The organism is Flavobacterium sp. xlx-214 (assembly GCF_013874595.1).
In the GTDB taxonomy this organism is placed as follows: domain Bacteria; phylum Bacteroidota; class Bacteroidia; order Flavobacteriales; family Flavobacteriaceae; genus Flavobacterium.
The window spans coordinates 922,745-980,415 of the sequence record NZ_CP059431.1 but is presented as its reverse complement, the minus strand read 5'-3'; the positions used below and the strand labels follow the sequence as shown (position 1 = coordinate 980,415).

Sequence of the window (57,671 nt, the reverse complement as noted above, 5' to 3'; positions counted from 1 at the left end):
TTTCTAAATTCTGGATGACTTGTTTTAATCCTTCATAATTTAATAAGAAGCGATCAATTTTAGCACGAACCTCTGCAATATCAATCGGTTTGCTTAGTACATCGGTAACGATTTCTAAAGTTTCGATTTGATGCTTTTCAAGTGTGTTTTTGATGTTTTGTTTTGTTGTTTCGATCTGATTTTGCAACAATTGAATATCATTAGCATTTATGGAAATACTGTTTTTTTGCACGGCAATTTGTTGCAACACTTCATTTAACTGTGTGTTTAACTGCTCGTATTCTTTTTCAATGTGATGTATTTCAGCAAATACATTTTGTAATTCAGTATTAACCTCGACTTTGTTTTTACTTTCAAAAATAGACCATGACAAAACTTTTAAATTGCTAATGTTTTGATTGATCTGAGTTTGTTTTTGAGCTTCTTCTATTTTAAAAGATGCCAACGCATTCTTAAATTTTTCTGCTTGTTGTTGCTCTGTTTCTAAAAAATAACGTTGTTCTTTTAATTCTTTTGTTACAGCTTTTATTTCTGTTTCTAAAGCAACTGCTTGTTTTCTAGCTTGTTCAAAACCTTCAAAATCATTCATTGAAAAGTCTTCCCAAATAAACAATTTTTTATGTGCATCTATTTGGTTTTGTTGTGCTTTTAAGGCAATTTCTTCTGTTGTTAACTGATCGTTTAAAAGTTGTTTTCGTTGAAAAATTTGTTTTGTTTCTGTAACAAAGGACGAAAAGGCTTTATAATCAATAGCTATTTTATTCAATTGAGCGTTTACAGCTTCTAATTTGTTCGAAACATCTTCGGTAACTGCAACCGCCGGATGTTCTAAAGCACCACAAAGCGGACACGCTTCACCATCGTGCAAATTATGAGTGTATTGCGCCATTTGTTGTTGTACCAACAACGCATTTTTTTGAGCATTAATTTGCTCTTTTTCATTACTAAATTGATGCTCTTTTGCCGCAATTTGATCTTCAAATGTAGCTTCTTCAATATTTTGTTGTTTTAAATGAGAAGATATGGCATCAATTTGCACTTTAAGTTCTGAAGTTTTTATGCTTTGCTTATTGAACTCTGATTGATACAAATCGTTTTTAACAAACCAGTTGCCTACATCATTCAATAATTGTGCATCTGTTTTAGAAACTTCAAGTTGCGTTAACTTTTCTTCTAATGATTTAATCACGTTTTTTAAATCGGCTTCTTTTTGTTCTACTTCTTCAACCTTCAACTTACCGTTTTCGCTACGCTGTTTTAAAAGATTAATTTCTTCTGCATAACCAAGCGTTTGCACAATTAATTCTAAATCGTTTAAAGTTTTTCGCTTTTCAGGTAATGCTTCAAATTGAGGTTTTACAGCATTTAAACTTGTTGTTAATGTTACTTCCGAAGTTTCTAAAGTAGCTAATGTGTTTTGTAAAGTTGTTACCGCAGTTTGTTTAGCACTTAAGCTTTCTTGCTGTTTGGCTTTTTCTTTTAAAAGATGCGAGAAATCAGTCCAATAAGTTTCGTACATTTCTAACTGCTTTTTTTCTGCATCAATAAGTGTTTTTTGTTGTGATTGCTCTTTAAACAACTGTTTTTTTACTTGAAGCAATTCAAAATCGGTTTTTAATAATTTTACCTGTTGAAATTGGTTGTTAACAAGTTGATAGTCTTCTTTTGCTTTGTTTAAAGTTGCTTGTTGCTGAGCTAAAACCTCTTTTAATTGGTTTATGTTTTCTTCTGAAACGGTTTCAAAGCCAGATAATTTTCCTTCTAATTGATTTAATTCTGTTAAGTTTAAACTGTTTAATTGCACGACTTTGTCTTGTAAATCGAAACGATGTAGATTAAAAATTTCTTTCATCATTTGTGTTCGATCTTTCGGACCTAATTCAATAAATTCTTTAAACTGACCTTGAGGAATAATAATAGTGCGTTTGAAGTTTTCGTAACTTAAACCCAATAAAAGCTCAGCATTTGAATGATTTAACGGAACCCAATTTCCCTCTTTTTGTTCATAGAAAACAACCGAAGGCGTTTTAACATCATCAAAGCGTTTGGTGTTTCTTTTAAACTCACGAGTGGCGCGATATATTGTTGCACCTACTTCAAAATCAAACTCAATATACGAACGGTTCGATTTTAAGTTCATCATGTTGTACGTGCGTTTGTCGCGTGCATTTAAACGTTCTGTTTCGCCGTAAAGTGCAAAAGTAATGGCTTCTAAAATAGATGATTTTCCCGAGCCAACTGCTCCAAAAATACCAAATAAACCTGCATCAATTAAATCTGAAAAATCAATTGTTTGTCTGTTTTGGTACGAGTATAAACCTTCTATGGTAAGTTGAATGGGTATCATATTATTTATTTAAAATCTCGTTAAATAAATTCATTAAATCTTCGTTGGGCGCTTGATTGTTGTTTTTAGATTTAAAATAATCTTGAAACAAATCGTGAATATTTTGGTTTAAATTGATTTCTTTTACTGCGTTTTCTTCAGATGCAGCTACTTTTATTTTTGGAATTAAATGTACAATTCCATTATGTGATTGATAAATCAGTTTGCGTTCATCGGCAGTAATAAAAGTATCGTTTATTAAAGTTAATTCAACCAATGTGTTAGGATTTTCAAGCAACCAATCGACTGTTTTTGTAATACTATCAAAGGTTTTACGCTCTAACTTTTTGCCTTTTGTAAGCGCTATTTTATTGTAAATTGCTTTTTGGTTAGGTAAAATATCAATAACACTTACATATTTGGTTTGACCCGCTTCGCTGAAACTATAACACAAGGGCGAAGATGCATAAACAATAGGTTTTTCATCAGTGCCAATGTTGTGAAAAGCATGTAAGTGCCCTAATGCGGTATATTGTATTTGCGATGGAATACAATTGGTGTAAACCAAATCGGCAGTTCCAATTTTAATCGGTTTTTCGCCTTCAGGTTCTTCCAAAAGTTTTTCACCCAATTTGTTCATATATAAATGAGAAACAAGCACGTTTACACCTTTTTCATCGCAATGCTTTTCAGCAATATCGTTCCAATGCTCTTTTAAAACTTGATTTAAAGCTGTTTCTTTTTCTTCGCCAAAATATTGTTTTAAACGAATTTCGTTAGCAAAAGCGGTATGAATAATTCGGATGGGATAATCAATACCTTTAATCTCAAGTTCAATAAAACCAGGGTAGGATTGTATAATTTTAAAACGATCCAATTCAAAAGGAGCAACAACAGCTTGCGGATATCCGATTAAAATAATGCCGCATTCACGTGCTAACGGATCAGGAGCATCAATACGATCAGGCGAATCGTGATTACCACCAATAGCAATTACAGGTCGGGTACCATTTTTAGATAAGCGCTTTAACGTCTTAAAAAATAATTCTACCGCATCAACAGCAGGGTTAAAGGCATCAAATAAATCGCCAGCAACCACCACCAAATCTACATTTTGCTCATCAGCAATAGCAACAATTTCATTCATCACATCTAATTGCTCCTCTAAACGCGAAAAGCGATCTAAGCGTTTTCCTAAATGCCAATCGGCGGTATGTAGAATTTTCATTTATTTTTCGGTTTCGGGTTTTTGCTGTTGAGAAAACTGCTGCTGTATGGCTTTCAATTTCTCTTTGCGTGTAGTAGCAGCGTCTTGTTCACGCTTTTTTTTAAGATCTACTTTCTTTTTATGCGCCAAACGATTGGCTTCGGTTCTTCGTCCCATAACAAATATAAGTATAAATTACGCCATTAATTGTCGTTTAAAAAGTCGCCTGATACATAAAACCAACGATCTCCCATTTTTTGAAAGATGGATAATTCGTGATGAACTTGTTCATTTCCACCAACATCATCATAAAAGGCTTTAAATTCAACTTGATTTATTGCAGGAGTGCTGATAATTTCAAGCTTTTTCCACGTATTTATTTCGCCCCATTCTTGAAGCTCTTTTTCACTGTGAAATTTTCGTTTTGCAGGTAAAGTGGTGTTCATTAAGTACGCACCGTTAGGAATGGCAAAAGCAGCAAAGCGCGACCGCATTAACTTTTCTGCAGTTTCGGCATTTTTTTCTTTTGTATGATAAGGCTGACAGCAATTTTGGTACATTAAGCCAGAACAGCAAGGGCATTTTATAGTGTTGTGCATAATGATAAAGGTACAACAGAAAAGCACATAAAAAAAGAGGTCTTTTAGACCTCTTATGTATTATTCTTGTGCTGCTTCTAAAGCCGCCTTATCTGCATATTTCATTACCAAACCTTGTAATGACATACCTATTTCATTTTGCATGTTGTTTACTTTTTCTTGAAAAGCAACTGCATCTTTAGGCATAACTTGTGTCATTTCTTTTGTTTCAGCAAACTTTTTGTTAGCTTCTTTTACCAAAACCATATCATAATTTTCATCTACTAATTTAGAAAATGTTGCTGTAAAGTCAGTAACAACTGCGTCAAACTCTTTTGTAAAGTCTGCTTCTTTACCTTTTTCAATAGATGGAAGAATTTGTTCTTTAGCTCCATCTAATTGTTGTTTAATTCCCATATTGGCAACAAACGTTTTTGCGTCTTGTGATTGAGCAAATCCTGATTGTATTGCAAAGAACATTGCTGCTCCTAAAAAAATCTTTTTCATGATGTAATTTTATTAAAAATTTAAAATAGAGAACTAAAGTACAATTTTTTTTGAACTAAACAACTGTTCTTAACAATTTTACAACAAAAAAGGAGTTTTAAACTCCTTTTTTGTTATTGCATATATTTCATTAAAATACCTTGTAATTCCATTCCCCATTCTTGTCCCGCTTTCATTTGGTCTTTTGTTATTTTAGGGGTTACCTCTTGTATTTTTTTTCCAACAGGTGAATTGTAAAATTCAATCATTTTTTTGATATCATCATGCGTATAATGTTTCATCATTACATCAGCTATTTTTTCATATAAACTTGGTAATGAAGAATCAAGATCCTTTTTAAAATCAGCTCGTTTATCTTCAGGTATTTGTTCTATTATTGGTTCTAGAACAGCTGTGACTTGGGCCGCAGATCCTGACATTTTAATATAACTTACGACATCTTTCTTAAAATCTGCTGATTGAGCTGATGCAAATTGAACAGATAATAATACTACTGTTGCTATAAATAATTTTTTCATTGTTCTTTTTAAATATTAAAGTTAATTCCTTGTGCTAAAGGAAGTTCTTTACCATAGTTAATAGTGTTTGTTTGACGGCGCATATAAACTTTCCAAGCATCAGATCCTGATTCACGACCACCACCTGTTTCTTTTTCGCCACCAAAAGCACCACCAATTTCAGCTCCCGAAGTACCAATGTTTACGTTTGCAATACCACAATCTGAACCTGATTGAGATAAGAATAATTCTGCTTCTCTTAAGTTGTTTGTGAAAATTGCTGATGATAATCCTTGTGGTACATTGTTTTGCATATCAATTGCTTCTTCAATAGTGCTGTATTTCATCACATATAAAATAGGAGCAAAAGTTTCTTCTTGTACAATTTCAAACTCGTTTTTAGCTTCAATAATACAAGGTTTTACATAACATCCACTTTCATATCCAGCACCTTCAACAACACCGCCTTCAACTACAATATTTCCACCTTCGGCTTTTGCTTTTTCAATAGCATTTAAATAATCTTCAACTGCTTTTTTATCGATAAGCGGACCAACATGATTAGCAGCATCTAACGGATCACCAATTTTTAATTGTCCGTAAGCGCTTTTCAATGTTTCAATTGTTTTGTTGTAAACACTTTCGTGTACAATTAAACGACGTGTTGATGTACAACGTTGCCCAGCCGTACCAACAGCTCCAAAAACAGCTCCCACTAAAACCATATTTAAATCGGCATGTTCAGAAACAATAATAGCATTGTTACCACCTAATTCTAAAATAGTTTTACCAAAACGTTCTGCAACGGTTTTAGATACGTGGCGACCAATACGCGTAGAACCTGTAAAAGATACTAAAGGTACACGTTTGTCATTATTCATTAAATCACCAGAAGCATTTCCTGTAACTAAACAGCTAACGCCTTCTGGGATGTTGTTTTTTGCAAATACTTTAGTAATGATATTTTGGCAAGCAATAGCACATAAAGGCGTTTTAGAACTTGGTTTCCAAACACAAACATCGCCACAAACCCATGCCAAAGCAGCATTCCATGACCAAACAGCCACTGGGAAGTTAAATGCAGAAATAATTCCTACAACACCAATTGGGTGGTATTGCTCATACATACGGTGCATTGGACGCTCTGAATGCATGGTTAAACCGTACAATTGACGTGATAAACCTACTGCGAAATCACAGATATCAATCATTTCTTGGACTTCACCTAAACCTTCTTGTAAGCTTTTACCCATTTCATAAGAAACCAACTGACCTAAAGCTTCTTTGTTTTCACGTAAAGCCTCACCAACTTGGCGTACAATTTCACCACGTTTAGGAGCAGGAACCAAACGCCATGTTTTAAAAGCTTCGGCAGCTTTGTTCATTACTTTTTCGTAATCTTCATTAGAAGTAGTTTGTACAGAACCAATTAAAGAACCATCTACAGGTGTATATGATTGAATTGTAGCTCCGTTTGCAAACCATTCAGATCCTGTTGAAGAACCTACATTTGTTTCTTTTAATCCTAATTTTACTAAAAAATCTTTCATAATTCTTTACGCAAGTGCCTTGCTTTTGTTATTTTTTGTTGATTAGCTAAGTTATAAAAAGTTTTGGGTTTAACCAATAAAGCGTTGGTCTGCTTCCATAACTGTTCCACATTTTTTGCACGTTCTTAAATCTTCCGATTGATAAAAATGTTTAAAATGAGGTAAAAAATCGGTTTCTATATTGTTTAATGGAAAATACACTTCGTATAGTTTTTCATTACAATTATCGCAAAACCATAATAAACCATCTTTTGCATTAGAGTTAGCTCTTTTAATTTCGACAACCAATCCAACAGAACCTTCAGAACGAATAGGCGAGTGTGGTGTTTTTGCAGGTAATAAAAATACATCGCCTGCGTTTAGTTGCATTACTTCTTTGCCATGATTTGTTTGCACAGCAACTTGTATTGAGCCTTCTAATTGATAGAAAAACTCATCTGACTCATTATAATGATAATCTTTACGCGCATTTGGTCCGCCAACAATCATCACAATAAAATCACCCGATTCTACATAAATATTTTTGTTGCCTACAGGCGGTTTTAACAAGCTTCTATTCTCATTAATCCATTCCTGTAAATTAAAAGGTTTTCTAATTTCCATATTATCTGCCACTTAACCACGATTGTGGATTGTTGATACTCTCGTTCTTTGTTAGTACAAATTTTAAAATCGATTTTCCTTCATGGTTGGTACCAACAGTACCAATTTTTTGTTTTGTTGATACTTTTTGACCTTTTGAAACCGATGTTGATGCTAAGTTTTGATAAACGGTAATGTATTCACCATGACGAATAAACACAGCTTTGTTATTACCAATTACTTGAATATTCATTACTTCGCCTTCAAAAACACTACGAACCGAAGCTCCTTTTTCAGTACTAATTTCAATACCCGAGTTGTGAATGGTTAAACTTGGATATTCAGGATGCGGTTGATCTCCATAACCTAATGAAATATACCCTTTTTCAACTGGCCAAGGCAAACTACCTCTGTTGTTGCTAAAACTAGTAGCAAGGGCTTTTTCTGCAGGTGTTAAATCAAATTTACCTGAGCTGCTTGTTTTTGTAACTGTTGTTGTTGGTTTTGAAGTAGAACCTGTTTTTGCATTTCTTGCTTCTTCTTCACGTTTTTTACGCGCTTCTTCTTTTCTACGTTTGCGGTTTTCTTCTTCAATAATCTTTTTAATGATTGATTTAATTTGCTGATCAATCTTTTTGGTTTCTTGTTGCTTGTTTTTTATCTGCGCGCTGTATTTTTTACTATCTTTTTGTACCAAAGACATCAACTCACTTTGCTTGTTTTTATCTTCTTGTAATACTTTGCGTTGACCTTCTTGTTCGTTTGCAACTTGCTCTTTTTTACGTTTTTGAACTTCTAAATGAGCCGAAATTCGTTCTAATTCTTCAAATTTTGATCGAATTTCATCACCTTGCGATTTACGATATTTTGCATATTGCTTAATGTATTGCATACGTTTGTACGCCTGTAAAAAGTTTTCAGACGATAAAATAAACATAATGCGGTTTTGCTCTGAACGCGATTTGTACGATTTTACAATTGTTTTGGCATAATCATCTTTTAAAACAGCCAATTCTTTGCGCAATTTGTTAGATGCAATTGTGTTTACATAAATATCATTGCCTAACGTTTTAACTTGTTTGTTAGAGTTGTTAATAAGCTCGGTTTGTAACTTAATTTTTTTGTTTTGTTCATTAAGTTCGGCTAAAATGTTGCGCTCTTGCTTTTTATTGGTGTTTAAAAGCGTTTGATATTCTTTAATTTCTTTTAAAATAGACGCTTTACGCTCTTCTAATTGGCGTTGTTGCGCTTCATAATCTTGTTGCGCGTAAGAACTTATCGTTAAAAATAGTAGTATAAAAGATAAAATGCGATGCATTACAATGAATTTTGTTCAAAAATAATTAAATTTTTATTGCTTTTGAGTTATCTGGGATTTTATATTTAAAATCAATGGATTGATTTACCGATACTTTCTTATAATCAAGGTTAATTTTAACATCCTTTTTCTGCATAGCATGAATTTTTATTTCTTTAGGAAGATAAATTTTATCGCTTGATTGATACGATGGATATTGAATCACCAACTTATCGGCACTTTTATTTTGGGTAATTTCTGTTGATGCAATTTGATTTTTAGAACCTAAAACCAACTTCATTAAAAACTGATTTAATTTTAATTCTAATTCATTATTTTGAACTTTTTTGTAATCGTACATATTTAAATTGTAAAATGCTTTTCCTAAAAGCAGGTTTTCCACATTTTCATACGTAACATCGGTTCCTAAAAAATTAGAAAGAAATTTAAAATCGCCATCATAATGCGTGTTATTAAATGTTTCATAAAAGCTAGCTCTATCTGGTGTTAAATAAACCTTTGCAGTAAAAAATAAGACACGAGCTGTAATTAAAATTTGCTTGTCTTTTTGCATTTTAATATCTGCTTTTATAGAGTGGTCTATGCTTCCATCATCATATTCTACCTCAGAAACAATGTTTAAAGTATTAAAGTTTTCAAACAAAGCATAATGTTCTGTAGCTAATTCATTAACCGCAATTTTGTTAGCATCTTTAGTGTTTTCTTTTACTTTTGGTTTTGTTGTTTCTACAGGTTTGTCATCAACCAAAAGTTCTTCCGTTTTATTTTCGGTAGGATTTGTGTTTTTTTTGCTCGATTTACACGAAACAAAGAAAGTGCCTAATGCTAATATGATGAATAGTTGCTTCATTGAAATTAAATTGAAACGATAAAGAAACAAAAAAATCCGCTTTTAACGGATTTTTTAAGATTATTCTAACACACTGTAATCGCCAATGCTTATGTTGGTAAAGTTACCATCAAACTTAGCGTGATTGCCAATCATGGCGTTATCTAAATTTGCATTTTTAATTACTGCGTTTGTTTGTACCAAACTGTTTTTAATACTAGCGTTTTCAACTATTGTTTTATTACCTAACGATACATTTGGACCCACTGTTGCGTTTTTCAACACCACATTTTCGCCAATATAACAAGGTGCTATAATAGTTGAATTCTCAATAACTGCTGAATTTGCGACTAAAACTTCTCCATCGTTATGTAAAAAGGTTAACATACGGTTATTGGTGTCAACGGTAACATTTTTATTACCACAATCCATCCATTCATCTACTTTTCCAGGTACAAAACGCAATCCTTTCTGCTTCATATTTTCTAAAGCATCGGTTAATTGATATTCGCCACCTTTTTCGATGTTGTTGTCTAATAAATACTCTAATTCTGCACGTAAATTTTCAGCCGATTTAAAGAAATAAATTCCAATAATAGCTAAATCTGAAATAAATTCTGATGGTTTTTCAACAAAATCAACAATTTCATTTTTATCATTTAACTGAACTACACCAAAAGCCGAAGGATCTTCAACTGCTTTTACCCAAATTACAGAATCGGCAGAAGCGTCTAACGTAAAATCGGCACGGAATAAGGTATCAGCGTAAGCAACCACAATGGGTCCTTGCATACTTTCTTTAGCACACAAAATAGCATGTGCTGTTCCTAACGCTTCGTTTTGGTAATAAATAGTTCCTTTTGAGCCTAATTTTTCAGCAATCGCAATTAAATCTTTTTCAACATCTTTGCCGAAACTTTCGTGTATGATAAACGCAATTTCTTCAATAGGTTGATTGATTACTTTAGCAATATCCTCTACCAAACGGTGAACGATTGGTTTGCCAGCAATAGGAATTAAAGGTTTTGGAGTTGTTAATGTATGTGGGCGTAATCGTGAGCCACGACCCGCCATTGGAACGATAATTTTCATTAGCTTTTTTTAATTATTTTACGCCCGTGCTACCAAATCCGCCAGCACCGCGTTCTGTTTCACTTAATATTTCTACTTCCATCCATTCAGCACGTTCGTGCTTTGCAATGACCATTTGTGCAATACGCTCGCCATTTTCAACCACAAACGTTTCTTTAGACAAATTGGCTAAAATAACACCAACTTCACCGCGATAATCGGCATCAATAGTTCCAGGAGAATTTAAACAAGTTATTCCTTTTTTTAATGCCAAACCACTGCGTGGACGTACTTGAGCTTCATAACCAATAGGCAATTCCATAAATAAGCCGGTTGGAATTAAAGCACGTTCCATTGGTTCAATTACAATAGGTTGGTTAAGATTTGCTCTTAAATCCATTCCTGCTGAAGCAAGGGTTTCGTAACTAGGTAATACGTGTTGCGATTTGTTTATGATGTTAATTTTCATTTTTTAATGACTGATTTGATGATGCGTTGAATCATTACTTTTTCGTTGTAATAAATCAATCCTACGAATATAAGAATCAATGCTATTCCAACGAAATAATTCTCTCTAAAATTGTAAAAGTATCCAAAAGAAAACAAAATAGCTGTTCCTAAATACATTGAAATAGCTTTTTTGTCATAAGGTATAGGATATGATTTTTGCCCTAAAACAAAAGATATCAACATCATAACGCCGTAAGCGATTAAAGTGGTAATTGCTGAACCAATTAAACCAATTTTCGGAATTAAAATGTAGTTCAATATAAGTGTTACAATTGCTCCGAAAACTGAAATGTACGCGCCAATTTTTGTTTTGTCTTGCAATTTGTACCAAACCGATAAGTTGGTGTAAATGCCCAACATTAAGTTTGCTAAAATAATGTACGGAACAATTTCCATCGCAAACCAATATTCTTGTTTAGGTACGTAAAAGGTTTTTATGAAATCGGCAAAAACAACAATGCTAAGCATGGCAAAACTACCAAAAATAATGAAGTATTTAGTAATGGTTGCATATTTTATAGGAGCGTCGTCGTTTTTGGCATAACTAAAAAAGAAAGGTTCAATACCTAACGAATAAGCCATACGAAACAGCACCATAAAAACCCCAATTTTGTAGATAGCGCCGTAACTTGCCAAACCTAATTCTTTAAAATCTTGGGGCAATAAAATATCTAAAAAAACTTTGTCGAATGTTTCATTAACCACAAATGCCAAACCACCAATCATTACAGGAAAACTGTAAATGATCATTTCTTTCCAAAGTACTTTATTGAATGTAGCTTTTAGCTGCACATAATATTTAGAAAGAAATAGCAAAGTAACAATGCTTGCAATAAGGTTTGAGATGAAAAGATAACCCACCTGAAAATCTGGATTGAAATAACTGCTTAAGCTACTTGAAGGATTTTTTTGTAAGTAAGTAGGTATTACATACAAAAACAAAACCGTTAAACCTGCATTTATAACAACGTTGGCAATTTTAATAATACTGTACTTTATAGGACGTTGTTGCGCGCGCAAAATAGCAAACGGAATAACCGTTAAAGTGTCTAAAACTAAAATCCAAATAAGAAAACTTACTACAATAGGTGGTATACCAAAGTAAGTGTCAACTGCGTGTTTAAATACATAAATAAGACCTAGAAAAACAACGCAAACAGCCATTAAAAACCACAAAGTGTTATTAATTACTTCTTTTTTGTTTTCTTGTTTATTGTAAAAACGGAAAAAAGCTGTTTCCATTCCAAAAGATAAAACTACATTGAAAAACATCATCCACGAAAAAATCAATGTATAATCTTTATAAGCACCTATTGGCAACCAATCAGTATGGTAAGGTGTCATAAAAAAACCAATCATTTTAGGAATAACCGTAGCAATACCATAGATTAAGGTGGTTTTAAATAAATTTTTATAAACGCTCAAAATAACTAGTTTTTAAAATGAATTGGGTTTAAAAATGGTTCTACCTTTTCTTTTGGTAATTTTATGATTGATGCTCCTTGTACATAAGGCGCTATTTCATACGGATTGTAATATAAAATCCATTCATTGGTGGTTTGATAAAAATTTTCGGATAATTGAAATTGATTGTTTTTAAACATAAAACCAGCATCATTCAAAGATCCATTTATTGTAAGTTGTTTTCTAAATTCACTTTCGGCGTACGTTTTAAATCCTTGATAATCTAGAAATAAATCTTTAGCAGGAATTTTTTTACCTATTGTAGTATCAAAAAACAGCACTTTTGTTGCCAACATTCCGTGCGCACCACCTGTAAAAATGTAATATTCCCACATCATTTGATAGGTGTTTTCAGAAAGCGCTTCATGTGTTGCTTTAAAATTAGCTTCCCACGCAATAGCTTCATCAGGATAATTTCTGCTAATTTCATCATAATTAGCAATGAAATTCAAAGCTAAAGTGTCATAAGAAGTCGTTTTTTTATTGTTTTTAAAATGCAAAATACCATTCACAAAATTAAATACTGCATCATTAATAGGCTTTGCAATGACTTCGTTTCCTTTAGCAACAGGCACTTCTAAATGTACATAAGTACAGTTTTTGTTAACGCAATTTTCCGTTGATTTGTAATCGTAATTTTGTGTAACAAAACTTAACGTTGCTTCCTTTTTACAACTTAAAAAGAAGAAAGCAAAACAAAAAAAGAATACCATTTTTTTCATAGAAGCAGCTGTGCTTTTTTTAGCAAATCTATAAATTTTAGTCGGTTTTAAATGGTATCTTTGGACAGATTTTTTAAAGAGTTAAAAATATGAAATTCAATACCAAAGTAATACACGGCGGGCAACATCACGATCCAAGTACCGGAGCGGTAATGCCACCTATTTATCATACCTCAACTTTTGCACAAACTAGCCCTGGTGTTCATACAGGATATGAATATAGCCGTGCCGATAATCCTACAAGAACTGCTTTAGAACATGCTTTAGAAAGTATTGAAAACGGAGCGCGTGGTTTGGCTTTTTCATCTGGCTTGGCTGCCATTGATTGTGTAATGCGTTTGTTAAAACCAAATGATGAAGTAATTGCAATGGATGATTTATACGGAGGAACTTATCGATTATTTACTCGTTTTTATCAAGATTTAGGTATTAAGTTTCATTTTATCGACATTAATGATCTGGAATTGTTTCAATCAAAAATCAACTCAAATACAAAATTAGTTTGGATTGAAACTCCGACTAATCCGTTGATGAAATTAGCCGATATTGAAGCAATTGCTAAAATTACAAAGCAAAACAATATTTTATTTGCTGTTGATAATACTTTTGCAACGCCTTATTTACAAAAACCTTTAGATTTAGGTGCTGATGTTGTAATGCATTCGGCTACAAAATACCTAGGCGGACATTCGGATGTAATTGCGGGTGCTTTAATTATTAAGGATGAAGAATTAGGTAAACAATTGCATTTTACGCAGTTTGCAACGGGTGCTACCTTAGGACCTCAAGAAAGTTTTTTGGTTTTACGCGGTATTAAAACTTTGCATTTGCGTGTTGAGCGTCATTGTTTTAATGGACAAAAAGTAGCGGAATATTTAGAGCAACATCCGTTAATTGATAAAGTGTTGTATCCTGGTTTGTCATCGCATCCACAACATGATTTAGCTAAAAAACAAATGACCAAAGGCTTTGGCGGAATGGTTTCGTTTACGTTTAAATCAGCTGCAAAAGCAGATGCTATTAAATTCTTAGAAAATTTAAAAGTATTCACTTTAGCAGAATCTTTAGGCGGAGTAGAATCATTAGCAAATCACCCAGCATTAATGACCCATGCATCAATTCCTGCAGAAAAGCGTGCTGAAATTGGCGTTACCGACGATATGGTGCGTTTAAGCGTTGGCGTGGAAGATATAGAAGATTTAATTGCCGATATTGAGCAAGCATTGAAATAATATTTAAAAAGTCATTCTGTTTAGAATGACTTTTATTTTTGAAAAAACAATTTAATTGTATAATTAGACCTCACATCTACATTATTATGTTTAGCTTTTACCTAAAGCACTCAATATATTTGATAAATCTTTAATTATTTCATCAGTTGGCTTCCACTCATTTGAAAAAAACCTCAAAATTTGTAAAAGTCCCATCTTTTTCTACAGTAGCTTTTAAACGAACATCTACAAAGCTAATATTTCATTTATCTTTCATTTTCTGCATTAACATTACGCCAAGCTTCTAAATATTTTCCTGAAGAATGCGCTTTTTCTTGAACAAAAGAATGAATTTTATCTTCTTTTGGACCAATACTGTTTACTTCATAAGATTTACAAATACACTAAAGGAATCAAAACATAAAAACACTTTTTCATAACCCATCTATTAAAAAAACGGGTATAAAAAAACAGGATTAAAATCCTGCTTTTTCTTTATAAATCAAAACCTAAATCTGATCTAAAATATTTTCCATCAAAATCAATCTTAGCAACGTTTTCATACGATTGTTTTAAAGCTTCTTTATATGTTGGTCCATAAGATGTTACTGCAATTACACGACCTCCATTTGTTACAATATTTCCATCTATTTCAGCAGTTCCAGCATGAAAAACAATAGAATTTTCAACTTTATCTAAACCTGTAATTACTTTTCCTTTTTCGTAATCTTCTGGATATCCACCCGAAACAATCATAACCGTTGTTGCAGCGCGTTCATCAATTTCAAAACTTTCGCTTTCTAAAGATTCGTTAGCTACCGCTTCAAACAACGTTACAAGATCTGATTTTAAACGAGGAATTACTACTTCGGTTTCAGGATCGCCCATACGAACATTATATTCAATCACAAACGGATCGTCTCCAACTTTAATCAATCCTATAAAAACAAAGCCTTTGTACTCTATATTATCGTTTTTTAAACCGTTGATGGTAGGAATCACCACACGATCTTCCACTTTTTTCATAAAGTCATCATTTGCAAAAGGAACAGGAGAAACAGCTCCCATACCACCTGTATTTAGGCCAGTATCACCTTCGCCAATACGTTTGTAATCTTTTGCAGTAGGAAGAATTTTGTACGATTTACCATCTGTTAAAACAAAACAAGATAACTCAATACCATCTAAAAACTCCTCAATTACTACTTTTGAAGATGCATCTCCAAATTTAGCATCTACCAACATATTGCGTAACTCTTGTTGTGCTTCTGCTAAATCGGTTAAAATTAAAACACCTTTACCAGCCGCCAAACCATCAGCCTTTAAAACATAAGGTGCTGTTAAAGTGGTTAAAAATTCACAACCTGCTTCTACTGTATCTTTTGTAAAAGCTTCATAACGAGCTGTTGGGATATTATTTTTTACTAAAAATTGCTTTGCAAACTCTTTACTTCCTTCTAATTGAGCGCCATGTTGTGATGGACCAATAACTGGAATGCTTTGTAAATCAGCATCGTTTTTAAAGAAATCATAAACACCTTTAACCAAAGGATCTTCTGGACCTACCACAACCATTTTAACATCATTTGCTAAAACAAATTGCTTAATAGCTGGAAAATTGGTTGGACTTAAAGCCACATTAGTAGCAATTTTACCAATGCCTGCGTTTCCAGGTGCTACAAATAATTGCGTACATTTTTCACTTTGTACCATTTTCCAAGCCAAGGCATGTTCTCTACCGCCCGATCCTAATAGTAAAATATTCATCTTTTGTTGTGTTGTAATTTATGCAAAAATAAGACAAAAACCATTAATATGCTTTTTTCTCTCCGTTGATTGCGTTTTTAATAGTTAAATAGATAATTTTTAAATCTAAAAGCAACGACCAGCTTTCCATATAATAGATATCGTACTTTATGCGATTAATGATATCACTGTCTTTTTCAATTTCACCACGATAACCATGCGTTTGCGCCATACCTGTAATGCCCGGTTTTATAAAATGACGAACATTAAATTTATTGACTTTAGTGGCATACTTTTCTGTAAAATTAATCATGTGTGGACGAGGACCAACAACAGACATGTTGCCAATAAAAACATTAAAAAACTGAGGCATTTCATCAATACTTGTTCTACGAATAAAAGCTCCTATTTTTGTTATACGTGGATCATTCTTAGTAGCCTCTTCAACATCGGCATTATCGTTTACATACATTGATCGAAACTTATAACAATCGAATTCATTGTAATCTAAACCGTGACGTTTCTGTTTAAAAAAAATGGGGCCTTTAGATTCAATTTTTATTAAAATAGCCACCAATGGCATCAACCAAGACATAATGAGCACGATAACAAAAGTAGAAAAGAAAATATCAAAAATGCGTTTTAAGAATTGATTTAATGGATCGTCTAATGGCGTTGTTCTAGATGACATTACAGGAATTACACCATAATAATCTACTTTTAAATTTGCTGATAGCAAGTCTTTTTTTGAAGGTAAAAACTTTAAAAGCTTAAAATTATTATCTACATAATTTATAAAGGTAGTAACTTGTTTTGTTGTAGTACGTTCTAAACTAAGGTAAACTTCTTCAATATTATTTCTTTTACAAAAGTTAACAATATCAGGCAATTCATCTTTATCTAATGAAAATGTTTTTTTAAGAGTATATCCATAGTCTGGATTTTCATTTACAAATGAAATAAATTGTGTTGTTAAAGTATCATTACCAACAACAATAATACGACGTAGGTTACCTTTATAATACTTTCTAAAGACTTTTAAAAGATAAAAAACCGTATACTTAACTACTACAATTACTGTAAAAACAATAGCTAAATAAATAAAAATGGTAGTTAATTTATCTTCTTTTATTATTAATCCATTGAGGGCAAAAATACTAAATGAGTATAGTAAAAACTGTTTAATTGCCTTTTGCGCAATTTGAATTAGCTTGGTAAATCTATAAACTTGATAAAATTTTGTAACAACCGATATAATAATCCAAGAAAACAACAAATATAAAATAGTATAAATACTTTGAAAATTTTGAGGTAACATTAAGAAAGCACACCCCATTATAACTAACAAATCAAATGTTATAGTTATGGGTCTCAAATATTTAGAATATCTTCCTATTTTACGTTTCACTAATAAATATATTTAGAAAAATCTTTGTGTTCTTCTTTCAACAATTCTTCTTCAGAAAGGGTTTTAAAGTACTCAAAAGTTTTCTGTAAACCAATTTTTCTATCAATTTTTGGTTCCCAATTTAAAAGTTTTTTTGCCAATGATATATCAGGTTGTCTTTGCAATGGATCATTTTCTGGCAATGGTTGATACACAATTTTTTTTTGTGTATTTGTAAGTTGAATAATTTCTTGAGCAAATTCGTTAATCGTTATTTCATCAGGATTTCCAATATTTACAGGTAAATGATAATCACTCATTAATAAACGATAAATTCCTTCTACTTGATCATCTACATAACAAAAAGAGCGAGTTTGATTACCATTCCCAAAAATAGTCAAATCTTCTCCACGCAAAGCCTGTCCCATAAAAGCGGGAATAACACGACCGTCGTTTAAACGCATTCTTGGTCCGTAAGTATTAAAAACACGGACAATGCGCGTTTCTAAACCATGAAAATTATGATACGCCATAGTTAACGATTCTTGAAAACGTTTTGCTTCATCATATACTCCACGCGGACCAATTGTGTTTACATTTCCGTAATAATCTTCGGTTTGTGGGTGAACTAGTGGATCTCCGTACACTTCAGAAGTGGAAGCAATTAAGATTCGAGCGTTTTTGGCTTTTGCTAATCCTAATAAATTATGCGTTCCCAAAGAACCAACTTTTAAGGTTTGAATAGGAATTTTTAAATAATCAATAGGGCTTGCAGGTGAAGCAAAATGCAGAATATAATCTAAATTTCCAGGAACATGTACAAACTTTGTAACATCGTGATGATAAAATTCAAAATGTTCTTTGTCAAACAAATGTGCAATGTTTTTTAAATCGCCTGTTATTAAATTATCCATTCCAATAACATGAAATCCTTCTTTAATAAATCGGTCACACAAATGCGATCCTAAAAAACCTGCTGCTCCTGTAATTAATACGCGTTTCATTATGAAATCATTTTTGGTAAAAATACAGTATTCTTATGTTTTGTAAAACAAATTATACCTATGAATTTCCATTTCCGCTTTTCGTAATAACAGAAACATATTTTTTTATTTGATTATCGAATGATTCTGCAGAAAAAGATTGAGCATGGTCATGTATTATTTTATAATTCCATTGTTTTGTTTCAAACAAATCTAAACTCTCGTTCAAACTATTAGATGTCTGTTCATGAAAAAACATTCCTGTTTCATTAACCTTAACAGTCTCAATTACACCTCCTTTTCCATAACACAAAATAGGTGTTCCACATGACTGGGCTTCAATTGCAGCTATTCCAAAACCTTCAACTCCCATTTGTATAAATCCCTTTGCTTTTTGTAGATAGCTTGATAAAATTTGGACATTCTGAAAACCTAGAAATGTAATTTTTTTAGAAGTTGCTAAACTCTTTAAATGAGACAATTGTTCTCCATCGCCTATTACAATCAATTTTTTATTATTTGTATTAAAGGCTTGAATGACCAAATCAAACCTTTTGATAGTAGCCATTCTACCTGCAATTACATAAAAATCTTCTTTAATGTTACATAGAGGAAATTGTTCTAAATTTACTGGAGGATAAATTACAGTAGCCTCTCTGTTGTAAGTGTTTTTTACCCAATTCTTAACATACAAAGAATTACAAATAATATAATCTGGTTGCTTACTTTGTTTTAAATCCCACTTTCTAAAAAATGATAATAAAGGCTTTATTAGAGGATAAAATGATTTAAAATACAAAGGTGCATCTTGCCAAATATAATTAGAATTTGGCGCTTGAAAATAGCTTATATGAATTTGATTTTGCTTACTTTTTAAAACCCCTTTTGCAACGGAATGTGAACTAGATACAATTACATCAATATCTTTTGAGATTTCTATTGTTTTTATCTCTTTAAAAAATAAAGGATACAAGAAACGGAATCTTTTACCAAACATTTGTAGTTTAGTAGTCGTCACTTTTTTCTTACTTGGAAACAACAAATCTAATTCGGTTTGCTTCATGATATTTACTAAAGCATAAACTTCATCAAAATGCAATGCGCTTTCTAATGCTTGAATCACTTTTTCAGCGCCACCGTATTTATCTAACCAATCAACTACTAAAGCTTTTTTCACGTTCACTTAGTTTATAAACAACAAATAAAGTATTAAATAAGGCTATAAATACTACCCCCATTTGTCTATCCAAATAATTTTCGGTTAGAAAACTTATCCCTATTATAATACTAAATGCTTGATACAAAACACTTGATTTAGGTATATAATACACCAAACAAATGATAAATATAACACAACCTATTACACCAAATTTAATCATTTGATCTAAATATTGATTATGACTATTGTAAGTAACTTTAGTAAAATCTTCATAAGATTCATAATCAAATTGATTATAACAGCTATTTAATTTATACTGCGCTTGATCTGGATTTACACCAAAAAACAAATTATCTTGTATTATTTCAGTAGCACAATACCAAATTCCATATCTATAATTAACTTCATGAGGCATTTGTTCTTTGTGAGGTAAAATCAAATCTGTTTCTAATACAGTTACATATCGTTCTTTTAAAGGTGAAAACCAAAAAAGGGCAAAAGTTAAAATAGGGATTAAAAAAACACTAGCGAATTTTATTTTTTTATCATTAATACTATTCCATAACAAAAATATGCAACTAATAATAACACAGCCCAAAGCCATTCTTGCAGAATAAATATACATTGATGCCAATAAAAGCAATATCATCAAGCTATTCAAAGCTTTAAACTTTTTTTGTTGTAGCTGTAGATACAACAAATAGATTACTGTAAATGAAGAAAACAACCCCAAATACGGTATATGAAGACTTGTTGCGTTTGAAAAGAAACTTCGAAAAGTTGGGTTGTAAAAATCATTTTCTTGCCAAGTTTTCATAAAACCATTTTTAAAAACCTCAAACCATCCTATTACATTTAAAATAATAGTAGCAAATGAAAAGACGGTAAATATATTTTGAACAATTTTTAAAGTAATTTTTTTTCTATTCCAGATAAATCCTAAGGGAAATACAATAAATGGTAGCGATTTTACAATTTGCTTTGACAATTCTTTAAAGTCAGTAACAAAAGGTAAATAAATCCAATACATCAGAGCAGCAAATGATAACACCAAGAATGTTCCTACATATTGCTTATTTAATTTAATTGTTTTATTTGTTATAGCCAAAATAATAGCCAAAACGAACCAAATCATCATTAATATGGAAAAATGATTTAGTTTTAGGATAGGAAATAAACCTAATAATACAGTTGAAATATGAAATGCTTTATTTAAACGCATTTAATTCATTTTTTAAGACATCAAGATAATGAATGTTTTGTAAATACTTTTGTGCTTTTAAAGTACATTCAATAGCTTTTTCCCGGTTATTAAAAACATCCAAAATTTGATGTACAAATTCGGTTATTGATTCAGCATGATAGTACATATTTACATTTAACCCAATACCCTCAGCCCCCGTAAAAGTACTTACCAAAGGCACACCATTAACCAATGCATTGACCGATTTTACTTTTACACCGCTTCCATGAAACATTGGGTTTACAAAAACCTGAGCTTTCTCATAATACTCGTCTAAATGAGACGTGTTTATAATGGTTGTACACTGAGGATACGCTTTTAATTCATCAACTAAACTTGTATTTGTTTCTTTTAATGATCCTACAATATAAAAATGATAACTTAGGAGTTTTTTAACTAATTCTGGATGCACATTTTTTAAATACCATTTTAAACCATATACATTATTTTGCATAAACAACGAACCCATAAAAACCACATTAGATCCTTCTTTAACCTTTGGTTCAATATAGCTATCATTAATAGGATAAGGCATAAAGATACTTTTAGCTTTGTAGTTCATCTTTTCTAAATCGTCTTTAGAAATAAACCACAATCTATCTACTTTATTGTAAACCGTTGTTGTAAATTTTTTAATTTTATAACTCTCTAGTTTGTAATAAATTTTTTCTTTTAATGAAGTAGAACTTTTTCCTAGCATCTTAAAATAATGACTTTCGATGTTATGAACTCGAATGACTATTTTATTAAATTTTATGGAATGATTTAGAGTAATAGACCAACAAAATTCACTTTCAAGTATTAGAAGATCGTATTCTTTATTTATTTCAATATGTGCTAAGTTTTTTCTACTCAAAAACTGCAAAGGTAAATTGCTAAATAACTGATTTACATTATTTTCTCTTCGGACAAAATAAAAACCGTCAGTGTATTGTTTAATTTCAGCTATTTGTTCTTTAGAAGGGTTTATTTTATCTGTTACAATTAAATCTACTTCATGTCCTAAAGCAGTTAATCCTTTCACTCGTTCCCAAACATCAAGCGCACCACCAAAATTTGCTGGATAAGGAAGAAAGCCAATAACTACCGCTATTCTCATTGATTTATTCTTTTTGAATTATCATCTTTATAATAATATTCTCTTACAAAGTCTAAAAAAGCTAAAAATAACCAGACTTCATATTTTATATGGTAAGTAATGTAAATAATACCTGCTAAAATAATAAATAGAAAAGGAATCTTAAGAAAATAAATCTCCTGTTTTACAATTTTAGTTAGCTCATTATATCGTTGTATAAAGAATTTATAAAAGAAATACAAATAGACAAGTCCGCCAAAAATTAAGTTGTCAAAAAATTCTGATTTAGTTGATAAAGCTTTAGTGGTTGATAAATAAGCTTTAATTTCTTGAAGATTAAAACCATCGAAAACACCAGAGTTCATTGCTGTTTCTATAGATTGTGGATAAAAATACACAAAGCCACTGTAGCCTACTCCAATAAATGAATGTAAAAAAACATCTAAAGCAGCATATATACTAGTAAAGCGCGTTCCAAAAGTAATACTATTATTAAACTGATCAAAAATGACATCTCGTAAATTTATAATTGCTGTTACAAATAAAGCTGCAATAAGAACCGCTAAGACAAAACTTATTCTTCTTAAATATTTATGCTTTTTAATAAACTGAAAAGCCAAAGGAAGTACACAGATCATAACTAAAACCAAAAAACCTTTTGATTCACTCACAACAACATAACTAATAAATATTACTACTGATGCTAAAATGGTTAATACTCTTTTCCATTTATATATGTTTAATTTATATAAAAAAAACATTGGAAAAAAAGTTAATAAAATTAAAATCGTCCCTGTCCAACTCTCTTCTAAGGTCCATAAACGCACACGCCAGTATTTTTCAGGCTTTGCATGGATAAAAGACATAAATTCAACTGGTTTTTTTAGAAAATAAATCTCCCCAACCAACCAAAAAATTGTAAATATTTGTAACAATAACAATGCATGAAAAACAACATACAAAGGGTTTTTCAATTGTTTTAAAACGGCATAAATGAACTGATAAAAAATAATTCCTACAATTGGATAAACCAACATTTTTAAAGTTTTAATTAATAAACTCTCATAAAAAACTTGTAAAGAACCATTTAACTCTTTTATGATATATAGACAAAAAAAACTTAAAAAGATTAAATAGATAATATAACTAACCCAATATGACAAGTATTTACTAATTATTATTTTCTTATGCGATAATATATATACCAACATAAAAGGAGTAAAAAACACTATAGGAGAACGTGCAATTTCTCCAAAATTATTCATCAACGGAAAATCTTGATAAGTTGCTAACAACAATATCATGAAAAAAAACAAAATGGGAATAATTTGCTTTTTTATTTCCATAAGACTAACTGTACTTTATCTTTTTTATAACTAAAATAAGCTACCAAAATATTCCAAAACAAAACGGTTATTGCATAGCTTATTGCAGCTCCTAACATATTAATTTTAGGTATTAAAACTACATTAAACAAAATATTTATGACTACTGCAAATCCCATTATTTTATGGAATAACTGTTGTTTTCCAGTCATATTCATATACACTGGTACCAAACCAAACAACGATACAATCATTTGCGTTCCAATTAAAATATTGTATGCAGGTAAGGCATTAACATAATCTTCTCCAAAAAATGATAAAAAGAATCTACCTCCAATAAGCAATACTAAGCCAATAATAAAATTTACAATAGCTATTGTTTTTGCAGCATCTTTAATGTTTTTTTTGAGCGATACAATATCTTTCATTTCATAATTTTTTGTAATCTTAGGAGCAAAATTCACATTTACACCTACTATAACCATCGATAAAATAGACATTATTTTCATACTAATAGCATAATAGGCTGTATAATGTAAGTTATGAAATTGAGCTAACAAAAAAACATCAATAGTCATTAACAAGTAAGTATAAAAACTACTTATTGCCATTGGGTAAGATATCCTGGTAATATCACCCAAAGTTAACTCAGACTTTTCTTTTATTTTCTTGGTACTAAAGTTAAAAAAAACTACTGCTGTTGATAAAATAGCCAATACCACAAAACCATATAAATACCAATTTAACAAGGTATCAACCCTTACCAATTTATAAATAATAAGAATGGTTCCTATAAGTATTGGCATATATTTAAATATATTTCGAAAGCACTCTGAAAGCAAAATCTTATTACAAGCTCTTATTGTTTCAGTATTTAAAATAGTTATTGTATAAAATGGTAAAATCAATATACATTTTTTTAATACAAGTAATAAATTTTCTTTTATTCCTAATGATTGTAAAAATGAATTTGGTACAATAAAATAAAAAACTAAAATTGTTAGAGAACATACCCAAACAATACTTACCATTTTTAAATAAACTTTTTTTAATTGTTCTGTTTTTCCTTGCGCCTCAAATTTTCCAGCAAAGTATAAAATAGACTGTTCTGTACCTAACAGACCAAATGTAGCAACAGTTAATAAAACTACACGTGCAAACTCATAAGAACCAACATAAACGGCATCAATATTTCTTGTCATCAATGATGACAATCCAAATAATATTGCTACCCCCATCATTCGCATAAAGAGAGTATAAAAACTATTCTGTAATGCTTTGTTATGTAATTGTTTTTTTAAATTCAAAGCTTTTAGCTTTATTTAGATAAGAATTGTTTATATCTGCTTTTTAAATTAATATATACTCCAAAAAACAAAATAAATAATAAAGGTAAATAAACAAACGGAGGTATAGGAAAACCTGTACTCTTATTAACTGTTCTAAATACATCAAAAATTACTTTATCACTTTCTAAAAGTTCAGCGTCAATAATATTTATTTGATCTAACAAATATTCTTTGCTCATAAACAATTTATCCATATCAGAATAATCATTACTTGTAACTGTAGCACCAGAAGTAGATTCTTTACCAAAACTTTCAAACATACCATTTAATTGATCTACAGATTTCTGTAACTGCTCACGTTTTGCTATTAAATTCGTTTTTTCAAATTGCATGCGCTTTTTGAAATATTCATTACTATTTATTTTAGCTAAAACATTGTTGATAACTAAATCAGTACTATCTGGTTTAATTTTAGTTATAAAAGTTATTTTATGATAACGATAACTTTTTTCGGCAATTTTACTTTTTAAATATTTTTCAATATCAATACCACGTTCAGACAAAATTTTAAAAGCTTCCATTCGCTGATAATTTGAAAGTAAAAAATCGAAAGCATTGTATACTGGTTCCACATCAACACTACTAACACCTGTCAACAAAATGCTGTCTAAAGGTGTAGATGCTGCTTCTTTCATAGCACTAAAATTTTTTATTTTAGAATACAAATACTCATTACTTTTAAAATTTGTAGCTACTATAACTTCGTTTTTAAATTTTGGTTTACTTGTTAAAACCATTAAAACACCTAAACCAACACCAACAATTAAAAGTGCTAAGGTTATCCATTTATTACGATAAAGTAGTTGAAAAAAATTAAAAACTCCATTTAAAAGAGATTCAAAAAAATTTGATACTCTTCCTGTAAAATTTCCTAATTCAACTTCATTTTCTGAATCTTGATTTGATAGCTTTTCCTGCATGTTAACAATTAAAAATTTGTTCTACTATTTTTTGGGTTATTAAATATGTTGGTTTTACACCTGATGTACCTAAACCGCCCGATGCCAAAGTACTTCCTGTTTCTAACGGATTATCTGAAGCATAATACGCATAACGTACTTTTACATTTGGATTGATACTTTTTCTAATTTTTGATGCCGATTGTATGGCTTTTTGATAATGTGCACCTTCCATTTCTAAACCTATTACGCGCCAAGTTGAGTTATAAAAAAAGCGCAACAAATCTTTGTTTTGTAACGATGTTCCTAAAACAGTAATCATGGTTCCGCCAAAAACATTAATATCGTTTCCTTCAAACATATCGACTGTTAATTCATTATCAAACGGATAATTATCACCCGTACCTTCATTTATATGTGCTGTAGGAATCATAATATCGCCTTTGCCACCATCTAAAATACCTGCTTTACCCATTATTGAAACCGATTCAACGTTTAAAAGCACATCTTTTTTAAATGGCTTTAACAACTCGTCAATTGTTTCATAAGCTTGTTCTCCAAAAGCATAATCCATTACAATAATAACCGGTTTTTCATTGCTATTATTTGGAATTTGAGCCAAAGGAAACGCGGTGTTTTTAAAATTTATTTTTGCGGTATCAAAAATCTGTACATCAATGTTTGTACCTGATGTATCTGGCAAAAACAACATGCCTTCTTTAGTGGCTCTTTCTGATACTAAAGCGCGTAAATTACTGTTTGCCGATTTACTTAACTCTTCATAAATTTCTATTGAACTTTTCCCTTTCATTTTTGTTTTAAGAACATCCTCTGCAAAAATAGAATTCATGACGCTGTGCATATTTGCACTAATAATATGCAACGGACGGTTCAAAAGATCCAAACGTTGCAACTCATTTTTAATTTTGTTGGCCCATATTTCTCCGTAAATATGATGTCCTAATCGCTCACGTAAAATTGGACTAAAAGTAATGGTTCTTTTGTTGTTTTCCAAAACTTCTTCTAAAGCAATTTTTCCCAGCCAATATACAATACGCAAAAAGCGATCGGGCATTTCTACCGTTGCAAATTGATCGTAAATAGAATTGATTTCTGCAAAAGTTCTTCCTAAAATAATGGATGTGTGCGAAATTGCTCTTTCACGTTCTTCTAACAACAATGGTTTTTCTTTTAAAACGGCTTGTTCTAACTTTAACCAATCGCGAGAAACATTGTCTTCATCATCAATTAAAATGCGGTCTTTAATTTTATGCGATTCTACAAAAATGAAAGTTAAATGCGTTAAAACATCGTAAATATCAGAACGCCCTCTGGTAATTTCGATATTCATTTGTTCTTTATCAATACGATAACAATTTCTTCGACGTTTTGGAGGAACAATAGCTGTAAAATGCGATTGTGAATAGCCTTCATCCGACGTTAAATTGATGTATCTGCACTCTTCAATACCAATAGGCAAACGTTCTATAACATATAAAAGTCCGTTTAATTCTACTTTTTCATCAGCTATCGATCCATAAATTTCAGGTCTTAAAAGTAGTAAAGCTTCGCGTAACGTTTCACCCGAAACACCCATAGGTTTGTAAAAACCGCGGTTAAATAAATGACGCATGGTAATGTACATGCGTTCTACAGCTGCCGATGATTCTTGAGCACGTGTGCGTGTAATATATTTAATATCGTTCATTTTTAATTTGATAAGATTAATCCAATAGCTGGATCTACAATTTCTTTTGGTGCATTTGGATTTCTTGATTGAAACTGATCATTTGGAAACCACTCTCCGTACATATAACGAAAAGAACTTGTTTTTTCAACTTTATTATTCATTACATCGGGTTGGTATCGATAGTCTTGAAACAATTCATCGTTTTTCAAAAAATTATTAGGCTTGAATTGATTGTTTTCTGTTATTAACCATTCAACAGCAACAAAAACTCCGTTTTTAGGAACTTTAATATTGTGTTTTAAAACCTGAACCAAATTTTTCTTGGTGCCCCGTTTTATATCCACAATAATAGGTTCTAGCAATAAATCATCACTTGGGCAACCGTATTCATTCATGCGCAAAAACCGAACTTTAATAGTAGCCGCAGCAACCGCGCTTTTGGTGTATATTATTACTTTATCAATGTATTGCACTGTTTTTATTTCATCATTATTCTCAAAAAACCTTCCGTACATATAAGGCACATTCCCAGGTGTAAAATACATATTTTCAAAATGAGCATTGCCAATGGTATGATGAAATGATTTTTCTGGTAAAACCAACAATGCAGGTTGCGGAATTTCGTACGCTTGTAAAACAACGGTACTGGTTTTTTCGGCTTCTTCTTTTAACAAATGATATCCAGATGCGTTAATAACCAAAGTATCTTTTGCTAATGCAGATGAAATGGTAAACATACCTAATGAATCGGTTGTTGCACCATCACTTCCATCCATAACCCAAATATTAGCAAGCGAAATAGGTTGATGTTGTGCATTTACTACTTTACCGCTAATTTGTCCTAAAACGTTTAAACTTGTTAATAATAAAAGAAACATCCACTTATTCATAGGCTATAATATTGAGTGTATAAATTGTGCAATTTTACGATCGTTTGCTAAACGAGGTAATTTATTTTGCCCTCCTAATTTGCCTTCGGTTTTCATGTATTCATTAAAACCATTTGTTGGCACTTTTGTTATTACTAAAGTACGCAAAACATTTCCAACAATTAAATCATCATAGTAAACATTTTGTTTTCTTAAAGCATTATCTATTTGTAAAGCAAAATCGTCTAAATTATTAGGTTCTTTTTCAAACTCTATTAACCACTCGTGATAAGGCAAACCAGAATTGGGGTTAATTTCGGGTGCCACAGTAAACTCGGTTACAACAGCATCGGTATTTTGTAAAGCAGTTTGCAACGCTTCTTCTACTTCTTTGCCAATAACATGTTCTCCAAAAGCCGAAATATAATGTTTAATACGCCCCGTAACCATAATTCGGTAAGGTTTTAACGATGTAAACATTACAGTATCGCCAATATTATAAGCCCATAAACCTGCGTTGGTACTAATAATTAATACGTAATTAACCTGTAATTCAACCTCTCCTATGGTATATCGTTTAGGATTTTCGGTATAAAATTCATCTGCTTTAATAAATTCGTAAAAAATACCTGCGTTTAACAACAAAAGCATTCCTTTTTCTTTTTGAGAATCTTGATAAGCAAAAAAACCTTCCGAAGCTGGGTATAATTCAATACTATCTACTTTTCTGCCAATCATTTGTTCAAATTTTTTACGATAAGGCTCATAATTGACACCTCCGTAAATAAACAAATTGAAATTTTTAAAAAGATTTCCAACCGATTTTCCCGAAACATCTATTAACTTATCAAAATACATTTGCACCCACGATGGTATTCCAGAAATAACCGTCATGTTTTCCTTTTTTGTTTCATCAACAATAGCATTTACCTTGGTTTCCCAATCATCAATACAATTGGTTTCCCAACTAGGCAAACGATTTTTTTGTAAATATTTTGGTACATAATGCGCTACAATACCCGATAATCTACCTACTTGAATACCGTTTTTCTCAGTCATTTCGGGACTTCCTTGTAAAAAAATCATTTTTCCATCTACAAAATCGGCTTTACCTGTTTCTTGTATGTAAAATAAAATAGCATTACGCGCTCCTTCAACATGATAGGGCATTGATTCTTTTGTAATAGGAATGTATTTTGCCCCCGATGTAGTGCCCGATGTTTTAGCAAAATACAAAGGCATTCCTTTCCATAAAACATCCTTTTCTCCTGCTACTACTTTATCAATATACGGTTTTAATGCTTCATAATCGCGGATAGGTACATATTTAGTAAAATCATCGTGACTTTTTATAACGTAAAAAAAATGATCTTTCCCAAATTGAGTTGTCTTTGCTTGTTGAATTAAAGAATAAAACAAAGCGTTCTGAGTTTCAACGGGTTTAATAATCCATTTTTGTTGTTGCATTACAACAATATTGGCAAATATTTTGGCAAAAAATGATTTTACAGACATGCTTAAATTTAATTCTTACAAAAATCGGATATCTCACTTTAAAAATACAATAAAGATGTGTAAATCTTTACTTATTTAATTATTAACGTTTAGGTATGTTAAAAATTATCTAATAAAAAAATAAGTTAGCTTTAATTTGTTTTATCTTTGCTCATTATATCTTTAAAATTAATATAGTGAATAATTTAAGTGTTTTTTTAGGTGCAATTGGTGTTTGGCAAATTGTTGTAATTCTTGCCATTGTATTATTACTGTTTGGCGGTAAGAAAATACCTGAATTAATGAAAGGCTTAGGCTCTGGAATTAAAGAATTTAAAGATGCTACTCAAGACGAAAATACTAATTCTCAAAAAAAATAAATAACAATGGGTAAGTTTGGTGCAACCGAAATTATTTTAATAGTAGTGGTAATACTATTATTATTTGGAGGTAAAAAAATTCCTGAATTAATGAAAGGTTTAGGTTCTGGAATTAAAGAATTTAAAGATGCTTCAAAAGATAACAGCGGAGCAACTACAAATCCTAATAAAAAAGAGGAAACAGATACAAAATCTGAATAATTATAAAAAGATGCTTAAAAGCATCTTTTTTTTATTTTAGTTAGTTACAATAGGTACAAAAAAATACCCGCTTGATTTAATCAAGCGGGCATCCCTTATAAAACATAATAAAAACACTACTTTCCTTTTTCATAACAATCTTTTTTTATTTCAAAAAAAGACTTTTTTTCATTTTCATAACAATTTTTCCTTAACTACTTTTTTTTGAATAATTCTGTTTATAAGGTTTTTTCTTTTCTTTTTCAATAATTATAATACAAATGAAAGACCAAAAATTATATTTTCATCAAACACCTATCTAATTTTAACAAAAAGTACACTTTTTACTCAACTACACAGGGGTCTTTTTATTTTTTAGTTACTTTTTATGAAAAAGCAGTTACAATTTTACGCATACGCTTTGGGTATAATTTCTACTATATTACACCTTTTTCCACTAAATCAACACAATAAGCACATGGCTTAAATGATTAATGATAATTGTAAACGTTTTTTGGTTGTATCAACCTCTAAAACTTTTACCTGAACATGTTGATGCAACTTTACCACCTCATTAACATCAGATACAAACCCTGCTTTTAATTGCGACACGTGCACCAAACCACTTTCTTTAATACCAATATCTACAAAACAGCCAAAATTGGTAATATTGTTTACAATACCATTGTACACTTTACCTACCTCAACATCGTTTATATTTTTTAACGAAGTATCAAACTCTAATACTTTTGCTTTTTTACGCGGATCTAAACCTGGTTTTTCAAGTTCGTTTACTAAATCTTGGATGTAATGCGCACCAAAATCGTTTGAAATGTATTTAGTAGTATCTATTTTCTTTAATAATTCATTGTTGCCTATTAAATCGCTTAGGTTTACTTTTAAATCCTTTGCCATTTTTTCGACTAATTTATAAGCTTCAGGATGAACAGAAGAATTATCTAATGTAAAATCGCCGTCTACAATTCTAACAAAAGCAGCGGCTTGCTGAAATGCTTTATCGCCCAAACGCGGTACTTTTTTTAATTGATTTCTGTTGACAAAGGCTCCATTCTCAGCACGGTATTTTACAATATTTTCAGCCATTTTCTCCCCAATACCCGACACATAACTTAACAACGACTTACTTGCGGTATTTAAATTAATACCCACTTTGTTTACACTGCGAACAACTACTTGATCTAAAGCTTCTTTTAACAAACTTTGATCTACATCGTGTTGGTATTGCCCTACCCCAATTGCTTTTGGATCAATTTTTACCAATTCTGCCAACGGATCTTGCAATCTTCTGGCAATAGAAACAGCACCTCTAACGGTAACATCAAAAGAAGGAAACTCGTCTCGTGCAATTTTTGAAGCGGAATAAACTGACGCACCAGCTTCGCTCACCACAAAAACCTGAACAGGCTTATCAAAAGCTACTTTTTTAATAAAAAATTCGGTTTCGCGACTTGCCGTTCCGTTACCAATTGCAATGGCATCAATTTTATAAGAGTTTGCCATAGAACGTACTTTTTTTGTTGCCATAGCTACCTCTTTTTGAGGTGCGTGTGGAAAAATGGTTTCGTTGTAAAGTAAATTTCCATTTTCATCTATACATACAATTTTACAACCCGTTTTAAACCCAGGATCAATACCCATTACACGCTTTTCGCCTAAAGGCGCAGCCAATAACAACTGTACTAAGTTTTCTGAAAAAACACCAATAGATTGTAAATCGGCTTTTAACTTATATTCTTGCAATACTTCGTTAGCCAAAGTAGGTTCTAACAAACGCTTATACGCATCGGCAATGGCTTTAATTATTTCTGTAGCAGTTTCGTGCTTTTTATTTTTAATTACGTTTTCTTCAATAAACGCAAGGGCTTCTTCCTTATCAATACTTACATCTAATTTTACAAAACCCTCATTGGTAGCACGTAGCATAGCCAACAAACGATGTGATGGCGCCTTGTATAAAGCCTCATTCCAATCAAAATAATGTTCAAATTTTTGCGCGGCTTCTTCCTCTTTCTTGGTTTTTATAACTTTGGTTGAAATGGTGGCATTGCGTTGAAATTTACGGCGTAACGCTTTGCGTATAAAAAGGTTTTCATTAATCCATTCGGCAATAATATCGCGAGCACCTTGCAAAGCATCGGCAGCTGATAGTACTTTGCTGCTTAAGTATTTCTCGGTGGTAAAAGCTAAATCGTTTACATTTTGAGACATGATGATTTTTGCCAGCGATTCTAAACCGTTTTCACGCGCAACATCGGCTTTGGTTTTTCGTTTTTTCTTGAAAGGAAGGTAAATGTCTTCAATCTCTGTTAAATCAAACGATTGATTGATTTTTTCTTGTAAATTATCGGTTAACAATCCTTGTTCTTCAATTGATGAAATAATGAACTCTTTTCTTTTTACAAGGGTTTCATATTGCGAAGCCAACTTAGCTATTTGCTCAATTTGAACTTCGTCTAAGTTTTTGGTAACATCTTTTCTGTATCGCGCAATAAAAGGTATGGTACAATCATCTGCCAACAATTGCAGCGTATTATTAATAGAAACATCACTTACTGCAACTTTTTCTTGAATATATTGATTAATGGTCATTCTAGTAAAATTAAACCGCTAAAATACTACCTTTGTAGCAATTTTATAACTATGAAGTTTGTATTTATCTATTTGTTAATTGTAAATTACATTGCCTTTAGTTTGTATCATTTAGATAAAGAACGTGCGCTTAAAGGTAAAAGAAGAATTTCTGAAAAAAACCTATTAACTATTGTTGCTTTTGGTGGCACTTTAGGTGCGTATATAGGCATGCAAAAATACCGACATAAAACCAAAAAAACGAGTTTTAAATTTTGGTTTTATGCCATTGTACTTTTACAAATTTTGGTGTTTTTTGCTATTTATAAAAGGAAGTTTTTTATATAACAAAACCACAGATGCACAAATAAATAATTCTTATTAATGAATTAAAAACCTGTAAATATGTGGTTTATATAACTTAGAAAATATACTTACAAATTAACTACAAGCAATTTTATTTACACGATTTGCATGGCGACCGCCTTCAAATTCGGTGGTTAAAAAAGCATCTATCATTTCTAAAACTTGCGGAATAGCCGTAAAACGTGCCGGAATTGAAATAACATTCGCATTGTTATGTTGGCGTGCTAAAACAGCAATTTCTTTAGTCCAACATAAAGCACAACGCACGCCTTGGTGTTTATTGGCACTCATCGCAATTCCGTTACCCGAACCACAAATTACAATACCAAAATCAACTTTATTATCTTCAACATCTTGCGCTACTTTATGTCCAAAATCAGGATAATCAACAGAATCAAAGGTATCGGTTCCGTAGTTTACTACTTCAATTCCTTTATCTTGTAACATTTGCACTATGGCTTTTTTGTAATCAGGACCTGCGTGGTCATTTCCTATCGCAATTTTCATAAAATTTGTGTATTGTTTGTACAAAGGTAATTATTTTGAATTATTGAAAGATTTAAAACTTTATTGATTTTAAAGATTATATTTGAAGAAACACTATTTGAAATGCTTAACGTTATTTACGATAAAAACTCTTTAGAAATTAAAACCTTTCTTGTCGTTATTAGTCTTCTTACAATATTTTTAATCTCTTTGGGTATATACATCAATAATAATTTATGTTTAGTAATTGGAATTTCAATGTTAGTTAACATTCCATTTCTATTAATTGAAAAAGGAATTGAGTTTGATAAAAAAGAGAATAAATATCGCTTCTTTAAATCCTTATTTGGTTTTAAATTAATAAAAAACAAATGGCTTGTACTTCCAAATATTAAGTATTTATCTGTTTATAAAGCTAAGAAAACCCAAGAAGCTCCTATGGGAGTAAATTATAATTACACTTATTATTTTATTTACGAAATAAATATATTTGATGAAAACCAACATTATTTTACACTGTTTAAAATAGATATTACACATTTAAAACATGCTTTGTTTTGTGCAAAAGAAATAGCAAACTATTTCAACACTTCTTTTATTGATGCAACAACCACTGAACATAAATGGTTGTAATAAAAACCTTAAAAACAATTAAGACAAAATTTACATTTAAACTTACATAATTTTGTACCTTTAAATGGCAATAAAGCATTTTGCTTAATTGAAAAATATATGACAAAGAAAATAAGAAAATTCAATAAAAAACCTGGGAAAGATTTTTCGGGTAAAATTTTAAAACTTTTATCACAAAACAGCTCTAAAACATTTAACTACAAACAAATAGCAGCTGTTTTTGAAGTTACCGACACTAAAAGCAGAAACGAAATTATTAAAGAGCTTGCCTATCTTTTATCAAAACAAAAAATTGAAGAAGTAGAGCGTGGCAAGTTTCGTATTGTAGAAAACTCGAGCTATTTTGAAGGTGTTATTGATATGACATCTCGCAAAACAGCTTATTTTGTATCATCCGATGTAGAAGAAGATGCCTTTATTCCTGCCAACAATTTAAACAAAGCATTGCACGGCGATAAAGTGAAAGCTTACATTTACAATAAACGCAAAGGCAAAAAGCCCGAAGCTGAAGTTATTGAAATCATTGAACGTAAAAAAGATGAGTTTGTTGGTGTTATTCAAATGAGTGGCACGTTTGCCTTTGTGGTTTCAGCAAATCCTAAAATGTATGTGGATTTATTCATTCCTAAAGAAAAATTTGGCGAAGCAGAAAACGGCGATGTGGTTTTAGTTAAAATGACCGATTGGCCCGAAAAAGCAAACAATCCGTACGGTAAGGTCATCAAAGTTTTAGGAAAACCTGGCGAACACAATACCGAAATGCACGCTATTTTGGCTGAATATGGATTGCCTACCGAGTTTCCTATTGATGTAGAAACGTATGCTCAAAAATTAGATACTTCTATTACTTCTGAAGAAATTGCAAAGCGTCGAGATATGCGCGATGTATTAACTTTTACTATTGACCCCCGTGATGCCAAGGATTTTGATGATGCGTTATCGTTTCAAATATTAGAAAATGGAAATTATGAAATTGGTATTCACATTGCCGATGTTTCGCATTATGTACAAGAAGGCACTATTTTAGATGAAGAAGCTTACAATAGGGCAACTTCTATTTATTTGGTAGACCGCGTGGTGCCGATGTTACCTGAAGTTTTATCAAATTTTGCGTGTTCATTACGACCTAACGAAGAAAAGTATACTTTTTCGGCTGTTTTTCAACTGAATAAAAATGCAGAAATAGTTGATTCTTGGTTTGGTAGAACCGTTACTTATTCTGACAAACGTTTTGCATACGAAGAAGCGCAGGTAATTATTGAAACCAAAGGAAATAAAATTCCTGCCGAAATATCGTTAACCAACGAAGAACAAACTGTTGAAAAACCAATTGTTGATGCTATTTTAACAATGGACGATTTAGCCAAAAAATTACGCAGTAAACGTATGGCTGCTGGAGCTATTTCTTTTGATAAAGTAGAAGTGAAATTTCATTTAGATGAAAACGATGAACCTACAGGTGTATATTTCAAGGTATCTAAAGACGCCAATCATTTAATTGAAGAATTTATGTTGTTGGCAAACCGTAAGGTTTCTGAATTTATTGGCAAGCAAAAGAAAACCTTTATTTACCGTATTCACGATGAACCAGATGAAAGCAAATTATTCAACTTACAATCGGTTATTTCTAAATTTGGTTACGGCATCAATTTTAAATCAAAAAGCACCATTTCACAGTCGTTAAATAAATTATTAAGCGATGTTCAAGGCAAGAAAGAGCAAAATATGGTCGATACCTTGGCTATTCGCAGTATGAGCAAAGCAGCGTATTCTACAGAAAATATTGGTCATTACGGTTTAGCTTTTGATTATTACTCGCATTTTACATCGCCTATTCGTAGATATCCTGATGTTATGGCACATCGTTTGTTGCAAAGTTACTTAGACGGAGCTAAATCGGCAGACGAAGAAGTGTACGAAGAAAAATGTGTACACTGCTCGCAAATGGAAAATTTAGCAGCCAATGCAGAACGCGACAGTATTAAATACATGCAGGTGAAATTTATGCAAGATCATAAAGACGAAGAGTTTTTAGGTGTAATTTCTGGTGTTACTGAATGGGGTATTTATGTGGAAATTGTAGAGAATAAGTGTGAAGGTATGGTGCGTATTCGTGAAATTAAAGACGATTATTATACTTTTGATCCCGATCAGTTTGCGTTGGTTGGTGAGGTTACCAAAAACATATTGCAATTAGGTGACGAAGTAGTGGTTAAAGTTAAAAATGCCGATTTAGTTAAGAAACAATTAGATTTTACATTGATTAAAAAAGCAGAATAATGAAGAAGATTTTAGTATTAAGCGGAATTTTTATGGGCTTTCAGTTTACAGCGCAAGCGCAAATTGAAAAAAACATTGGCGATTTTACATCCTTAAAAACAACCAACAGAATTAAGGTGGAATTAATTCCATCAACTACAAACAAAGTTGTTTTAAAAGACAGTGATGAAAAATCGGTCAATATTACCAATAAAAATGGTCGTTTAATTTTAAAAAATACTGTAAAAGAATTGGTTACCGAAGGCGAATATTCTGTAACCGTTCAAGTATATTTTACCAACTTAAATGAAATTGATGCGCAAGGTGGTTCGTACATTTTCAGCACTCAAACCATTTCTCAAGATAAATTAAAGATGAGCGCTAATCTAGGCAGTACAATTGACATCAATCTGAATACCAAAACAGTAGAAGGCTCCGTTAATACAGGTGGTAAACTAAAACTTAAAGGTACCAATGAAGAATCTGTTAAACTATTAGCATCAACAGGTTCACATATTCAGGCAAATGAGTTAACAACTAACAAAAATAAGGTTACCGTAAACTCTGGAAGTACGGCTACCGTAACAGCCACAACGTATTTAGAAGCGCAAGTAATTGCTGGCGGTACCATTAAAATTTACGGAAATCCTAAAGAAATAAAAGAAAAAACATCAATTGGTGGTACCATTGAGCGTATTCAATAAAAAATTGTAACTTTGTTTCACTAATTAAATGCCAGTTCAACAATTGGCATTTTTTTGCGCATGGATTTATTCTTCACAGCAATATCACTCGGTTTTTTACTCAGTTTCATGATTGGGCCTGTGTTCTTTATTTTAATTGAAACAAGTTTAACCAAAGGTTTTAAAGCTGCCTTAACATTTGACGCAGGCGTTATTATTGCTGATATATGTTTTATATTGATTGCTTATTTTAGTAGTTTTCAGCTAATTAGCAAAATAAAAGATGAACCAGCTTTGTTTTTATTTGGCGGAATGATTATGTTGATGTACGGTATCATTTCGTTTGTGCGTTTACAAAAGCTAAAAAAGACCGAAATTCACGTTGAAAATACATCCTACAAAAACAATTATTACTCTTTGTTTGCAAAAGGTTTTCTCTTAAACTTTATAAACGTTGGCGTTTTAGGATTTTGGTTGATGATCATCATCACAATTGGTCCTCAATTAAAAATGGATCATGGTAAAATGATCGAATTTTTTGCCTTTGTTATATTGGCTTATTTAACCACCGATATTTTTAAAATACTATTAGCCAAACAATTACAAAGCAAATTAACACCAAAAAACATATTAAAAGTAAAAAAAATAAGCAGTATTTTACTTATTATTTTTGGAGCTGTAATTATGTCTAAATCGTTTATAAAAGACGAACCTACTTTTATTAAAAATCGCATCAACCTAGCTACAAAAGATACGATTTCTTCTACAAAATAATTTTTTATTTTTAATTACAACCTTTTTGTTTGTTTTTACGTCTATATTATAAATAAACTTAATTAATTATGAAAAAGATTTTTATACAATTATTATGCATTGCCCCTTTATGTTTAGGCGCTATTTCTTGTGATTCTAATGACGATAATCATGTACATGTAAATCCGTATGATGCTTATAAAGGAACTTGGACAGGAACTTACACGGGTGATGGTGATGGCACATGGACAGCTACATTTGATAGTGCTGGTAAGGCTGAAGGAACATTAGTATCAGGAAATAATACTTTTAACTTAAAAGGTGAAGTTTCTGAAAACGGAACAATTAATGCAGAATACACTAGTGGAACTACTGTTGTAGGAACCATGTCTGGTACATTAACTGATAAAACAGGATCGGGAACTTGGGACAATAAAATTCAAAACTTAAAAGGAACCTGGACAGGTACTAAAAACTAAAAAATTTATTTTTTCTCAAGGCTTATTATCTATATTTGTTACTTAATAAATTCTAAATTATGAAAAAACACTTTTTGACAATCTGTATTTTAAGCGCACTAACGTTTGGCTTTGTTTCTTGTGATTCTAAAGATGATGATACTAAACAAGAAAATACAATTAATAATTTTGTAGGTAATTGGTCTGGAACGTTTTCAGGTGAAGATGCAGGAACATGGAGCATGAAAGTACAGGAAACCGGAAAAGTAACAGGGACTTTAAAATACTCTAGCGATAATGTGGAACTTGATTTGCAAGGACGTGTTTCTGAAAATGGAACCGTAACAGCTACAACTCATTATGGCACTATGGATATTGGTATTTTCAATGGTACTATGAAAGCTAATACAGCTTCTGGAATATGGACAGATACCGATGCTGACACAGAAGGAACTTGGAAAGGAACTAAAAACTAAAAAATCAGCTTTAAAGCTGATTTTTTAGTTTACTATGTTTTTTACTATATAAAAAATAAATAATTAAGCCTAAACCTAGCCATATAGCCAAACGTTCCCAACTTTCAAAAGGCAAAGATGCCATCATTAACAAACAAACAACAATACCCAAAATTGGTACCAATGGTACTAAAGGTGTTTTAAACGGACGCTCAATAGCTGGATTTGTTTTACGCAATACCAAAATTCCTACGCATACCAAGGTAAAAGCAAACAAAGTACCAATGCTTACCATGTGGCCTAAATCAGATACAGGTACAAAACCTGCAAAAAGACTCACAAAAATCATAAAAACAACATTGGTTTTCCAAGGCGTTTGTCTTTTTGATAAATCAGAAAACATTTTAGGCAACAACCCGTCTTTACTCATAGAATAAAACACCCTGCTTTGCCCCAAAAGCATCACTAAAATAACCGAAGTATAACCTGCAATAATAGTTACAATTAAAGCGATATTTAAAAATTGATATCCTGTTTTTGCAAAAGCGGTGGCTACTGGTTTTGCATCGCCCTTAAACATTAAATAGTTTTCTAAGCCTGTTAAAACGTATGCAAATAAAACGTATAATACAGTACAAATAAGTAAGGATCCAATAATTCCAAAAGGCATTCCTTTTTTAGGATTTTTAGCTTCTTGTGCAGCTGTACTCACCGCATCAAATCCAATAAAAGCAAAGAAAACAACTCCAGCAGCGCGCAAAACACCACTAAAACCATACTGCCCAAAATAATCACTGCTTAAGAATTGAGAAAAAGAAAGCTGTCCTGTTTTCACCATTTCTTCACCTACATTTGTTGGTATAAAAGGCTCGTGATTTGATGGATTGATAAACTGCCATCCCAACGCAATAAAGATAACAACAACGCCAACTTTTAAAATAACCAATAAATTATTTAGTTTAGCCGATTCTTGCGTACCGCGTATTAACAATAATGATAATAAGCAAACAATTACAATAGCAGGTACATTGATCATTCCGCCTTCAAAAGGACCTTTTAAAAGAGCAGTTGGAATTTCTAAACCAAAAATCTTGAGCAATTCATTAAAATATTGCGACCAACTAACTGCAACAGTTGCACTAGCCAATGCATATTCTAACACCAAATCCCAACCAATAATCCAAGCAACAAATTCGCCTAAAGTAGCATATGAATAGGTGTAAGCGCTACCTGCAACAGGCAACATAGACGCAAACTCTGCATAACACAGTCCCGCAAAGGCACAGCCTAATGCTGCAATTGCAAAAGAAATGGTTACTGCTGGCCCCGCATTATCTGCAGCTGCAATACCTGTTAAAGAAAACAAGCCTGCGCCAATAATGGCTCCAACCCCTAAAGCTACCAAACCCCAAGAACCAAATGTCTTTTTTAAAGTACCTGTTCCTTCCTCTTTTGCTTCGGATATTAATACCTCAATTGATTTTTTTGAAAAAACACCCATACATTACGTTATTTCCTATTGTTATTTTGTTAAAATATAATTAAAAACCAAATATATAGAAAAAATCTCTTGTTTGTTTTTTTAGGATGGAATATCTAAAACCTTGCTTATTACTTTTGTACAAACCAGCCTGTTTCCTTATTGTACTTTAAAATAAATTCTTGGGTAATAAAATCTGCATTCGGATTTTTATCCTTACTTAATCCTGCAAATGGTGTAGGTGCTTTAATTAATTTTGCCTTAGCAGTTGCTTTGGTTTTACTATTCAATTCTAAAGTAACATCCGAATTTTCTTGAACTGTAAATAAATACGTTTTTACATCAGCACTGTTCTTTTTTTGATCTACTACATAATTAGATGCATTTGCTGTTAAACCAATATTCACAACCCAAACAGAATCTTTTGAAAGCCATTTTTTGTGAACATCAATTACTTGTAGGGTAATTAAATTCTGCTTTTCTAAGCTTTTTAGAATTGAAATTTCTTCTGAATCTTTTTTCATATTAAACTTTCGTTCTCCTAATCCAAAAGATGTTTTCTCAAAATAGGGATACTTTTCAATATGATTTTCAATTAAGCTTTTTGCTTGTTTAATTGATAACGATTCTGATGAACATGCTACTAAACCAGCCGCCATTAAAAGTATGAAGATGTATTTTTTCATGATTTTTTTATTAAATATAATAAATGATTTAGTGCAGAAATACTAAAAACAAAAAAACCTTCAAATTTCTTTGAAGGTTTTTGAGGCATCTAGCGGATTCGAACCGCTGTAGACGGTTTTGCAGACCGCTTCCTAGCCTCTCGGACAAGATGCCATTGCTTAACGATTGCAAATCTACTATAAAAAAATTAATTTTAAAACTGAAAAAACACTTTTATGCGCGGTATTCTTCCATTACAATCGTAACTTGCTCAACATCACCACCAATAGGCGGATTAATTTTAGAAACTTCTAACAAAATTCTAGAAACCATTGGCAATTCATTAAAAATTCTAACAATAATGCGCTTTGCTACATGCTCTAAAAGTTTAGAACGTATCGCCATTTCTTCTTTCACAATATTATTTAAGTGTACGTAATCAACAGTATCATTTAATTCATCTGTTTCAGCCGATTTTCGTAAATCAGCCTTAATTTCTAAATCAACTCTATAATCAGATCCAATCTTAGCTTCTTCAATCAAACAACCGTGATTTGTAAATACACGAATGTTTGTTAAACGAATAATTCCCATTTTCAAAAAATTTATAAAAGTAAAATTAATGCTTTTTTATAACATATCATTCCCTTTAAAAGTCAACATTTTTTGATAAATTTGTATTCTTAATTCAAGAATATGTCAACAAAAGAAAAATCATTGAATTTCATCGAACAAATCATTGAAGAAGATTTAAAAAATGGTTTGTCTCAAGATAAATTACGTTTCCGTTTTCCACCAGAACCTAATGGATATCTACACGTTGGGCACGCATCTTCTATTTGTTTAAATTTTGGTTTAGGATTGGATTACAACGCGCCGGTAAACTTGCGTTTTGATGATACCAACCCAGCAAAAGAAGAACAAGAGTTTGTTGATGCTATTAAACGCGATGTAGAATGGTTAGGCTATAAATGGGATCAGGAAGTATATGCTTCTGATTATTTTCAAGAGTTATATGATTGGGCAGTTGCTTTAATTAAAAAAGGCAAAGCCTATGTAGATAATTTATCTGCTGAGGAAATTGCCAAACAAAAAGGTACGCCAACACAAGCGGGAGTAAACTCTCCTAACCGCGACAGATCGGTTGAAGAAAACCTAGATTTATTCGAAAGAATGAAAAATGGTGAGTTTGCTGAAGGCGAATATATTTTACGTGCTAAAATTGATATGGCATCGCCAAATATGTTAATGCGCGATCCTATTATGTACCGCATCATCAATGCATCGCATCACCGTACAGGAAGCGATTGGAAAATTTATCCAATGTACGATTGGGCGCATGGTGAAAGTGATTATGTTGAACAAATATCACATTCGTTTTGTACGTTAGAATTTTTGCCTCATCGCGAATTGTACGATTGGTTTTTAGACCAAATTTATGACGAAAATAAAGTTCGCCCAAAACAACGCGAATTTGCACGCAGAAACTTATCGCATACGGTGGTTTCTAAGCGTAAATTATTACAATTGGTAAACGAAGGGCATGTTACAGGATGGGACGATCCGCGAATGAGTACTATTTCAGGAATGCGTCGTCGTGGATATACACCTACGGCTATTCGTAATTTTGCCAACACTATTGGTATTGCAAAACGTACCAATTTAATTGATGTTTCGTTATTAGAATTTTGCGTACGTGAAGATTTAAACAAAATTACTGATAGAGTAATGGCTGTTTTAGATCCTGTGAAATTAGTTATCACAAATTATCCTGAAGGACAGGAAGAATGGTTAGATGCTGAAAACAATCCGGAAGTTGAGGAATTAACTTTTAGAAAAGTGCCTTTCTCAAGAGAATTATACATTGAAAGAGACGACTTTTTAGAAGAAGCAAATAATAAATTCTTCCGGTTAACCTTAGGTAAAGAAGTACGTTTAAAAAATGCATACATTATTAAAGGCGAAAGTGTTGTAAAGGATGAAAACGGAAAAATTATAGAAATTCATGCTACTTATGACGCGGATTCACGCTCAGGTAGCGGAACCGAAGCTTCAAAACGCAAAGTAAAAGGAACCATTCATTGGGTTTCTATTCCACATGCTATTAAAGCTGAAGTACGTATTTACGACCGTTTGTTTACACACGAAAATCCTGATGGTAACAAAGAAGTTGATTTTAAAGAATACATCAACCCAAATTCTTTAGAAGTTATTACGGGTTATGTAGAACCAAGCTTAAAAACAGCTAAAGATGGAGATAAGTTCCAATTTCAACGCTTAGGCTATTTTGCTGTAGATAAAGATACAACCGCTGATAAGTTGGTTTTCAACAAAACAGTAGGCTTGCGTGATACGTGGGCAAAGGTAGAAAGCAAAGAGTAAATGATAAAAAAATCCTTTCAATTGAAAGGATTTTTTTGTTTTTTTATACTATCTCTAAACTATTAAGATCCGTAGCTTCCTAGTATTTAAGAATTTACCATTCTTAATCATTAACTTTCATTTCTAAATACGTTTTATAAATACGTAAATCGTCCCAAGTGATGGTATCCGTAGCTTCGGCTTTAATTTCGGTTAGTGTTTTGTCAGCTGCTTTTTCAAAAATTTGCGTTAATTCAATTAACTTTTTATGAGGTATCACTTCCGTAATATCAATTTGAGCCGAAGCAATTAATTTTCCAATATGTTGATAAATGGTCTGCACTGATAATTTTCTTGCATCTGCAATTTCAGTAATTGTTTTACGCTTTTGCCATAAATCAAAGGTTTTATCAATGGTAGATACTTTCTTTTCTTTTGGAATTTCTTTTAAATCGGTTTCCATATCGTCAACATCTAAAATTTGCGTGCGTAATTGCTCTTTTATGTTGGTAAGATGATTTAAACGATAGGTTGTAATATCTTTTGTTTCTAATAACTCTTTTGTAAAATCGTTTCCAGCTTTAAATAAAAGCATCATTTTATACGTTTTAATCAACTTTAAAATCATTTTAATATGTTGATCTTCAAAAACCCTTAATTGTTCGGTAAACAACACAAAACCTTTTTTTCGTTTAGATTGCTCAAAAACAAACAAAGTATCAAAAGCTAACTCATCGAGTTTTGGATAAAAATAAGCATATGCTTTTTCAAAACGAAGGATTAAATGTTCTACGCGAAACGTTTCATCAATAAAAACAGCATGTAACTCATTTAAAAATTTGATTCCTATATTTTTCAATTGATGCAGCAATCGTTCTTGTTTTTGAACCCACGCACGGTAAATTTTTCGCGTCGATTTTTTTTCATCCACCCAAGTTTCCATCCATTTAAAAAATGATTCGTGGGCTTCAATCCAATCAAAAGTTTCTCTAATTTGCTCCCATAAATATTCTAATTTGGCTTGCAGCAAACCATCTTCATTATTCAAATTATTATTTCTGTTTGAAAAAGAAATAATGTTTTCATCCGCCAAAATTTGTCGTATTGCAACTGGCTTAGATAAAACCAAACCATTTAAACTTCGCAAACGCGATAAAGCAACATATGCCTGACCGCTCATAAAAACATCGTTAATATCTAAAACAGCTTTATCAAAAGTTAAACCTTGCGATTTATGAACCGTAATTGCCCAGGCTAATTTTAAGGGATATTGTACAAAGGTTCCTAAAACTTCTTCTTCAATTTCTTTGGTTTGTTCGTTAACAGCATAACGCACGTTTTGCCATTCGTACTTTTCAACAGTGATTTTTACATTGTCTTCTGGAATTAATACTTCAATTTCGTGAGCAGATACATAAAAAACAAAACCTATTTTTCCGTTGTAATATCTTTTTTCGTGACTAAGATCGTTTTTAACAAACATTACCTGAGCACCTTTTTTTAGAACCAATTCTGGTTCTAAAGGATATAGTTTTTCAGGAAAATCGCCAATGATTTCAGGTAAAAAAACAAATTCATTTTCTTTTAAACGCTCTAATTCGCGTTCATTGATTTCATCGGCTTTACGGTTATGTGTGGTAAGTGTTATATATCCTTTATTTTTTTTTGTATCAAAATTTTCGTTGACTCTTTTTCCTAAAATTTCATAATCAGAAGTTGAAACTGTATTGGTTCTGAAATTATTTAATAGGGAAACAAATTGTTCATCGTCTTGGCGGTAAATCTTTTTTAATTCAATAGAAACAGGTAAACCCAACTGCATTACCCAAGCATTGAAAAAATACATTCCTTGATAAAAATTCTTTAAAACCTCCCACTCATTAGTTCTAACAACAGGTGGCAACTGCCATAAATCGCCAATAAACAAAACTTGTACACCACCAAAAGCAGCTGTTGATTTACGAACCGCTTGCAACATTTCATTCATAGCATCTAAAACATCGGCACGCAACATAGAAACTTCATCAATAACCAACAACTCTAAATTTTTGATTAAAGTTTGCTTGGTTTGATTCATTTTAAAATGTCGCTTAATGGTTTGCTTGGTTTCAAAATACAAACCGTTATCAGCATTTTTAAAATCGTACGTTGGAATGTATCCCGAAAAAGGCAATTGAAAGAATGAATGAATGGTAACACCACCCGCATTTAACGCAGCTATACCCGTTGGTGCAACAACAACCGTGTTTTTATAAGTAGTTTCTAAAATTTTTTTAAGCAGCGTAGTTTTACCCGTACCAGCCTTACCTGTTAAGAAAACATTTTTGTTGGTGTGTTGTATGTATTGTAAAACTAATTGCGCTTCGGTTGTCATGCTATAAAGATAAAAAAACCACCAGAATTGGTGGTTTTAATTGTTATTTTTTTGTTTCGGTTTTGGTTTCTTCTTTTTTAGTTTCTTCCTTAACATCTACTTTTTTTCCTGTTTTCTCTTCGTATTTTTTATGTAATAACTCAAGAACTTCTTTTGTTAAATCATTCTCTTCTTTACCATATAAAACCGATGCAGCATCGCCTGTACCAAAAATATAATCGTAGCCTTTTTCTTTACCATAATCTTTGATGAAATCTTTCATACGAGAAACCATAGAATCACGTTCTACAGCACTTTCTTCTTGAAATTTCTTCATATAATTTTGCTCTTTTTCAGCTAATGTTTGTTGACGACGTTCTAATTCTGCCTGACGTTTTTGTGCCCATTCCATTCCTTTAGATTGTGCTTGTTGCTGCAATTCTAAAACATCGCGTTGAAATTTCTTAGCATCACCATCTAATTCATTTTTCATACGATCAGACATTGATTTGAACTTTGATTCAAAATCTTTGAATTCTTGGTATTCTTTCATCAATTTTTCTGTATCAATATAAGCTGTTTTAAAGCCTTCAACATTTGCAGATGATTTATTAGCTTCTGTTGTTTTAGTTGTTCCTTTATCACAAGCAACCAAACTTAATGCTACAACAGCTAACATCATTATTTTTTTCATAGGAATGATTTATTTATAAAAAATTAAATTCTGTACAAAAGTATCTAAAATTATGGAAAACTGTAAACTATAATAAATTTATATCAATTTTAGAATCATTATAAAAAAACGTTATAAAAAACGACTTCAAAATATGCGATTTAAGCCACTTTTAAAAAATACTAAACAACTTATACATTTTAAGCGATAATAATAAAAAACAAATGCTTTAAAATTATTTTTTCAAAATATAAATGTGTGATGAGTACTCTTTTGAACGTTTTGCCTTAAAATTTGACTTCCATCCAATATAAAAAGCTTTTAATGGATTTTTAGAACCTGACTTATATTCTTCTGATAACATAGAAATATAAAAACTATCAAAATACATAGGTTCTATATGTATTAAATTAAATTCATGCTTTGCACCTAACTTTTTTATAGCTGTTTTACTGAAATGCCAAAGATGTCTAGGTACATCCCAAGCAGCCCAATAATTCTTATAATAGATTGCATCATACGATTTAAAATTAGGAACCGCAATAACTAAAAGTCCATCTTCTTTTAAATGATTTTTAAAGAACGTAAAGTATTCATCTAAATCTTTTACGTGTTCTAATACATGCCACAAGGTTATAACATCATATTTCTTTTCATTTAAAGAATCAATAGCTTGCGCTACACTTATTTTTTTTGATTGTGCAATTGTTCTTGCTTTTTCACTTGGCTCTACTCCTACTCCATCTAAAGATAATTTTTCAATACCATACTTTAAAAAATCACCTGTTCCGCAACCTATATCTAAAACATCAACAATAGGTTTATCATGAAACTTTTTTATCAATTTCCATTTTTGTTTAATGGTAATATCTTTTACAATTTGATATACTTTTTCAAACAAATTACGCTTACCATCGGTATGCGAAATATAGTCATCACTTTTATAATAGGTATCTAAAGTATCCCAATTGATAAAATGGGTTTCATACATTTGGTATTCATTATTATATTTCAATTCAAATTCTTCTTTTGAAATACTATAATCTTTAATATTTTGATGCTTCATAATGCGAATATATAAAACAAAAAACTCCTTTGCAAAGGAGTTTTGTTTCACGTGGAACATATTTTATCTGCCCATATGTATTAATAAAATCGAAATATCCGATGGTGCTACACCACTAATTCGAGATGCTTGCGAAATAGTAACTGGTTTAATTTTCTTTAATTTTTCTCGCGCTTCATACGACATTGATTTAATTTTATCGTAATCAAAGTTTTCTGGAATGCGAACATCTTCTAAACGATTTAGTTTATCAGCGTTATTTTTTTCCTTTTCAATATACCCAGAATACTTCACTTGAATAATAGCTTGATCAATAATTTCTTTATCTAAACATTGCTCTTCAATATAATTTTGAACCTTTTCAAAACGTAAAATATCAGTATCTTCTATTTGAGGACGTGAAAAAACTTTAAACATTTTATCAGGTTGCTTCATTAAATCACTTCCTTTTTCTTCTAAAATTGGATTTGCTTCTTTAGTTTTAACCGATGTTTCTTTAAAGAATTGAACAAATTTTTCCGATTCGTCTTTCTTATATTCCATACGTTTTAATCGATCTTCTTTTGCTAAACCAATTTCAAACGACTTAGGAGTTAATCTAAAATCAGCATTATCCTGACGTAAAAGTGTACGATATTCTGCACGAGATGTAAACATTCTATAAGGTTCTTCTGTACCTTTTGTAATTAAATCATCAATTAAAACACCAATATAAGCTTCATTTCTTTTTAAAATAAAAGGTTCCTTTTCTTGTACTTTTAACGCAGCATTTATACCTGCAATTAATCCTTGCGCAGCTGCTTCTTCGTAACCTGTAGTTCCATTAATTTGTCCAGCAAAAAATAAACCTTCAACTAACTTTGTTTCTAATGAATGTTTTAATTGTGTTGGTGGAAAATAATCATACTCTATAGCATAACCAGGTCGGAAAAACTTCACATTTTCAAAACCTTCAACAGAACGTAATGCTTTAAATTGAACATCTTCCGGTAATGATGTTGAGAAACCATTTACATATACTTCAACTGTATCCCAACCTTCTGGCTCAACAAAAATTTGATGACGTTCTTTATCTGCAAAACGATTAATTTTATCTTCGATAGAAGGACAATAGCGCGGTCCTAAACTTTTAATTCGACCATTAAACATAGGCGAACGATCAAACCCTTCACGTAAAACTTCATGTACTTCATTTGAAGTATACGTCATATAACACGAACGCTGTTTAGTTAAAGGTTTTGTTACATCAGAATAAGAAAACTTTTGAGGATTTACATCACCTGGTTGCTCATCCATTTTAGAATAATCTAACGATCGACCATCAACACGTGGAGGTGTTCCTGTTTTCATTCTACCCGATTCAAAACCAACTTTAACTAAATCTTCCGTAATACCAAACGAAGCACTTTCACCTGCTCTACCTCCTCCAAATTGTTTTTCTCCAATATGAATCAAACCATTTAAAAAAGTACCGTTTGTTAATACAACCGTTTTAGCTTTTATCTCGATTCCTAAACTTGATTTTACACCAATTACTTTATTATTTTCGATCAAAATTCCAGAAATCATTTCTTGATAAAAATCAAGATTAGGAGTTCCTTCCAACATCAATCGCCAAGTTTCAGCAAAACGCATACGATCGCTTTGACATCTTGGAGACCACATTGCAGGTCCTTTTGAAACGTTTAACATCTTAAATTGAATAGCCGAATTATCAGAAACAATTCCAGAGTATCCACCTAAAGCGTCAATCTCTCTTACAATTTGTCCTTTTGCTATTCCACCCATTGCAGGGTTACAACTCATTTGGGCAATATTCTGAAGACTCATTGTTACCAACAACGTTTTCATGCCCATATTTGCAGCGGCAGCGGCAGCTTCAGAACCAGCATGACCAGCACCTACTACAATTACATCATATTGATCTTGAAATAAACTCATTGTTCCACGTGAAACATTAAATTAAAAAATAAGAAAATAATTATTGTTCCACGTGGAACATACTCATTTTCTCTTGCTCTTTAGCACGCATTAATTCAGCGTCTGCATCTGTCTTATCTTTAAAACCACAGTAGTGTAAAACACCATGCGCCATTACACGAAGTAACTCATTTTGAAACGATACATCGAAATCTTTGGCATTATCTTTTACACGCTCAATTGAAATAAAAATATCGCCTGAAATTAAGTCGCCAATACAATAATCAAAACTTATGATATCCGTTAAAGTATCGTGATCTAGATATTGCAAATTGATGTTATGTAAATAATCATCATCACAAAAAATATAATTTATTTCTCCGGCTTCCTTATCCTCAGATTCTATAATGGCATCAATCCATTCTTCAAATTTTGATTCATTATCTAACTCAAAATCGGTCTCATAATTGAAAATTACCATACTATTATTTTAAAAATACCTACAAAGGTACGAGTTCTGTAAAAACTAATAATTAAAAAGAATATAAAATTTATAATAAATTGATTTACAGTATATTATAAAATATAAAACAAATTTAATTCAATCAAAACATATTTATAGCAAAATCAATCAAAAATTGTAAATAACAACCCGCTGAGAATTGAATATTTAAAATCAATTAATACATTGGTGCAGAATATTAAAATTACGAGCAGTTGTTAAATCAATTGAATCATTTAAAAAGAAGCGATTTAAAAGCTTTTCTATTCTAAAAGATATCTTACCTTCAAAATAAATTTTTAAAGCGATTATTTATTGAATTCTAAAAATCAATTTATCATTTAAAATCCAAACTATTTTTGAAAACAGAAGTTGTTGTTAACAACTATATATTATTAAATAATTAAATTTTTAAAATTAAAAAATCTCTTTCTTCTTTATATTGCTTGTTAATATGTAGCATAAGTTTTTGGAAAAAAGAATGTTTTTTAAGTTATAAAAAGTTGTTAACATTAACTTAATATATCAATTGCTTTTAAATCAGCTGTTTTAATTTTTAATGACTAAGAACTTTATAATATGCTAACATTTTTTACTCATAACTTTTGTTGTTAATAAGTGTTAATAAATTGGTTTTAATTGTCAATGAAGTAGTGAATGATTTTGAATAAAAAGTAAGGTTATTCACAATTTTAAATGTCCTTAATCTTTTAATCGAAATAAAAAACAATTAGTTATTTAAACTTATGCACAGTTATTAACACAGGTTATGAATAGTATTTTTTTAGTTATAAACAACTATATTTGTTAGTATATTAAAATACTAAATTATGAAAAAAATAATGTTAATGAGTTTAATACTAGCTAGTTGTATTATCCATGCTCAAAAATTAAAAAACGAAACAGGTAACTTTGCTTCTTTAAAAAATGAAACATCGGTAAATGTGAAATTTAATTACAGTCATTTAAAGTTATTAAAAGAAAATTTCACAGAAGATGAATATGTAAGCAAACGTAAATTAGAATTAAATGAAAAGGATAAAGGTAACGGAGATGCTTGGGTTTCTAAATGGAAAAGTGCTAAAAATGATATTTGGGAGCCTAAATTTTTAGAGTTGCTGGAAAAAACAACTGATAAAAAAATTAGTTTTAAAGAAGACAATAATTCTGCTAAATACACTTTAATGGTTGATGTAGTTTGGATTTATCCAGGTTGGGATGTTTATATGATGAAACAGCCTGCTAAAGTAACTACAAACATAAAATTAGTTGAAACATCTAATCCGTTCAACGTAGTGTATCAAGTAGATGCTATTGATGCGCCAGGTGATCAATTTGGAAGTAATTTTAGTAATGAATCACGTGTTGGTGAAGGTTTTGCTAAAACAGCTAAAACAATTGGTAAAAAAATAGCTAAAGAGGTTAAATAGTAAAAGGATTCCACTAGGAATCCTTTTTGCTTTCTTTTATCATATACGCCATATTTTTAATAATGTTATGATGTTTAGAAACAAACGTATTTTCTTTGTTCCACACATAACCTGCTAAAACGGCACAAATTTTACGTTTTACATCGGGATTTTCTGGTTGGTGGTAAAACAATTCTTGTAAATTACCTGTATACCATTCTTTAACATAAGTAGTAAAAACGCCAATACCGTATTGCATATATTCGGTATACTCTTTTTGCCAATCAACAGTTTCTCCATTAATTTGTTTTAAAGCTAATTTTGCAGCTAAAATACCCGATTCTGTTGCAAAACAAACACCCGAAGAAAACACAGGATCTAAAAATTCTGTACTGTTTCCTGTTAGTGCGTAACCTTCGCCATAAAATTGAGAAACGGCTACTGAATAATTTTTTAAATGGATAGGCGAAAATTCAAAAGGTAAATTCTCAAATCTATTTACATAATAATCTGATAATTTTAAAGCATTTTTAATACCTTCTTCTGTATTTCCTGTTGCCGATAATTTGTCTATATAAGAAGTTGGTCCTACAATACCAATACTTGTGTTACCATTAGAAAAAGGAATAACCCACAACCAAACTTCAGTTTCAATAATATCAAACGATATTTGGGTACCCTCTACTCCATCGGGTCTTCTAACATCTTTTACATGTGTAAAAATAGCAGAATGCGGATCTAATTTAGAAGGAGATTCTAATTGTAAAATACGTGGTAAAACTCTACCATAACCACTACAATCAATTACAAATTTGGCATGAATTTCAGAAACAATACCTTCCTTATCTTTAATGGTAGTAATAGAATTAGTACCGTTAAAAACAACATTGGTAACTTCGGTTTCAAAAGCAATGTCTACTCCTTTTCGTTGCAATTCATCTGTCATTGCTTTATCAAAATCGGCACGAGGAATTTGCCAAGTCCAATCCCAACCTTCACCAAATTTATTACTAAAATCAAAAATACATATTTCTTTACCTCTAATAAATCGGGCACCAGGCTTTTTTTCAAAGTTGTAAGTGTTTAAAGCATCAAGTAAACCAGCTTCATCAAAATGATCCATTACACGTGGTATTAAACTCTCGCCAACTACAACTCTAGGAAACTTTTGTTTTTCAACTACCTTAATTTTAGCTCCTTGTTTATGCAGATATCCTGCAGCAACACTTCCGCTTGGACCTGCACCAATAATTAAAATATCAACATTTTCTGTATTCATGTGAAATTAAATAGTTTAAAATTATATTTTTGCTTAAGCAAATGTTGATTCAAATTTAAAAGAAAATAGCACATTTAAACCATTTAAAACAACAATTTTAATGAAACTTATTAAAGATTATTTATCTCTAAACGATTTTTCAGCTGTTATTTTTAATAATGAAAAGGTGTCTTTAGATCATTTATTGGTAGAACGCGTAAATAAAAGTTTTCACTTTTTAGAGCAATTTTCTGCAAATAAAGTAATTTATGGGGTAAATACAGGTTTCGGACCCATGGCGCAATACCGCATACAGCCTCAAGATCAATTACAATTACAGTATAATTTAATTCGTAGCCATGCTTCGGGTACAGGAAATCCTTTATCGCCTATTCATGTTAAAGCAGCGGTTTTAGCTCGATTAAATACATTGGCTTTAGGAAAATCGGGCGTTAATATTTCGGTTATCGAATTAATGAAAGAGTTAATTAACAGAGATATTACACCGTTAATTTTTGCGCATGGTGGCGTTGGTGCAAGTGGCGATTTAGTACAGTTAGCACATTTAGCCTTGATTTTAATTGGTGAAGGCGAAGTTTTTTACAAAGGTGAAAGAAAAAGTACCAAAGAAGTTTTTGAAATAGAAAATTTACAACCTATTGAAGTTAAAATTCGCGAAGGTTTAGGTTTAATGAACGGAACTTCGGTAATGACAGGTATTGGTATTGTAAACGTGTTGTTGGCAGATAAGTTGGTTGATTTATCGTTACAAGCATCGTGTATGATTAATGAATTGGTACAAGCGTATGATGATCATTTATCAGAAGAATTAAACAATACCAAATTACATTACGGACAACAAATTGTTGCAAAAAAAATGCGTGATCATTTACGTAATAGTCAGTTAACGCGTAACCGTCAAGAGCATTTGTATAGTGGTAAAAATACCGAAGAAATTTTTAAAGAAAAGGTGCAAGAATACTACTCTATTCGTTGTGTTCCACAAATTTTAGGACCTATTTACGATACGGTTTTATCGGTAAAAGATATTTTAGAGAAAGAAATAAATTCAGCAAATGATAACCCAATCATTGATGTTGAAACAGAACAAGTGTACCACGGAGGAAATTTTCACGGCGATTATGTTTCGTTAGAAATGGACAAACTTAAATTAGTGGTAACCAAAGTTTCTATGTTGGCAGAACGACAGTTAAACTATTTATTGAACGCAAAAATCAATGAAATGTTACCGCCTTTTGTAAATTTAGGAAAGTTAGGTTTCAATTTTGGTATGCAAGGCGTGCAGTTTACAGCAACATCAACAACTGCCGAAAATCAAGCCTTATCAACCTCTTTATACGTGCATAGTATTCCAAACAATAACGATAATCAAGATATTGTAAGTATGGGTACTAATGCGGCGGTTATTTGCAGCAATGTTATCGAAAATACATTTGAAGTTTTAGCTATTGAATTCATCACCATTATACAAGCTATTGAATTTTTAAAATATCAAGACAAATTAAGTACATCGTCTCAAAAAATGTACAATGAATTGCGTGCAATTGTGCCTGTTTTTGCAGAAGATATGGTTATGTATCCTTATGTACAAAAGGTAAAAGAATTTTTAAAAGGATAAGTATGGATAAGAAATACGCTTTAGTTACCGGAGGATCTCGAGGCATTGGAAAAGCCATTGCTTTAAAATTGGCAAAAGATTTGCAGTACCATGTATTGATTAATTATCAATCGAATGAAGCTGCAGCTTTAGAAACCATGAAAATGATTGAAGCTGAAGGAGGTTCTGCCGAAATTATTCCTTTTAATGTCGCAAGTTTTGAAGAAACACAAACAGCTTTAAATAATTGGAAACAAGCCAATGAAGGCGCAGTTATGGAAGTAATTGTGAATAATGCGGGTATTACACGCGATGGTTTGTTTATGTGGATGCAACCCAACGATTGGAAAAGCGTAATTGATACCAGTTTAAACGGATTTTACAACGTAACAAACTTTTTTATTCAAGAAATGTTGCGTAACAAATACGGGCGTATCATTAATATGGTTTCGGTTTCGGGTGTAAAAGGTACGCCTGGTCAAACCAATTATTCAGCAGCAAAAGGTGCTATTGTAGCGGCTACAAAAGCGTTGGCACAAGAAGTTGCAAAGCGCAAAATTACAGTAAATGCGGTTGCTCCAGGTTTTATTAAAACCGATATGACTGCCGATTTAGATGAAAAAGAATTAGTAAAAATGATTCCTGCAAACCGTTTTGGAGAGGCAGATGAAGTAGCAGATTTAGTTACGTTCTTGGCTTCAAAAAAATCGGGATACATCACAGGAGAAATTATAAATATTAACGGAGGAATTTATTCATAATTCATTTTTAATTGTAAGAATGAAGCATATTTTCTCTTTAAAAAACATCATAATAGGTTTTGGAATAATAATTATCGACCTATTTGTATATATTTTTTTGGGATTGATGTTAATGGATTATGATGATTTTTATGACGAAAGTAAAGGTGCTTATTTCAGTTTAGAGAGTATGACCTTTTGGCAAAAAGTAACTTACATAAGTTTGCATTTTTGGCACGTAATAAATATTATTTTTATTGTCTTTTTAGTGTATAAATTGATAATAAAAGTAAAAAAGATTAAATCTGAACGTAAAATTGTACAAGATTCTAAAAGAATATGAATAACAGAGTGGTGATAACCGGTATGGGAATTTATTCGTGTATTGGTACCAATTTAGAAGAAGTAAAACAATCGTTATACCAAGGAAAATCGGGTATTGTGTTCGATGAAGAACGCAAAGAATACGGTTTTCAGTCGGCATTAACAGGTAAAGTTCCAACGCCCGATTTAAAACCTTATTTAAATCGCAGACAACGTATTACCATTGGTGAAGAAACCGAATATGCGTATGTAGCTACTATGGAAGCTTTGCAAAACGCTGGTATTGAACTAGACGATTTTAACAAACGCGAAATTGGTTTAATTTACGGAAACGATAGTGTTTCTAAAGCCATTATTGAAGCTACTGATATTGTTCGCGAAAAAAAAGATACCGCTTTAATTGGTTCGGGTGCTATTTTTAAGTCGATGAATTCTACAGTAACTATGAATTTATCTACCATTTTTAATATTACTGGTATCAATATGACCATTAGTGCAGCTTGTGCCAGCGGATCACACGCTATTGGTTTAGGTTATATGATGATTAAAAACGGCTTGCAAGACATTGTTATTTGTGGTGGTGCGCAAGAAATAAACAAATACGGAATGGCAAGTTTTGATGGTTTAGGTGTTTTTTCACCTCGCGAAAACGATCCTATAAAAGCTTGTCGCCCATTTGATGCGCAACGCGATGGTTTAGTGCCAAGTGGCGGTGGTGCTACCGTTATTCTAGAAAGTTTAGAAAGCGCCTTAGCGCGTGGTGCAAACATCATTGCAGAAGTGGTTGGTTATGGTTTTTCATCAAACGGCGGACATATTTCTACGCCAAATGTTGACGGTCCTGCATCGGCTATGCGCAAAGCTTTGCAACAAGCGGGTTTAAATGCAGCAGATATTCAATACATCAACGCACATGCAACTTCAACACCTGTGGGCGATGCCAATGAAGCACAAGCTATTGATGAAGTTTTTGGGGCTACAAAGCCTTACGTTTCTTCTACAAAATCAATGACCGGGCATGAATGTTGGATGGCGGGTGCAAGTGAAATTATTTATTCAACTATTATGATGAATGAAGGATTTATTGCGCCAAATATCAATTTTGAAACACCTGATGAACATTCAAGCAAGCTGAATATTGCTACAAAAACAATAAATAAAGATTTTGATGTATATTTGTCGAATTCTTTCGGATTTGGTGGAACCAATTCGGCTGTAATTGTTAAAAAGTATAAATAGGGCAAAATGGAAATGAACGAAATCATCGAAAAAGTGAACGAAATTCTTGTTGAAGAATTTGAAGTTGACCAAGATGTTATTGAAGCAGATAAAAATTTAAAGCAAACATTAGATTTAGATAGTTTGGATTATGTTGATTTGGTGGTGATTATCGAATCAAATTTTGGAGTAAAATTAGTAGAAGCCGATTTTGTTGGTATGGTTACTTTTCAAGATTTTTACAATATCATCGATACTAAAATCAGTGCTAAAAACGCTTAAAAATGAACCAATGGAGTGGTAAATCTAAAGGAACCATTTTAGGATATAAAATATTTGTTTACTGTATAAAAAAGCTAGGAATACGCGCAGCATATAGTGTTTTGGTATTCGTAGCTTTTTACTATTTTGTAGCCTACCCTACTTCGTTTAAGGCTATGTTTTATTACTTTCATAAACGTTTGCAGTTTTCGTACTTAAAATCGGTTTTTGCAGTTTATAAAAGTTATTTTGTTTTTGGTCAAGTTTTAATTGATAAAGTTGCTATTTCTGCTGGATTACGCTCTAAATTTACTTTTGATTTTGATGGAGTTGATATTTTAAAACAATTATTATCCGAAGAAAAAGGTGGTATTTTAATAAGTGCACACATCGGAAATTTTGAAATTGCAGAGAAATTTTTCGCAGAAATAGATTTAAAATCGCAAATTCATATTGTAACAGTAGATCAAGAACATTCGGTCATTAAGGATTATTTAGAAAGCATTACTGATGATAAACCCAACGTGCAATTCATTTATGTACAGGAAGATATGTCGCATATTTTTGAAATAAACAATGCCTTGGCTAAAAATCATTTGATTTGCTTTACTGGCGATCGTTATTTTGGAAATGCAAAAACAATGCAAGCCCATTTATTAGGTGCCGAAGCCCTTTTTCCGGCAGGTACTTTTATGTTGGCATCGCGTTTAAAAGCGCCCGTTGCTTTTGTTTACGTTATGAAAGAACCTAATTTGCATTACCATTTATACACGCGCCGTGCACCCGATTTTAAACACCGCGATACGCAAGCTGTTTTAGATGCTTACACGCAAAGTGTTACGCAAATGGTAAAAAAATACCCATATCAATGGTTTAATTATTTCGATTTTTGGAAGAATTAAATGATCAGTTTAAAAAATATAAAGGTTTATCAGTTCAAATTTGTTGAGAACTTCTCTAAGTAACAAAACACAAAGCCAATTACT

Annotated in this window: 54 protein-coding genes and 1 tRNA gene (1 of these 55 cut by a window edge); 17 read left to right on the top strand and 38 right to left on the bottom strand. The window is 31.5% G+C overall.

Features of this window, described 5'->3' with window-relative positions; genetic code table 11:
• The 14 genes from H1R17_RS04580 to H1R17_RS04515 form a co-directional block, all read right to left on the bottom strand.
• Positions 1-2,347, bottom strand: partial view of an AAA family ATPase gene (locus tag H1R17_RS04580; RefSeq protein WP_163431566.1) — the 5' portion only. Its footprint begins 689 nt before the window's first position; only the first 2,347 of its 3,036 coding nucleotides appear in the window; its start codon is at positions 2,345-2,347; the stop codon falls past the left edge of the window.
• A gap of 1 nt (position 2,348) precedes the next feature.
• The gene (locus H1R17_RS04575; RefSeq protein ID WP_163431565.1) at positions 2,349-3,554 is read right to left on the bottom strand and encodes an exonuclease subunit SbcD; all 1,206 of its coding nucleotides are present in this window, start codon (positions 3,552-3,554) and stop codon (positions 2,349-2,351) included.
• Positions 3,555-3,710 carry a hypothetical protein gene (locus H1R17_RS04570; protein ID WP_163431564.1) on the bottom strand — a complete coding sequence of 52 codons (156 nt, stop codon included), beginning with the start codon at positions 3,708-3,710 and terminating at the stop codon, positions 3,555-3,557.
• A gap of 26 nt (positions 3,711-3,736) precedes the next feature.
• On the bottom strand, positions 3,737-4,132 hold the full coding sequence (locus H1R17_RS04565; protein ID WP_220458661.1) for a YchJ family protein: 396 nt from the start codon (positions 4,130-4,132) through the stop codon (positions 3,737-3,739).
• Positions 4,133-4,192: 60 nt separating this feature from the next.
• The gene (locus H1R17_RS04560; protein WP_163431563.1) at positions 4,193-4,618 is read right to left on the bottom strand and encodes a hypothetical protein; all 426 of its coding nucleotides are present in this window, start codon (positions 4,616-4,618) and stop codon (positions 4,193-4,195) included.
• A 113-nt stretch (positions 4,619-4,731) separates the two neighbouring features.
• Positions 4,732-5,136, bottom strand: coding sequence for a DUF2059 domain-containing protein (locus H1R17_RS04555; protein ID WP_163431562.1), 405 nt, complete (start codon positions 5,134-5,136; stop codon positions 4,732-4,734).
• 8 nt (positions 5,137-5,144) lie between these two features.
• Positions 5,145-6,665, bottom strand: a complete 1,521-nt coding sequence (locus H1R17_RS04550; protein WP_163431561.1) for an aldehyde dehydrogenase family protein — start codon at positions 6,663-6,665, stop codon at positions 5,145-5,147.
• 69 nt (positions 6,666-6,734) lie between these two features.
• On the bottom strand, positions 6,735-7,268 hold the full coding sequence (locus H1R17_RS04545) for a 3-hydroxyanthranilate 3,4-dioxygenase (RefSeq protein WP_163431560.1): 534 nt from the start codon (positions 7,266-7,268) through the stop codon (positions 6,735-6,737).
• Between the two features lies 1 nt (position 7,269).
• Positions 7,270-8,565 (bottom strand): murein hydrolase activator EnvC, encoded by a 1,296-nt coding sequence (locus tag H1R17_RS04540; RefSeq protein WP_163431559.1) that lies wholly within the window; start codon positions 8,563-8,565, stop codon positions 7,270-7,272.
• A 25-nt stretch (positions 8,566-8,590) separates the two neighbouring features.
• The gene (locus H1R17_RS04535; RefSeq protein WP_163431558.1) at positions 8,591-9,415 is read right to left on the bottom strand and encodes a DUF4292 domain-containing protein; all 825 of its coding nucleotides are present in this window, start codon (positions 9,413-9,415) and stop codon (positions 8,591-8,593) included.
• Between the two features lie 60 nt (positions 9,416-9,475).
• Positions 9,476-10,486 (bottom strand): sugar nucleotidyltransferase, encoded by a 1,011-nt coding sequence (locus tag H1R17_RS04530; RefSeq protein ID WP_163431557.1) that lies wholly within the window; start codon positions 10,484-10,486, stop codon positions 9,476-9,478.
• Positions 10,487-10,499: 13 nt separating this feature from the next.
• Entirely contained in the window at positions 10,500-10,934 is a 435-nt protein-coding gene (gene dut, locus H1R17_RS04525; RefSeq protein WP_163431556.1) for a dUTP diphosphatase, read from the bottom strand.
• Positions 10,931-12,400: an oligosaccharide flippase family protein gene (locus H1R17_RS04520; RefSeq protein ID WP_163431555.1), complete on the bottom strand. Its 1,470-nt coding sequence runs from the start codon at positions 12,398-12,400 to the stop codon at positions 10,931-10,933. The genes dut and H1R17_RS04520 overlap by 4 nt, the downstream gene beginning before the upstream one ends.
• 5 nt (positions 12,401-12,405) lie before the next feature.
• Complete coding sequence (locus H1R17_RS04515) at positions 12,406-13,161, bottom strand: RsiV family protein (RefSeq protein ID WP_163431554.1); 756 nt, start codon at positions 13,159-13,161, stop codon at positions 12,406-12,408.
• An 89-nt stretch (positions 13,162-13,250) separates the two neighbouring features.
• Here H1R17_RS04515 and H1R17_RS04510 point away from each other — a divergent pair, with 89 nt between their 5' ends.
• Positions 13,251-14,393, top strand: coding sequence for a cystathionine gamma-synthase (locus H1R17_RS04510; protein ID WP_163431553.1), 1,143 nt, complete (start codon positions 13,251-13,253; stop codon positions 14,391-14,393).
• A 474-nt stretch (positions 14,394-14,867) separates the two neighbouring features.
• On the opposite strand, the gene purD is transcribed toward H1R17_RS04510, so the two are convergent.
• From purD to H1R17_RS04450, 12 genes are all read right to left on the bottom strand, one after another.
• On the bottom strand, positions 14,868-16,139 hold the full coding sequence (purD, locus tag H1R17_RS04505; protein ID WP_163431552.1) for a phosphoribosylamine--glycine ligase: 1,272 nt from the start codon (positions 16,137-16,139) through the stop codon (positions 14,868-14,870).
• Positions 16,140-16,182: 43 nt separating this feature from the next.
• Positions 16,183-17,526 carry an exopolysaccharide biosynthesis polyprenyl glycosylphosphotransferase gene (locus H1R17_RS04500; RefSeq protein WP_240453335.1) on the bottom strand — a complete coding sequence of 448 codons (1,344 nt, stop codon included), beginning with the start codon at positions 17,524-17,526 and terminating at the stop codon, positions 16,183-16,185.
• The gene (locus H1R17_RS04495; RefSeq protein ID WP_163431551.1) at positions 17,526-18,509 is read right to left on the bottom strand and encodes a UDP-glucuronic acid decarboxylase family protein; all 984 of its coding nucleotides are present in this window, start codon (positions 18,507-18,509) and stop codon (positions 17,526-17,528) included. The genes H1R17_RS04500 and H1R17_RS04495 overlap by 1 nt, the downstream gene beginning before the upstream one ends.
• Before the next feature lie 58 nt (positions 18,510-18,567).
• Positions 18,568-19,665: a glycosyltransferase gene (locus H1R17_RS04490; protein ID WP_163431550.1), complete on the bottom strand. Its 1,098-nt coding sequence runs from the start codon at positions 19,663-19,665 to the stop codon at positions 18,568-18,570.
• Positions 19,643-20,869, bottom strand: coding sequence for an O-antigen ligase (locus tag H1R17_RS04485; protein WP_163431549.1), 1,227 nt, complete (start codon positions 20,867-20,869; stop codon positions 19,643-19,645). The genes H1R17_RS04490 and H1R17_RS04485 overlap by 23 nt, the downstream gene beginning before the upstream one ends.
• Positions 20,856-21,989, bottom strand: a complete 1,134-nt coding sequence (locus tag H1R17_RS04480; protein WP_163431548.1) for a glycosyltransferase — start codon at positions 21,987-21,989, stop codon at positions 20,856-20,858. Before H1R17_RS04480 ends, H1R17_RS04485 begins: the two co-directional genes overlap by 14 nt.
• Positions 21,986-23,233 carry an O-antigen ligase family protein gene (locus H1R17_RS04475; RefSeq protein ID WP_163431547.1) on the bottom strand — a complete coding sequence of 416 codons (1,248 nt, stop codon included), beginning with the start codon at positions 23,231-23,233 and terminating at the stop codon, positions 21,986-21,988. The genes H1R17_RS04480 and H1R17_RS04475 overlap by 4 nt, the downstream gene beginning before the upstream one ends.
• A 71-nt stretch (positions 23,234-23,304) precedes the next feature.
• Positions 23,305-24,600, bottom strand: coding sequence for a lipopolysaccharide biosynthesis protein (locus H1R17_RS04470; protein WP_163431546.1), 1,296 nt, complete (start codon positions 24,598-24,600; stop codon positions 23,305-23,307).
• Between the two features lie 11 nt (positions 24,601-24,611).
• Positions 24,612-25,562, bottom strand: coding sequence for a hypothetical protein (locus H1R17_RS04465; protein ID WP_163431545.1), 951 nt, complete (start codon positions 25,560-25,562; stop codon positions 24,612-24,614).
• A 1-nt stretch (position 25,563) separates the two neighbouring features.
• Complete coding sequence (locus tag H1R17_RS04460) at positions 25,564-27,249, bottom strand: hypothetical protein (RefSeq protein ID WP_163431544.1); 1,686 nt, start codon at positions 27,247-27,249, stop codon at positions 25,564-25,566.
• A 2-nt stretch (positions 27,250-27,251) separates the two neighbouring features.
• Positions 27,252-28,121 carry a carboxypeptidase-like regulatory domain-containing protein gene (locus H1R17_RS04455; protein ID WP_163431543.1) on the bottom strand — a complete coding sequence of 290 codons (870 nt, stop codon included), beginning with the start codon at positions 28,119-28,121 and terminating at the stop codon, positions 27,252-27,254.
• A 3-nt stretch (positions 28,122-28,124) separates the two neighbouring features.
• Positions 28,125-29,615 carry a GH3 auxin-responsive promoter family protein gene (locus tag H1R17_RS04450; protein ID WP_163431542.1) on the bottom strand — a complete coding sequence of 497 codons (1,491 nt, stop codon included), beginning with the start codon at positions 29,613-29,615 and terminating at the stop codon, positions 28,125-28,127.
• 176 nt (positions 29,616-29,791) lie between these two features.
• On the opposite strand from H1R17_RS04450, the gene H1R17_RS04445 reads away from it, so the two are divergent.
• Together H1R17_RS04445 and tatA are read left to right on the top strand one after the other, a co-directional pair.
• Positions 29,792-29,974 carry a twin-arginine translocase TatA/TatE family subunit gene (locus tag H1R17_RS04445; RefSeq protein WP_163431541.1) on the top strand — a complete coding sequence of 61 codons (183 nt, stop codon included), beginning with the start codon at positions 29,792-29,794 and terminating at the stop codon, positions 29,972-29,974.
• Between the two features lie 6 nt (positions 29,975-29,980).
• Positions 29,981-30,175 (top strand): twin-arginine translocase TatA/TatE family subunit, encoded by a 195-nt coding sequence (gene tatA / locus H1R17_RS04440; RefSeq protein ID WP_163431540.1) that lies wholly within the window; start codon positions 29,981-29,983, stop codon positions 30,173-30,175.
• A gap of 462 nt (positions 30,176-30,637) precedes the next feature.
• Here tatA and H1R17_RS04435 read toward each other — a convergent pair whose 3' ends face one another.
• Positions 30,638-32,764 carry a Tex family protein gene (locus tag H1R17_RS04435; protein WP_163431539.1) on the bottom strand — a complete coding sequence of 709 codons (2,127 nt, stop codon included), beginning with the start codon at positions 32,762-32,764 and terminating at the stop codon, positions 30,638-30,640.
• Between the two features lie 51 nt (positions 32,765-32,815).
• On the opposite strand from H1R17_RS04435, the gene H1R17_RS04430 reads away from it, so the two are divergent.
• Entirely contained in the window at positions 32,816-33,091 is a 276-nt protein-coding gene (locus H1R17_RS04430; RefSeq protein WP_163431538.1) for a DUF1294 domain-containing protein, read from the top strand.
• Between the two features lie 93 nt (positions 33,092-33,184).
• On the opposite strand, the gene rpiB is transcribed toward H1R17_RS04430, so the two are convergent.
• Positions 33,185-33,616 (bottom strand): ribose 5-phosphate isomerase B, encoded by a 432-nt coding sequence (gene rpiB, locus H1R17_RS04425; RefSeq protein ID WP_163431537.1) that lies wholly within the window; start codon positions 33,614-33,616, stop codon positions 33,185-33,187.
• Between the two features lie 63 nt (positions 33,617-33,679).
• Between rpiB and H1R17_RS04420 the strand changes: the two genes are divergently transcribed.
• From H1R17_RS04420 to H1R17_RS04395, 6 genes are all read left to right on the top strand, one after another.
• Positions 33,680-34,228 carry a hypothetical protein gene (locus tag H1R17_RS04420; protein ID WP_163431536.1) on the top strand — a complete coding sequence of 183 codons (549 nt, stop codon included), beginning with the start codon at positions 33,680-33,682 and terminating at the stop codon, positions 34,226-34,228.
• 99 nt (positions 34,229-34,327) lie between these two features.
• Positions 34,328-36,508 (top strand): ribonuclease R, encoded by a 2,181-nt coding sequence (gene rnr / locus H1R17_RS04415; protein ID WP_163431535.1) that lies wholly within the window; start codon positions 34,328-34,330, stop codon positions 36,506-36,508.
• Entirely contained in the window at positions 36,508-37,191 is a 684-nt protein-coding gene (locus H1R17_RS04410) for a head GIN domain-containing protein (protein ID WP_163431534.1), read from the top strand. The genes rnr and H1R17_RS04410 overlap by 1 nt, the downstream gene beginning before the upstream one ends.
• Before the next feature lie 108 nt (positions 37,192-37,299).
• Positions 37,300-37,944, top strand: a complete 645-nt coding sequence (locus H1R17_RS04405; protein ID WP_240453334.1) for a LysE family translocator — start codon at positions 37,300-37,302, stop codon at positions 37,942-37,944.
• Positions 37,945-38,012: 68 nt separating this feature from the next.
• A complete protein-coding gene (locus H1R17_RS04400; protein ID WP_163431532.1) occupies positions 38,013-38,402 on the top strand; it encodes a hypothetical protein in 390 nt (129 codons plus the stop codon).
• 59 nt (positions 38,403-38,461) lie between these two features.
• The gene (locus H1R17_RS04395; RefSeq protein ID WP_163431531.1) at positions 38,462-38,857 is read left to right on the top strand and encodes a hypothetical protein; all 396 of its coding nucleotides are present in this window, start codon (positions 38,462-38,464) and stop codon (positions 38,855-38,857) included.
• A gap of 10 nt (positions 38,858-38,867) precedes the next feature.
• Here the strand turns inward: H1R17_RS04395 and H1R17_RS04390 are convergent, their stop codons facing one another.
• From H1R17_RS04390 to folB, 4 genes are all read right to left on the bottom strand, one after another.
• Positions 38,868-40,337 carry an amino acid permease gene (locus tag H1R17_RS04390; protein ID WP_163431530.1) on the bottom strand — a complete coding sequence of 490 codons (1,470 nt, stop codon included), beginning with the start codon at positions 40,335-40,337 and terminating at the stop codon, positions 38,868-38,870.
• 110 nt (positions 40,338-40,447) lie between these two features.
• A complete protein-coding gene (locus H1R17_RS04385; protein WP_163431529.1) occupies positions 40,448-41,002 on the bottom strand; it encodes a hypothetical protein in 555 nt (184 codons plus the stop codon).
• An 83-nt stretch (positions 41,003-41,085) separates the two neighbouring features.
• Positions 41,086-41,156 (bottom strand) — tRNA-Cys (locus H1R17_RS04380).
• A 60-nt stretch (positions 41,157-41,216) separates the two neighbouring features.
• On the bottom strand, positions 41,217-41,576 hold the full coding sequence (gene folB, locus H1R17_RS04375; protein WP_163431528.1) for a dihydroneopterin aldolase: 360 nt from the start codon (positions 41,574-41,576) through the stop codon (positions 41,217-41,219).
• Positions 41,577-41,678: 102 nt separating this feature from the next.
• On the opposite strand from folB, the gene H1R17_RS04370 reads away from it, so the two are divergent.
• Positions 41,679-43,364, top strand: coding sequence for a glutamine--tRNA ligase/YqeY domain fusion protein (locus H1R17_RS04370; RefSeq protein ID WP_163431527.1), 1,686 nt, complete (start codon positions 41,679-41,681; stop codon positions 43,362-43,364).
• Between the two features lie 103 nt (positions 43,365-43,467).
• Here H1R17_RS04370 and H1R17_RS04365 read toward each other — a convergent pair whose 3' ends face one another.
• The 5 genes from H1R17_RS04365 to ybeY form a co-directional block, all read right to left on the bottom strand.
• The gene (locus H1R17_RS04365) at positions 43,468-45,717 is read right to left on the bottom strand and encodes a helix-turn-helix domain-containing protein (RefSeq protein ID WP_163431526.1); all 2,250 of its coding nucleotides are present in this window, start codon (positions 45,715-45,717) and stop codon (positions 43,468-43,470) included.
• 43 nt (positions 45,718-45,760) lie between these two features.
• Entirely contained in the window at positions 45,761-46,390 is a 630-nt protein-coding gene (locus H1R17_RS04360; RefSeq protein WP_163431525.1) for an OmpH family outer membrane protein, read from the bottom strand.
• 214 nt (positions 46,391-46,604) lie between these two features.
• On the bottom strand, positions 46,605-47,495 hold the full coding sequence (locus H1R17_RS04355; RefSeq protein WP_370520225.1) for a class I SAM-dependent methyltransferase: 891 nt from the start codon (positions 47,493-47,495) through the stop codon (positions 46,605-46,607).
• 3 nt (positions 47,496-47,498) lie between these two features.
• Positions 47,499-49,376 carry a tRNA uridine-5-carboxymethylaminomethyl(34) synthesis enzyme MnmG gene (gene mnmG / locus H1R17_RS04350; RefSeq protein WP_163431524.1) on the bottom strand — a complete coding sequence of 626 codons (1,878 nt, stop codon included), beginning with the start codon at positions 49,374-49,376 and terminating at the stop codon, positions 47,499-47,501.
• 40 nt (positions 49,377-49,416) lie between these two features.
• The gene (ybeY, locus tag H1R17_RS04345) at positions 49,417-49,836 is read right to left on the bottom strand and encodes an rRNA maturation RNase YbeY (protein ID WP_163431523.1); all 420 of its coding nucleotides are present in this window, start codon (positions 49,834-49,836) and stop codon (positions 49,417-49,419) included.
• Between the two features lie 851 nt (positions 49,837-50,687).
• On the opposite strand from ybeY, the gene H1R17_RS04340 reads away from it, so the two are divergent.
• The gene (locus H1R17_RS04340; protein ID WP_163431522.1) at positions 50,688-51,287 is read left to right on the top strand and encodes a hypothetical protein; all 600 of its coding nucleotides are present in this window, start codon (positions 50,688-50,690) and stop codon (positions 51,285-51,287) included.
• 13 nt (positions 51,288-51,300) lie between these two features.
• On the opposite strand, the gene H1R17_RS04335 is transcribed toward H1R17_RS04340, so the two are convergent.
• Entirely contained in the window at positions 51,301-52,545 is a 1,245-nt protein-coding gene (locus tag H1R17_RS04335) for an NAD(P)/FAD-dependent oxidoreductase (protein WP_163431521.1), read from the bottom strand.
• A gap of 100 nt (positions 52,546-52,645) precedes the next feature.
• Here H1R17_RS04335 and hutH point away from each other — a divergent pair, with 100 nt between their 5' ends.
• The 5 genes from hutH (at position 52,646) to H1R17_RS04310 (ending at position 57,587) form a co-directional block, all read left to right on the top strand.
• On the top strand, positions 52,646-54,163 hold the full coding sequence (gene hutH, locus H1R17_RS04330; RefSeq protein ID WP_163431520.1) for a histidine ammonia-lyase: 1,518 nt from the start codon (positions 52,646-52,648) through the stop codon (positions 54,161-54,163).
• A gap of 2 nt (positions 54,164-54,165) precedes the next feature.
• A complete protein-coding gene (gene fabG, locus H1R17_RS04325) occupies positions 54,166-54,903 on the top strand; it encodes a 3-oxoacyl-ACP reductase FabG (protein WP_163431519.1) in 738 nt (245 codons plus the stop codon).
• 318 nt (positions 54,904-55,221) lie between these two features.
• The gene (locus tag H1R17_RS04320; protein WP_163431518.1) at positions 55,222-56,445 is read left to right on the top strand and encodes a beta-ketoacyl synthase; all 1,224 of its coding nucleotides are present in this window, start codon (positions 55,222-55,224) and stop codon (positions 56,443-56,445) included.
• Between the two features lie 6 nt (positions 56,446-56,451).
• Positions 56,452-56,706: an acyl carrier protein gene (locus H1R17_RS04315; protein WP_163431517.1), complete on the top strand. Its 255-nt coding sequence runs from the start codon at positions 56,452-56,454 to the stop codon at positions 56,704-56,706.
• Positions 56,707-56,708: 2 nt separating this feature from the next.
• Positions 56,709-57,587: a lipid A biosynthesis acyltransferase gene (locus tag H1R17_RS04310; protein ID WP_163431516.1), complete on the top strand. Its 879-nt coding sequence runs from the start codon at positions 56,709-56,711 to the stop codon at positions 57,585-57,587.
• The last annotated feature ends 84 nt before the right edge of the window (positions 57,588-57,671 follow it).

Bases quoted from the DNA above. Each gene is read 5' to 3' on its own strand.
- H1R17_RS04575 (WP_163431565.1), bottom strand. From the start codon at position 3,554: ATGAAAATTCTACATACCGCCGATTGGCATTTAGGAAAACGCTTAGAT.
- H1R17_RS04570 (WP_163431564.1), bottom strand. From the start codon at position 3,710: ATGGGACGAAGAACCGAAGCCAATCGTTTGGCGCATAAAAAGAAAGTA.
- H1R17_RS04565 (WP_220458661.1), bottom strand. From the start codon at position 4,132: ATGCACAACACTATAAAATGCCCTTGCTGTTCTGGCTTAATGTACCAA.
- H1R17_RS04560 (WP_163431563.1), bottom strand. From the start codon at position 4,618: ATGAAAAAGATTTTTTTAGGAGCAGCAATGTTCTTTGCAATACAATCA.
- H1R17_RS04555 (WP_163431562.1), bottom strand. From the start codon at position 5,136: ATGAAAAAATTATTTATAGCAACAGTAGTATTATTATCTGTTCAATTT.
- H1R17_RS04550 (WP_163431561.1), bottom strand. From the start codon at position 6,665: ATGAAAGATTTTTTAGTAAAATTAGGATTAAAAGAAACAAATGTAGGT.
- H1R17_RS04545 (WP_163431560.1), bottom strand. From the start codon at position 7,268: ATGGAAATTAGAAAACCTTTTAATTTACAGGAATGGATTAATGAGAAT.
- H1R17_RS04540 (WP_163431559.1), bottom strand. From the start codon at position 8,565: ATGCATCGCATTTTATCTTTTATACTACTATTTTTAACGATAAGTTCT.
- H1R17_RS04535 (WP_163431558.1), bottom strand. From the start codon at position 9,415: ATGAAGCAACTATTCATCATATTAGCATTAGGCACTTTCTTTGTTTCG.
- H1R17_RS04530 (WP_163431557.1), bottom strand. From the start codon at position 10,486: ATGAAAATTATCGTTCCAATGGCGGGTCGTGGCTCACGATTACGCCCA.
- dut (WP_163431556.1), bottom strand. From the start codon at position 10,934: ATGAAAATTAACATCATAAACAAATCGCAACACGTATTACCTAGTTAC.
- H1R17_RS04515 (WP_163431554.1), bottom strand. From the start codon at position 13,161: ATGAAAAAAATGGTATTCTTTTTTTGTTTTGCTTTCTTCTTTTTAAGT.
- H1R17_RS04510 (WP_163431553.1), top strand. From the start codon at position 13,251: ATGAAATTCAATACCAAAGTAATACACGGCGGGCAACATCACGATCCA.
- purD (WP_163431552.1), bottom strand. From the start codon at position 16,139: ATGAATATTTTACTATTAGGATCGGGCGGTAGAGAACATGCCTTGGCT.
- H1R17_RS04495 (WP_163431551.1), bottom strand. From the start codon at position 18,509: ATGAAACGCGTATTAATTACAGGAGCAGCAGGTTTTTTAGGATCGCAT.
- H1R17_RS04485 (WP_163431549.1), bottom strand. From the start codon at position 20,869: ATGCGTTTAAATAAAGCATTTCATATTTCAACTGTATTATTAGGTTTA.
- H1R17_RS04480 (WP_163431548.1), bottom strand. From the start codon at position 21,989: ATGAGAATAGCGGTAGTTATTGGCTTTCTTCCTTATCCAGCAAATTTT.
- H1R17_RS04475 (WP_163431547.1), bottom strand. From the start codon at position 23,233: ATGAATAATTTTGGAGAAATTGCACGTTCTCCTATAGTGTTTTTTACT.
- H1R17_RS04465 (WP_163431545.1), bottom strand. From the start codon at position 25,562: ATGCAGGAAAAGCTATCAAATCAAGATTCAGAAAATGAAGTTGAATTA.
- H1R17_RS04460 (WP_163431544.1), bottom strand. From the start codon at position 27,249: ATGAACGATATTAAATATATTACACGCACACGTGCTCAAGAATCATCG.
- H1R17_RS04455 (WP_163431543.1), bottom strand. From the start codon at position 28,121: ATGAATAAGTGGATGTTTCTTTTATTATTAACAAGTTTAAACGTTTTA.
- H1R17_RS04450 (WP_163431542.1), bottom strand. From the start codon at position 29,615: ATGTCTGTAAAATCATTTTTTGCCAAAATATTTGCCAATATTGTTGTA.
- tatA (WP_163431540.1), top strand. From the start codon at position 29,981: ATGGGTAAGTTTGGTGCAACCGAAATTATTTTAATAGTAGTGGTAATA.
- H1R17_RS04435 (WP_163431539.1), bottom strand. From the start codon at position 32,764: ATGACCATTAATCAATATATTCAAGAAAAAGTTGCAGTAAGTGATGTT.
- H1R17_RS04430 (WP_163431538.1), top strand. From the start codon at position 32,816: ATGAAGTTTGTATTTATCTATTTGTTAATTGTAAATTACATTGCCTTT.
- rpiB (WP_163431537.1), bottom strand. From the start codon at position 33,616: ATGAAAATTGCGATAGGAAATGACCACGCAGGTCCTGATTACAAAAAA.
- rnr (WP_163431535.1), top strand. From the start codon at position 34,328: ATGACAAAGAAAATAAGAAAATTCAATAAAAAACCTGGGAAAGATTTT.
- H1R17_RS04410 (WP_163431534.1), top strand. From the start codon at position 36,508: ATGAAGAAGATTTTAGTATTAAGCGGAATTTTTATGGGCTTTCAGTTT.
- H1R17_RS04405 (WP_240453334.1), top strand. From the start codon at position 37,300: ATGATTGGGCCTGTGTTCTTTATTTTAATTGAAACAAGTTTAACCAAA.
- H1R17_RS04400 (WP_163431532.1), top strand. From the start codon at position 38,013: ATGAAAAAGATTTTTATACAATTATTATGCATTGCCCCTTTATGTTTA.
- H1R17_RS04395 (WP_163431531.1), top strand. From the start codon at position 38,462: ATGAAAAAACACTTTTTGACAATCTGTATTTTAAGCGCACTAACGTTT.
- H1R17_RS04390 (WP_163431530.1), bottom strand. From the start codon at position 40,337: ATGGGTGTTTTTTCAAAAAAATCAATTGAGGTATTAATATCCGAAGCA.
- H1R17_RS04385 (WP_163431529.1), bottom strand. From the start codon at position 41,002: ATGAAAAAATACATCTTCATACTTTTAATGGCGGCTGGTTTAGTAGCA.
- folB (WP_163431528.1), bottom strand. From the start codon at position 41,576: ATGGGAATTATTCGTTTAACAAACATTCGTGTATTTACAAATCACGGT.
- H1R17_RS04370 (WP_163431527.1), top strand. From the start codon at position 41,679: ATGTCAACAAAAGAAAAATCATTGAATTTCATCGAACAAATCATTGAA.
- H1R17_RS04365 (WP_163431526.1), bottom strand. From the start codon at position 45,717: ATGACAACCGAAGCGCAATTAGTTTTACAATACATACAACACACCAAC.
- H1R17_RS04360 (WP_163431525.1), bottom strand. From the start codon at position 46,390: ATGAAAAAAATAATGATGTTAGCTGTTGTAGCATTAAGTTTGGTTGCT.
- H1R17_RS04355 (WP_370520225.1), bottom strand. From the start codon at position 47,495: ATGTTCCACGTGAAACAAAACTCCTTTGCAAAGGAGTTTTTTGTTTTA.
- mnmG (WP_163431524.1), bottom strand. From the start codon at position 49,376: ATGAGTTTATTTCAAGATCAATATGATGTAATTGTAGTAGGTGCTGGT.
- ybeY (WP_163431523.1), bottom strand. From the start codon at position 49,836: ATGGTAATTTTCAATTATGAGACCGATTTTGAGTTAGATAATGAATCA.
- H1R17_RS04340 (WP_163431522.1), top strand. From the start codon at position 50,688: ATGAAAAAAATAATGTTAATGAGTTTAATACTAGCTAGTTGTATTATC.
- H1R17_RS04335 (WP_163431521.1), bottom strand. From the start codon at position 52,545: ATGAATACAGAAAATGTTGATATTTTAATTATTGGTGCAGGTCCAAGC.
- hutH (WP_163431520.1), top strand. From the start codon at position 52,646: ATGAAACTTATTAAAGATTATTTATCTCTAAACGATTTTTCAGCTGTT.
- fabG (WP_163431519.1), top strand. From the start codon at position 54,166: ATGGATAAGAAATACGCTTTAGTTACCGGAGGATCTCGAGGCATTGGA.
- H1R17_RS04320 (WP_163431518.1), top strand. From the start codon at position 55,222: ATGAATAACAGAGTGGTGATAACCGGTATGGGAATTTATTCGTGTATT.
- H1R17_RS04315 (WP_163431517.1), top strand. From the start codon at position 56,452: ATGGAAATGAACGAAATCATCGAAAAAGTGAACGAAATTCTTGTTGAA.
- H1R17_RS04310 (WP_163431516.1), top strand. From the start codon at position 56,709: ATGAACCAATGGAGTGGTAAATCTAAAGGAACCATTTTAGGATATAAA.